Genomic DNA, 56,534 nt, shown 5'->3' with positions numbered 1-56,534 from the left:
TGGCACGATGGATCGCGGCGGAGACCACCATCTCGTCGCCCAGGTGATGCAGCGCGTCGAGGCGGGCGACGTAGCGCGGCAGGCACGCGTCGATGCCGGTCTTCAGCAACCCGAACTGCTCGCGCGGCCCGGCGATGAACTCCCCGCCGAACCAGCGGGGCACCTCGATCGCGATGCCGGCGACCTCTTCGAGGTCGCGCCGGACGCGGTCCATGCCGTGGGCCGGGTAGACCTGTTCCGAGATCTCGTAGACCGAAAGCGCATCGGACAGAACCAGGGGACGCTGCAGCACGCAGTCGATGTCGACGAGGCCCACATGGCTGCCCAGGTCGCCCCGTGCGAAGGCGTCGAGCACGTCGAGCTTGAAATGCGCCGCGTAGAAGCGCGTGTTGCGCGGAACCACCGGCCGGAAGGGAATCTCGACCACCTCGATCGGCGCGCAGCCGAGTTCGGCGAGCCGGCCGCGCACCAGGTTCGGGTCGTTGGTGATGAGCGCGAACGCCTCGCCCTGGCGGGCGAAGGAGGCGTGGCAGGTGGCGGCACAGCGCAGGTAGGTGTCGACCGGGTTCGCGCCGCGCGAGAGGTTCACACCGCCGCTCGTCGCGGCGTCGAGGTAGAGCAGACCGTAGAACCTGTATCGGCTTTGCATCCTAGGCTCCGGCGCGTGCTGATCGATCCGCCCGACGCGCCCCATAGACCCGGCCGCCGACGAGGAAGGTATAGAAGAGAAGAATCGTTGCCAGACAATTGTGCCGCATGAACTGGAAGTCCGTTGCGGAGGATGCGGTGAACAAAATCAGGATACAGGCGAGAATATCGGCCGACGACCCGAGCGAGCGATTGGCGCTGATCCACAATCCGGTCGCGAGGACGATCAGGTAGCCCGCGAGGCCGATGTAGCCGAGCAGGATCAGCGTATCGAGCGCGCTGTTGTGGAAGTTCGGCGTGAAGAAATATTCGAAGTACGACCACAGGTCCCAGACCTGCGAATAGGCGTCGCGCTGGAAGAAGCCGCCGTAACCGAAGCCGATCCAGGGATGCTTGGCGATGTAGCCCGGAGCCAGGGCCCAGAAGTCGCCGCGTCCCGTCAGCGTCGAGGAGCGTCCGACCAGACCGGTCACCGAACCGAGGTCGATATGCGGCAGCAGCACCGAGAACAGAAGCGTGATGAGGCCGATCGCGAGGAACAGGGTGCCGCGTAGGCGCGGCGCGGCCTTCACGGCGACGATCAGCGCGACGGAGACCACGAGGGCGAGGATCGCGGACGCGGAATTGGCCAGGACGAGTCCGGCGGTGCAGATCAGGAGGCTGATCCAGCGGAGCCGCCGCGACCGGGAGAAGGAATCCGGTTGGAACAGGAGCACGAGGATCGCCGACGCGGCGTTGATGCCCATGTGGATCTTGTGGCTGAAGACACCGTTGAACTCGCCCGAGGTGAAGAGCCCGGGGCGATCGGGTTCCGTGGTCACCAGTTCGGGCTGGACCACCAGCAGGACGAGCGAGAACGCGACGCAGGGGACGACCACGCGGGTCAGCGCGCCGAGCAGCAAAGCCGGCGGGACCTGCGTCGCCAGGGCATCGGCGACGACGATGTTCGCGACCAGCATGACGCAGAAGATCAGGCTCTGGGCCGGCTCGTAGCTCCAGGTCGCGGAGGCCAGGATGTAGAGGGCGAACGGGATCAGGAGCGCCAGACGGAGTTCGAGACCCTGCCGCCACAGGCTCCAGAGCACGGTCACGCCCGAGATTCCGTAGAGCAGGATCCAGCCGAGCATGTTGACGACGTCGGAGCGCGACTCGTCGTTCCCCAGCACGCCGGCCTCCTTCGGCGGACGGACCTGGAACGAGAAGTTGTAGAACGCGCTCGTGGCCAGGAACATCGCCAGCACGGCGAAGGCGAGGCGCGCGGTGTGCCAGCGGTCGATCGACACCGGCGCCGCCACGGCTCCGGCGGCGGGCTCGGAGGCTCTTGGCGGCGAGGCGGTCGCGGCGATCACGCGCCGCGTCCCTTCGGGTCGACCGGCGTCGCCAGGACGAGGCCCGCGAGGGAGAGCCGGGCGGCCTGACACAGGGACAGCGCCGATTGCACGGCCGATTTCCGTCCGCGTTCCTTCTCCACGACGAGGATGCCCGCATCGGCACCCGCGGCCACGAGGGCGAGGGATTCGCGCGGTGCCGAGCCGAAATCGAGCACCACCAGCGCGTACTCGCCGAGTGCCTGGCGCACGATGCCCGACAGGCCGAGCCCGCCGATCCGGCGAAGGTCGTTCGACGCGTGGGCGTCGCCGGGCAGGAAGGTGATCCCGTCCTCCTGGATCGGCCAGACCGCGTCCTCGAGCGTGATCTGACCGGCCGCGCAGGCGCCGAGGCCGGCCGCGTCGTCGAGGCCGAGGAAGCCCGTCAGGTGGCGCATGCCGACCGCCGCGTCGATGAGCAGAACCTTGGCGCCGATGCTGGCGGCCGCCCGGGCCAGATCGAGCGCGACGAGACCCGACATGTCGTTCACGTCTGCCGAGAGGACGGCGACCGAGCGTGGGCCACCCTGCCGCCCGATGCCGAGGCGGTCGATCATCTCGAGCCAGGGCCGCGCGTCGGTGCGGTACAGGTTCGCCACGCCCGGATGGAGGGCCTTGGCGGCCACCGGAACGGAGCCGAAAATCGGCAGGTGCGACGATTGTTCGAGGTCGTCGCGGTTCCGGACCTTGCCCACCGTCAGGTCGAGGACCGTCAGCCCGCCCGCGCCGACGACCAGGCCGCCGATCAGCCCGAGGGCGAGCACCAGGGAGGGCGCGGGGTTCGAGGGCCGATCGGGTGCCGCGGCCGGCGCCACCTTCCGGATGTTGGTGGAGTTCAGCAGCGCCTGTTCCTGCAATTGCCGGCTGCGCACGAGGGCCGCGCTGTAGACGGAGCGGCTGGCCTCGGCCTTCCGCTCCAGCTCGCGCAGCTGCACGAAGGCATTGCTGGCCACCGTCGCGGTCCGGCTCTGGGCATCGATGTCGCGCTTGAAGAGCCGCTCGGCCTCGCGCGCCCGCTCCAGGTCGTTCCGGGCGGCCTGGGCGAGGCGGCCGATCTCGGCGTTGATGTTGTTCTGCGCTTCCTGCACCTCCCGGCGCAGGTCCACCAGCTCCGGGTGACGGGGGCCGAGCTTGTTCTCCAGGCTGGCATAGCGCCGCTTGACCTCGGCGAGCTGAACCCGCAGCGCCGCGATGGTGGAGGATTCGACGCTTTCGAGACCCGCGCCCATCCCGCGACTGACCTTCGAGAGCTGGTCGACCCGGGCCTGCGCCTCGGCCACCTGGGTCCGGGCGCGACCGAGTTGCGCGCTCAGATCGCCGAGCTGCTGATCGCTGAGGAGCCGGCCCCCCGCGTTCACCAGCTTGTTCGAGGTCTTGAACCGCTCGACCGCATCCTCCGCGTCGCGCACGCGCGCCTGCATCTGGTCGATGTTGCCGTTGATCGCGGCGCTGGATTTGCGGGCGAGATCGGCCTGGGTCTCGGCGCTGCGGGCGATGTAGGTGTCGACGAGCGTGTTCGCGATCCGCGCGCTCTTCTCCGCGTCCTCGCTCATCATCGTGATCTCGACGACGAAGCTGCGCTCGATCCGGCGCACCGCGAGGCGGTCGCTCAGGTTCGCGACGGCGCGGGCCCGGAGGTCCGGCGCCGCCTTCCAGCGCCGCGTCGTGAACTGGGCGAAGACGCCCTTGATCCCACCGACGACGTCACCGACCAGCGAAGTCCGGGTGCCGTTGAATTCCGGGTCGTCGGCGAGCTTGAGCTTGTCGACCACGCGCTCGAGCAGGTCGGTCGCCTTCAGGACCCGCATCTCGCTCTCGACGAGGTTCGAGACCGCATCGGCCGATTGGGCGGAGGGCTGCACCTCGGTGTCGAGCACCTTGAGGCCGCGCGGATCGATGATGATCTGTGCCGTCGAGATGTAGCGCGGCGCGCTGGTGGCGACGAAGGCGAGGCTCGCGGCGAGCCCCAGCAGCATGGCCAGGACGAGCCAGCCGATGCGCCGGCGCAGGATCGAACCGAGATGCTTCAGGGAGATCGTGCTGGCGACGCCCGCGACGGGCGCGGGCTCCGCGCTCGCCATCGGCTCGAACCGTGCCGGCGCCAGGAGGACGCGGGAAAGGTCGGCCACATCAACGCTCTTCATCAGTTGCATCGACCTGCCACTCCTAGGCAATCCGCCACGAGGTCCGGCGTATTCGCCAGAGCTTTGTCCAAATTTGGAACAATCTTGCTTCCCAAATCGAGACGTCTGCCGCCCGCGTCCGTTGGATACCGCTTGATCTGCATCGGGCGGGCCATCCCGCGCCGTTCGCTTCGGGACGCCTTCGCCCGTCATGGGTCGAATGGATCAGCCGGTCGCCGGCCGGATCCGCGCCTTCCAGCCGCGCAAAGCGGCCACGGCCGGCTTCAGCCGCCGCTTGAGATCCGCCCAGGCGAAGTGCGACAGCGCCGCGAGGTGTCCGGGATGCAGGAGCGTCAGCGGCGAACGGCGGATCACGATGGTCCGCAGCGCCACCCGCTCGGCGCCGAGCTGCTGCTTGTAGGGCAGGTCGCCCCACATCAGGTTGAAATCGGACACGCCGCGTGCCGCGCAGGTCTCGATGGAGTTGATCAGGCTGATCATGCCGAGGCTGCTCTTCGGGTAGCCGGGATCGTAGCCGTGCGTGAGGAAATGGGCCTGATCGCCCGCGATGCAGATGAGGTCGGCGGCGAGGATCGCGTCGTCCGTCCGCACGATCGTCGCGTGCCCGATCTCGGCCGAGACCGTGGCGAGCCGCTCGACCTCCCGGTCGTCGATTCCGTAACGGCGCCCCTGTCCCTCGATCCGGATGCGCCCGAAAGCCGCGATCGTGTCGAGCACCGCCCGGCTCGGCGCCGCCTCGAAGCGGACCGAGAGGCCCGGATTCTCGCGGGCGAGACCGCGCGCCTTGCGCTTGGTGTTGGTGACCAGTTGCTTGGACATCCGCTCGGCCGCCTCCCGCAGGGGAAGCCGCCAGTTGTTCTGGTAGTGGAAGACGAAGCGCCCGAAGCCGGAGGCGATCGGGCCGGGCACGTCCACGTCCTCGAAGACCACGAAGTGGACGCCGTCCCGCTTCAGGAGGCGGTCGCCGAGGGCGGCGATCAGCCCCGCATCGAGCCTGAACAGCCGGCCCTGGTGAACCAGGCCGCCGCCGTCGCGCGCGAAGACCAGGCGCGGCACGGCGGGTTCGGATGTCAGGCCCTCGACGACGAGGAGATCGCGGATGCCGTAGGTCCGGAGCCAGACCGGATGGGTGTAGAGCCCGCCGGGCGCGGGATCGGCATAGCTCGCGACGTCCGCCGCCCGGATGCGCAGCGATCCGTCGGCGGCGATGTACTCGGCGCAGCCGAGCGCGCGCCGCTCCGAGGCGTCGGACCGCTCCGGGCGCGCGTCCGGCCGGGCGTTCGATGCCGTTCCCGGCACGGCGATGGAGACGCTCATCACTGGTTTCCTGCTGCCTGGACCATCGGTACGGCGTCCATGAGATCCTCCGTTCCCCGGGCGTTCGGTCAGTTCACGAGCGGAGGCGGCACGAAGGGCCGCTCCGCGCGCGTCGCATAGTAGAGCACCGTCCTGATCGGCCAGCCCGGCTCGAAGTGGTGGCGCGGCAGGTAGCGCGGCACACCGTCCCCCGGCGCCATCGATCCGCGCACGCTGGAGAAGATGGCGCGATAGCCCGCCGTCGTCGCGACCCTCAGCGCCTCCTCGCTCATCGACGAGGTCCGGCCGAACGGCCACGCGAAACTCGTGCAGGGCGCCTTCAGGCGCCGTTCGATCGCGGCGCGGCAGCCCGCGACCTCCGCCTCGATCTCTCCGGCCGGCAGGCTGGAGACCTGGCGGTGCGTCAGGGTGTGCGCCCCGATCTCGACGCCCTCGCGGGCGAGCCGCGCCAGCGCCGTCCAATCGGCGAGCGGCAGCGACTTCGCGTAGCGGGCATTGCGCCGGAAGGTCTCGAACGCGTTCGGCGCCTCGCCCACGAAGGTCGGGCACACCATCAGCGCGTAGGGGATGTTCTGGGCCCGCAGGATCGGATGGGCCTCGCTCGCGATGTTCTCGAACCCGTCGTCGATGGAGAGGTGGAACAGGCGGCCCCGGCGCCGCGCCGGCCCGTCGAGGGTGGCCAGAAGCTCGTCCGTCGTGATGAAATCGCCTTCCCGCTTCAGGGCGGCGAAGAGCCGGGCCGCGTGCTCCCGCTCCTGCGGGAACAGGTAGTGGAAGGTCAGGCAGCGAATCGTGTCCGTGGCTTTCCGGTAGGCGAGGGGGCGGAGACGGTCCAGCACGCCACGCAGGGCCAGGGTCTTGGCGCACGCCTTCAGGTCGGCGGGCGGCGTCATCTGGGCGGCCGAGGCCGCGTAGGAGGGGGCGTGTTCGCGGATCACGATGGCCTCACGCCCCGCGCCGGATCGCACGCAGCCGCTTCAACAGCGGTTTGAGCCGCGAGCGGAGTTGAAGCCGGCGCCTGAGTTCCGGAACGAGCCGGATGAGCGTCAGGAGCGCCATCTCCGTCTCGAAGCGAAGGGAGCGTCCGGGACGGACGCCGATATAGAGGTCGGCGGTCTCCGCCCGCTCGCCCCAGATTTCGGACATCATCCCGATTTCGGCCGCGGCGCAGGAATCCGTTCGGCGCGTGGCCGGGTCCGACAGCAGCATCGCGGTGTCTTCGAGGGCGAGCTGGTAGCCCGGCGAGTAGGCGCCGCAGGTCTCGTCGTAGGCGATCTTCCAGGTGAAGGCGGTCCCGCCCGACTTCAGCAGCACGCACATGCTGATCGTGCGGCCGTCCAGCGTCAGGGCGCTGATGCTGGCGAGGCCCTGGGCGCCGAGCGCGCCGAGGGCGCGGCGCACGAAATCCGCCTGGCGCGCGTCGGATTGCATCGCGCTGCCGCGCCGGCCCTTCCACCCCAGCGCCTCCAGTTCCAGGAATTGCTCGGCCGCGGCGGGGACGGCCTCGCCCGCGTGCAGCACGTAGGCGACCGTGCCCTGTCGGCCGAGCTTCGCGCGCAGTTGCCGCAGCTTGGCCCGGCGCGATCCCGACAGGGTTCCGCGCAGATAGGTCTCCGCATCGCCGTCGGATTCCAGCATCGCGCGCCGGTGCCGCGCCGTGACCCGCACGCCGCAGCGCTGCTGCGATACGAGACGGTCGAGGGCGGTTCGAAACGGACCCGAATCGCGAGACGGGTTGAGATCGAGGAGTTTCGGCAGGCTCCGGTCCGCGCGCAGGAGCGCGAACCACGCCTCGAGCACGTCCTCGGTCCATTCCGGCAGGATGACCGGACTGCCGAGCGAGGCGAAGGGCACCGCCGGAGCCCGCAGGCGCGGCAGCAGGCCGCCTTCCCGCGAGAAGGCCCAGGCGCCGATCAGCCGTTCCCCGGCCGTCAGGTCCCAGGCGAGCAGGACGACGATCCGCGTGGCCGGGTCGGATTGCTGCGCCGCCTCCAGCATCGCGGGTTCGAGAAAGGCGTTCGCCTCCGGAGCCGCGTCGGCGAGCCGGCGGAACGCGGCGTCCAGCGCGCGAAACCGCGTGGTGTCGACGTGCTCGACCTTCAACCCTCCGGATTGCGCGGCATTCCGTATGCCGGAAGACGGCTGCCCGGCGAGGGCTTCCGTAACCGGCGGGACGTGGGCATCGAAGTTCTGGGTCGAGAACAAGGCTCGCTACTTTCCGCTGCGCCGAAGCTGCGTCGAGGGAGGTGTTTCCGGCGCAGACCATCGTCCGCGCTCGAATCTCGTCCTCACCTGTCCGTACGGTCGCTTCTTTGGAGTAAGGCACCGAAGATGTGGCGGCATATAGACGCTTGGAGAGTAAAGACACCATTTAAGCAGAGTCTAAAAATTCGGTATGGTTACCGATCATTGTGCCCCATAGTCCCGGCTACCGACCAATTTTCGTAAGAGATCGTAGGGGAAGACATCAGACATTCCACTGGATTTCGCCGCTTTCACGGTGTGGAAGCGCGACGTTGACGAATGTGCGTGGATTAAAGACGCAGCCACGTTGTCCTGCGACCGAGCCGGCCCGGGCCCACGGGCGCTTCAGAGTGGATCACAGTGCAGGTCATGCCGCCGCCCATCGCTCAGCGTTCAGGCTCGTCGGGAGCCACGTCGATCGACGGCAACGGCTCGCGTCGCCCGCGCGGTCGTTCGATCCCCGGTCTCGCGATCCTCGGCCTCGTCGGCGCCATGCCGCTCCTCGGCGCGGGCCCTTCGACGGTCGGAGCGGCGACGTCACGGAGCCCGGTCCACATCCGCGTGGATCCGAACGTCCCCGCGAGATCGGGCGCGAGCCTGGTGGTGCCGACCCTCGACGCCGCGATCGCGCTGCTGCGTCGTCTGCATGGAAGCCGGGTCGGCGATGAGCCGGCGGTGATCGATTTGGCTGGCGGAATCCATCGCCTCGCGGAACCCGTGCGGATCGACGCCGCCCTCGGAGGCCGCCCCGATGCACCGCTGATCCTGCGCGGTGCTCCGGATGGCAGCACGCGCCTCGTCGGGAGCGTCCCGCTCACGCGGGTCGACACGCCTCCTCCACCGGGAGCGGCGGCCGGCCAGCGGCAGCGGATCGTGGGCTATCGCCTGCCCGCCGCCGCCGCGAACCAGCCCAGCATCGGCGTGCATCGCATCCATCCGGTGCCGTCGCCGCCCCTGGGGCTAGAACTCTTCGACGAGCAGGGCGCCCTGACGCCCGCGCGCTGGCCGAACGCGGGCTGGGCCAAGGTGGAAATGCCGCCGGCGCGGGCGGGATCGAAGAGCGGGTCGAACGCGGGCTCGGATCCGATCCTCCTCGTTCCCCGCGAGCGGGCCGAAAGCTGGCTCGCGGAGCCCGATCTCTGGGTCGCGGGCTATCTCGGTCAGGACTGGTCGTACGAGACGCTTCCGGCGCTCGCGATGCTGCCCGGGTCGGGGCGTCTCGCGCTGGTGGGCCAGCCGCATTATCCGCTCCGGGACGGTGACCGCTTCTTCGTCGAGAACGCGCTCTCGGAACTCGACGCGCCGGGGGAATGGTGGCGCGATGCGCCTCGCGGCCTCGTCTTCGTCATTCCCCGCACGGGCGCCGACGCGCTCGAGGTCTCGGTCGCGCCGAGCCTGATCGCGATCGAGGGCGCGCGCCACGTCCGGCTCGAGGGACTGACCTTCGAGCGCACGCGCGGCGACGCGGTGATCGTGACGGGCGGCGACGACGTGGTGCTGGAGGATTGCACGATCCGCTGGACCGGCGCACGCGGTCTGGTGATCACGGGGGCCAGCCGGTCGGGACTGCGCCGCTCAGTGGTCGCCGAGACCGGAGAGGACGGCGTCGTCCTCGACGGCGGCGATCGGCAGCGCCTGATCCCGTCGGGCAATTTCGTGGAAGACAGCGTGATCGTCCGCTTCGGACGGCTCGGCCGAACCTACAAGGGCGCCGTGGACATCGACGGCGTCGGCATGCGGGTGATCGGAAACCTCATCGCGCATGCCCCGCATCTCGCGATGCGATTCCAGGGCAACGATCACGAAATCGCGTTCAACGAGATCTTCGATGTCGTGAACGAGACATCCGACGCATCAGCCATCTATACGGGGCGGGACATTGCTGCACAGGGCACGCGCCTGACCGGTAATTTTCTTCACGATATCAAACCCAGGATGGGTTTCGAGGTGAAGGGGATCTACCTGGACGACATGGCGAGCGGGATCAAAATCACCGGAAACCTGTTTCTGCGCGTGCAACAACCTTTGTTCGTCGGCGGCGGCCGCGATAACGAGGCGACGGACAACGCCTTCGTCGCCTCGTCGCCGGCCTTCTTCCTGGACGGGCGCGGGGAGGTCTGGGCGGGCCCACCCATCACCAGCTCCGAGAACAACGTGCGCGCGGCGTTCGATCAGGTTCCCGCCACCCGTCCGCCCTGGTCGGTGCGCTATCCGCGCCTCGCCGGGCTGCTCGGCGACGAACCGCTGGCCGCCAAGCGCAACGTCTTCCGCGACAACCTGCTGATCGACAGCGAGGGGCCCCGCATCGCCGAGGGGGCCGATCCCGCCCGGCAGACCGTCACGGGAAATCGCCGCGTCGCGGATGCCGAGGCCGCGCGCGCGTCCGCCGCCTCCATTCTCCAGACCATGCCGGCCCGGTCCGACCGGGCCGGATTCGTTCCCCTGCCGGTCGACCGGATGGACCGCGTCTCGGTCCTCTCCCGCATCCCCGCTCTCAAGCGGCGTGCCGGCACCCTCCTTTCACGCGACGGATCTCCATGAAAGTCGCCTTCCTGACGAACATCGTCACGCCCTACACCCATCGGCTCTTCGAGCGGATGGGCGAGCGGATGAGCGGGGAACTCCACGTCTTCACCTGCAGCGAGACCGAGCCCGGCCGCCAATGGACGGTGGCCCGACCGACGCATTACGCGCTTCGGGCGCTCGGCGGCCTGCGCCTGCACCGCTCCTATGTCAGCCACATCTACGTCAATCCCGGGATCATGCCGGCGCTCTTCCGAAAGCGCTACGACGTGGTGCTGCTGAGCGACTTCTCGCCCACGATGATCATGGCCTGCGCGGTCGCCCGGCTTCAGGGCATCCCGGTGGTGATCTCCACCGACGGGCAGCCCGACACCGATCCCGGGCGGACCTCGCGGATACACCGGCTCGCGCGCCGCCTCATCGTGCCGGTGAGCGCCGCCGGCGTCGGCGCGAGCCGGGGCAGCGTCGCCCTCCTCGAAACCTACGGCCTGCCGCGCGAGGCCGGATTCGTCTCGCCGATCGCGCCGGGCTGGGACTACACGAGCGAGCCGCCGGACTTCGCGTCCCGTCCCTTCGACGTGCTCTTCTGCGGGCACCTCGACGACGACCGCAAGGGCGTGCTCTTCTTCGTCGACGTCGTCGCGGCCCTGATCGCGCGCGGCCGCAGGCCCACGGTCCGGATCACCGGCGACGGGCCGCTGCGCGCCGTCGTCGCCGAGCGCCTCGACGCGCTCGGCGTGTCGGCGCGGTTCGACGGCTATCTCGGACAGGCCGCGCTCGCCGACGCCTACACCTCGGCGAAGGTCTTCCTGTTCCCGTCGCGCGGCGATCCCTGGGGGCTGGTCGCCAACGAAGCCATCCAGTGCGGGACGCCGGTCGTCGCATCCCCGCACGCGCAGGCGGCCCTGGAGCTGATCGGACCGAGCGGCGCCGGCGTGGTGCAGCCCCTCGACGTCGAGGGCTGGGCGGATGCCACCGAGCGGTTCCTGGACGACCGCGCCGCCTGGGACGCCGCCCATGCGGGGGCCGCCCGTGCGATCCGGGCCTTTTCCCTCGATGCCATGGTGAACGGATACCTCGCGGCCTTCGAGCAGGTCACCTCGGGGTCCGACCATCGTAGCCCCGGTCGCTTCAGCGCAGGGCCGACCGCATGAATCCGCCCGCCATGGGGCTGTCCTCGCAGCGCGCGACGAACCCCGCCGTGATGCGATCGGTGCTGCATCGGCTCTGGTCGGAGCCCTGGCTCTGGTCGGCCGGCTCGCAGGCCCTGTCCAGCGGCATGAGCCTGATCGTCTCGGTGATCGCCGCGCGCCTGCTCGGCGTCGCGGATTTCGGCGCCTACGTCCTGATCCATGCCGGCGTCGTGATCCTGGCGGTGCTGCAATACCAGATCGTCGCCGGGCCGATGATGATCGTCTCCGGGCACCGGACGCGCTCGCCGAGCTATTTCGGCACGGTCGCGCGCGCCGCGCTCCTCGTCTCGCTCGCGATCGGCGTCGTGATCGCGATCTACTGCGCCGCGCTCATCGAACGACCGGGGACGGGCGGCTTCGGCCTGCCGGCCGCCGCCTTCGTCTTCGCTCTCGGCTTCGTGTCGCAGGACAACGCCAAGCGGCTCGCCTTCGCCATGGGACGCCCGCGCTCGGCCTTCGCCTACGAGGCGCTTCGGCACGTGCTCTTCGTCGTCGCGGTCGCGGCGATCTGGTGGCTCGGACGCATCGATACGGCCATCCTCCTCGCCTGCGGCGGCGTCTCGGCGATGGTCGCCGCCCTGCCGATCTACCTGCCGATCCTCGGGGCGCGGTCGCGCGGCGGACTCCGCCGCGTCGTCGGCCGCCATCATTGGCTGCTCGGACGCTGGCTCGCCCTGGTCGTGTTCGTTTCGGCCGCCCACGAACAGGTCGTGACGATCCTCGCCGGCTCCTGGATCAACGCGGAGGCCTCGGCGGGTCTGCGCGCCGCGCAGGTCCTCCTCGGACCCCTGCTGGTGCTGATGACGAGCCTGGAGAACATCGTCCCCCGGCAGGCGGCGCGCCGCTTCCGCGAAGGCGGACGCGAGGCCCTCGCCGCCTATCTCACCCGCGTGCTGCTGATGATCGAGGTGCCGGTCGTCGTGGTCTGCGCGGTGATCGGCGTCTACAGCGCCGACATCCTGCGGCTGCTGATGGGGCCGGGTTTCGCGAGCTTCGCCACGGTCTCGGCCATCATCGTGATCGGGCCGCCGATCACCCTGGCCCGCGAGTTCGGCGTGATCTACCTGCGGACCACCCGGAACACCCACGGCATCTTCCTGGCCTTCTCGGCGAGCGCCCTCGTCACCGTCGCGGCGATCTATCCGCTGATCCGGACCTACGGCGTCGAGGGCGCGGCCTGGGCCACCATCCTGGGACATGCCGTCTCGACGGCCGTCATCCTGTATCAGGTCTGGCGCCTGAGACCGTCCGGCGCCACCGTCGCCTGAGGGTCGGGCTCCCGTTAGGGTTTCGCGCGGTTTCCGCGATCGCGCGCGACGATGGAGAGGAAGCGCGGCACGACCGTCGCGTAGCGCCGGCCCAGCCGGCGCGGCTCCCGGATCAGCCGGTAGAACCACTCGAGCCCGAGGCGCGTCATCGCCGCGGGCGCGCGCGGGATCGTGTTGAGGTTCACGTCGAAGGCCGCGCCGACGCCCATCGCGATGGTGCCGGGCAGGAACGGCGCGTGCCGGTGCATGAAGAGTTCCTGCTTCGGCGTGCTGAGCCCGATCCACAGGATCTGCGTGCCGGCGGCCTGGATGCGCCGGTGGAGCGCGTCCGATTCCGCCTCGTCGAGGGGGCGGTACGGCAAGGTCTCGTGACCCGCGACCGCGAGACCCGGCGCACGCCGCGCCATCTCGCGGGCGAGGGCCTCCGCGACGCCGGGGCCGCCTCCGAGGAAGAAGTGCTTCCACCCCTCCGCGAGGCCGGCGCGGCACACCACCTCCACCGATTCGATGCCCGGCACCTGATCGATCGCCTTGTGGCCCCGCAGGCGCCCGATCCAGGCCAGGGGACGGCCGTCGGCGCAGACGAGCATCGCCGCATCGTGGGCCGCCATCACGTCGGGGTCGTCCTGCGCGCGGACGACGCCATGCGCGTCGCGAAACACCACGAAGGTGCCCGGCGTGCCGGGCCCACGGCGCAGGCGGCGGCCGAGAGCGGCGACGAGGCCGTCCATGTCGGTGATGGAGATCGGAACGCCGCCGAGGGCGTAATGCGCGATCTCGGGATCGTGGCCCCAGGCGTGCCGGCCGGCATCGTCGCACAGGGGTTCGGACGCGGACAGGATCATGGGGTGTCTCCATGAGAATGGCGGGCGCGGGCGGCGATGGCCTCGCGATAGATCGGGAGCGCACGAGCCGTGACCGAGTCCTCGGTCCATTCACGCTCGTACACCAGGCGGGCAACGCGCCCCATGGCGCGGGTGGCGTCCGGCCTCAGGACGATCCGGTCGAAGGCCTGCGCCAGGGCGGCGGGATCGCCGGGCGTGGCATGCAGGCCGGTCTCCCCCGCGACGACGAGGTCGGGCAGCGCGCCGATGCGCGAGACCACCACGGGAGTTCCGACGCTGAAGGCCTCCGCGATCACCATGGGCAGGCCCTCGTAGCAGAGGGAGGGCACGACCACGGCCTCGGCGGCGGCCATCGCCGCCCGCACGCCGGCCCGGTCGCGGGGGCCGAGATAGGTCAGGTTCGGCACGTCCCGCACGTGATCCACCAGCGGGCCGTCCCCGATGACGGTGACGCGGGCCCGCGTCAGGCGGGCCGCCTCCACCAGCGGCAGGATGCCCTTCTCGGGTCCGAGGCGACCGACATACAGGATGCCGGCGCGCGGGCCCTCCGGGACCGGGCCCGGATCGGCGAGGCCGTTGGGCTTGATGCGGATCCGGCTCTCCGGAAGACCGGCCGCCACGAAGCGGGCGCGCGCGAAATCCGTCAGGGCGATGAAGCGGTCGACGTCCCGCAGCCACGTGCCCGCGCGGCGATGCGTGTCGATCATCCGGGCCACCGCCAGCGAGCCCAGGCGGGACCCGCGATAGCAGGCGTGACGCACCGCGTTGTAGGGCGAACCCCCGATGCAATCCTCGCAGGGGCGGGCATCGCGCATCAGGATGCCGTTGGCGCAGGTGACCCGGAAGTTGTGCAGGGTCTGGACGGTCGCCGTGCCGGTCGCGCCGACGGCCGCGTGCATGCCGGGCGAAATGCGGGGAAAGACGTTGTGGGCGTGGACGACGTCCGGCCGGAAGGCCCGCACGGCGTCCAGCACCGCGGCGATGCCCCTCGGCGCGTAGGCCGCCTCGTAGGCGGTCCGCAGGCGGTCCACGGCCGTTCGGATCTCGGTGTTGTCGAGGAACAGGGTCTCGACGACCTGACCGGCGCGGCGGAGGCTCGCGACCTCCTGCTCCACCACCGCATCCTCGCCGCCGCGCACCTGATACCGGTTGTGCACGACGAGTATGCGCAGGGGCGCCGGATTCGGCTCCGGCGGCGTCACGAAACTGGCGCCATCCTGCTGCGCTCCGGCAGGCCGGTTGGCTCGGGCCATGTCGGGCGATCGTTCCACACGTCCGAGGGACATCTGATCAGTCTCCGGATTCGCCTCGTACCAGGTCCGGACAATGGACGGAGGAAGGACCGCGGACGGATCTTGCGGGTGCCGAAGCATCTCGCGGCCGTTTCGATCTATGCCGCAGACTCTTAAGATTCGATCGGCGTGATCGCCGATTCGCGGGGCATGACGTTTACGCACCCGTCACCGACTTGTCGGAAGGCCCGCCCGACGCAGGCCGATGAAGGTTCGCAGACCCGATCCGGCCGCGCCGTGAGGCATGCCCCGTCGCATGGCAGGCGGGTGGCATGCGATATCCGCATGGATAGGAACATGAACCGAACGTCGTCGTTGAATGCCAGACTGATCGGGTGAGGTGCGCTCGCCGCCCCTCGACCGAAATCACGTTCAACGAAATCCGGGGGCGCGCACCGCACTCGCCATGGGGCGAGAGGACCGGCACGCGTCCGCGACGACAGGAAAGGACGACACGAATGGCTGATTCCAAGGCTCAGGCCGGCAACCAGCGTCTCCACGAGACCCAGAACGGAACGAAGTCGAACGCCAAGAAGGTGTCGATCGAGGTGCTGAACGCGCGCCTGTCGGACGGCATCGATCTGGCTCTGGACGTCAAGCAGGCCCACTGGAACCTGAAGGGTCCCCAGTTCATCGGCATCCACGAGATGCTCGACGGCTTCCGGACCGAACTCGACGATTACAACGACAAGGTCGCCGAGCGCATCACCCAGCTCGGTGGAACGGCACGCGGGACCGCCGTGGCCGTGGCCGCCGACTCGAAGCTGAAGCCCTATCCGCTCGACGCCTACGCCATCGCCGACCATCTCGCCGCGCTGATCGACCGCTACGGCGTCTACGCCAACGCCGTGCGTCAGAACATCGACGACACCGACGAGGCGGGCGATGCCGGCACCTCCGACCTTCTCACCGAGGTTTCGCGCGGCGTCGACAAGCAGCTCTGGTTCCTCGAGGCCCACGTGCAGGAGCCGACCGGCACCCTGCGCGACGGCGACCATGCCGGCGCGCGCTGAACCGTTCCAAATCTGAGCAGATCGAAAGGGGAGGCGTCGCGAGGCGCCTCCCTTCTTCGTGTCGAGCGACGCGCACGGCGAGTGTGCCCATGCGTGGGTCTTGCCCGTGCTTGGCGGGCGCGATCGTCTGACGAAGAGAGTGGGAAATCGATGGTGCCGCAAGAGGGATTCGAACCCCCGACCCCCTCATTACGAATGAGGTGCTCTACCAGCTGAGCTATTGCGGCCCGGTTCCGGTTCGGACGCTGTGTTCCGGAGGGGACCGTTCGGGGGAGGGTCATATCGGGCGGCGGGGCGGATGGCAAGCTGGAACGCGCGGCGTACGGGGCCGGAGGCCACGGAAAATCGATGCATCGGAGACACGGTGACCGGCCTTCGTTCCGGGGAGGGGGCGGGTTGCTTGACGGGGTGAGGCGTGCCTCCGAAGGCTGGGCCGGCACCTCGAGGATCGCCATGTCGCTGATCGCCCGCCTTCGCGCCTATGCCGCCGACGCCTTCGGGCTCGGCGGTCACGATTCCGTCGCCGAGGAGGCGGACGAGCGCCTGGCGGCCATCGCGCTGCTCGTTCACGTGGCGCGTGCCGACGGCATCCTCGCGCCCGAGGAGACCGAACGGCTCGGCCGACTGGTCGAGGGACGCTTCACCGAGACCCGCGCCGAGGCGGAGGCCCTGATCGCGCGCGCGGCCGCCTTCGATGCCCAGACCCGCGACATGGCGCAGCTCGTCGAGATGATCGGGCACGAGGTCGGGCCGGACCGGCGCGCGCGCCTCCTGGCCATGGCCTGGTCCGTGGCGGGGGCCGATGGCAGCGTCCACGAGTTCGAAGAGGCGCTGGTCTGGCGCCTCGGCGGCCTGCTCGGCCTCGACGAGGCGGCCATCGGCGAGGCCCGCCGAAACGCCGCCGAGGGGCGGGTGGCGCTCCGTTGATCCACGGGCCACGACGATCCCCAGGCCACGTTGATCCCCGGGCCACGTTGATCCTCAAGACACGATGATCCTCTGCCTCACACTGATCCTGCTCGCGCAGCTCGTCGGCGAGGCCCTGGCGCGGGCGACCGACCTGCCGGTGCCGGGCCCCCTGATCGGCATGGCCCTGCTGCTGCTGTTCCTGGCGCTGCGGGACCGGGCGCCGCGCCTCGCCCCGCGCGTGCTGGCGCCGGCCCTGGTCGATGGACGGCTGGAGGGAACGGGCAAGGGCCTGCTCGCGAACCTGTCGCTGATGTTCGTGCCGGCCGGCGCCGGCATCGTCGGACGCCTCGACGTCCTGGCGGTGCACGGCATCGCCCTCGCCCTGGTGGTGCTGATCTCGACGGTCGCGACCCTGGCCGCCACCGCGCTGACCTTCGTGGCCGTGTCGCGCTGGCTGGCCAAGGCCAAACCGAAGGCCGAACCCACGATCGAGCGGAGGAGGCCCCTGCCATGACCGGGGACTTCGCCGTCTGGGTCTATCTCTCGCGCACGCCCCTGCTGTGGCTGACCGTGACGCTCATGGCCTACGTCGTCGCGGACCGGATCGCGCAGGCGACGAACCGCCATCCGCTGGCGAACCCCGTGCTGGTCGCCATCGCCCTCACGGCCTGCGTGCTGGAGGTGACGGGAACGCCCTACGCCACCTATTTCGAGGGCGCGCAGTTCGTCCACTTCCTGCTCGGACCCGCCACCGTCGCGCTGGCGATCCCGCTCTACGAGTATCGCGCCACCGTGCTGCGCTCGCTGGCCCCGATGCTGGCGGCGCTCGTGGTCGGGTCCGTGGTGGCGCTCGCCTCGGCCCTGCTGCTCGGCCGCGCCTTCGGCATCCCGCGCGACGTCATCGTCGCGCTGGCCCCGAAATCCGTCACCACCGGCGTCGCCATGGGCATCGCCCAGACGCTCGGCGGCGACCCGACGCTGGCGGCGGTGATCGTCATGCTCACCGGCATGACGGGCGGCATCCTGGTGACGCCCCTGATGAACCTGATGCGCATCCGCGACATGCGGGCCCGCGGCTTCGCGGCGGGCCTCGCCGCCCACGGGGTCGGGACCGCGCGGGCCTTCCAGGTCAACGAGGTCGCGGGGGCGTTCGCCGGCATCGCGCTCGGCCTCAACGCCTTCCTCACCGCGATCCTGGCGCCGGTCGCGGTGACGTTCCTGCGCTGAGCGCGGTTTTCGGTCCGCGCCGGGCGCTACTCGGCCGCCACGGGGGCGGGCACCTCGCGCGGCACGAAGCGGCCGTCATTGGCCGGCTGCATGTCGAGGCGCCGGTCGTGCAGGCCGTGCAGGGTCGAGCGGTGGCCGATGGAGACGATCGTGGTGCCCGGCAGGCGCTCGCGCAGCATCCGGTAGATCGCCGCCTCGCTCGGCTCGTCGAGGGCGGCGGTGGATTCGTCGAGGAAGAGCCAGTCGGGCTTGGCCAGCACGGCGCGGGCGACGGCCAGGCGCTGCTGCTCGCCCCCCGAGAGGCGCTGGTCCCAGGCGTCGATCTCGTCGAGACGATCGACCAGCGCCGGAAGCTGCGCCGCCACCAGGGCGTCGCGGATCGCCGCGTCGGAGAACATGTCGGTGGTGTTGGGATAGACCACGGCGCCGCGCAGAGTCCCCAGCGGGATGTAGGGCCGCTGCGGCAGCACAAGGGCCGACTGGCCCTTCGGCAGGTCGATCCGGCCCTTGCTGAACGGCCAGATCCCCGCGATGGCGCGGAACAGCGTCGACTTGCCCGAGCCCGACGGACCCGTCAGCAGCGTCGCGCCGCCCTTGGCGAGGGTGAGGGTCTCGGCCGAGACGATCTCGCGTCCGTCCGGCAGGCCGAGTCTGAGGTTGGAGGCGGTGACGTCGGCGCCGGTCTCGTTGCCCTGGAACAGGCCCTCGCCGGTGCCGCCGATCGCCTCGGCCTTGGTCATCGCCCGCTTGAAGGACGAGAGACGGTTGGTGTTGGCGCGGTAGGCCGCGATGGTCACGTAGGAGTTGATGAAGAACGACAGCGAGGATTGCACGCTGCTGAAGGCGTCGCCCGTCTGCTGGAACTGGCCGAGGGTGATCTTCTTCAGGAAGTAGGACGGCGCGGCCAGGATGTAGGGAAACACCACGCTGATCTGGCTGTAGGACAGGGTGAAGCTGCCGAGCTTGATCCGCCGGACGATGATGCCGAGGTAGTTGTCGATGATCGCGTGGAAGAGGGTGCCGAGGCGCACCGTCTCGGCACGCTCGCCGCGCAGCAGCGCGATCTGCTCGCCGTAGATGCGGGTCCGGGCCAGCGAGAAGCGGAAATCCGCCTCCACCTTCTCCTGCCGGAAGTCGAGCCCGATCAGCGGGCGGCCGATGACGTGGGTGAGCCAGGTTCCGACCACGGCGTAGCCGACCACGAGCCAGACCAGGAAGCCCGGCACCACCGTATCGGTGAAGGGCAGGACGAAGTCCCGTGACAGGCCCCAGAGGATGACCATGAAGGAGACCAGGGTCGCGGCCTGGGACAGGAGCCGGATGGAGAGCGTCGTCGTCTGCGAGATGAACAGGTTCACGTCGCTCTGGATGCGCTGATCCGGGTTGTCCGCGCTCTCGCCGGTGAAGGGAACGCGGTAATGCGTGCCGGCATCGAGCCAGCGGCCGTAGAAGCTGCGCGTGAGCCAGGTGCGCCAGCGGATATGCAGGGTGGCGTCCACGAAGGTGTCGAACATGCCGACCACGACCCAGATCGTGGCGAGCGGCGCGAAGACCCAGACGAGCTGATACCAGAAGGCATCGGCGTTATATTCCTGAAGCGCGTTGAAGAGGTCGCGGAACCAGAAGTTCAGCCTGAGCTGGAGGGCGACCTGCGCGAAGGTGATGAAGATCGAGAGGGCCACGAGGCGCTGGCCGACCTTGCCCTCGGTCGATCCGAAGAGCCGGAACGGCCCGATCTCCCGCGTCGGCTTGTCGGTGGTGGCGAAGTAGGGGTCCGCGATGAGCGTGATCGCGCGGATCGGCTCGAGATACGAGATCGCCAGCACGAGGCCGGCGAAGACCACGGCGCCGGTGGCGGCGAAGCTCGGCGGCAGGAGCGCGGCGAGGGTCGGCGGCAGCAGGCTCATCGCGGCGAGTTGCTTGGCGCCGGCCAGGAACAGGTAGCCGATGCCGTAAACCGAGACGAAAACCTTGAGGTAGGACGAGAGCTTGCCCGACGCGAGCAGGATGGCCGCCATGGCGAGGCCGCTCAGGGAGACGTAGAGCGGCGCCGCCGATCCGCCGGGCGCGATCAGCAGCACGAGGGCAAAGAGTGCCGTGACGGCGGCCTGCAGGCCGAGGCCCGTCCTCAATGCGGCCATACGCGTGTCCCTTGTGCTGGATCGGTCGGAGCGCGCGCCGGGGGCGCGCGGATCGGCCCGGCATTGCAGGCGGGTCGTGGCGAGATCGTGGCGCCGCCGCGCGGCGGATCGCCCCTCGCGGAGCTACCAGTCCCAGTCGCCGAATTCCGGCTCGCGGCAGCGATAGCCGATGGGGCATTCCGGGTTGTCGCGGGTGGGGACGAAGCGCAGCTCGGCGATCTCCGTGAGGCCGCACTGGCTGCGGTCCCGCACGAAGCGCTCGGCGACCCCGCCGCCGGGGCTGATCCAGAGGGAGCCCTTGCCCTTCACCAGGGCCATCGCGTCGGCGCAGGTCAGTCGCTGGGTCGTGACGGGGCTCTGGGCACCGGCCGGTGTCGCCAGGGCGGCGCAGAGGGCAAGTGCGAGGCGTCTCGTCACGATACTCGGCGCCGCTTCCTGTTTCGATACGGCCAAGCATGGCAGTTTCCGCGTGATGCGGAAAGGGGTTGCCGTCCGCTCGCCGCAATCGCGCGCTCTATCCACCGGGATTGCGCCCCGTGGGGCGCTCCACCCAGCGCGCGACCACAGCCTGACGGCCGGGTCCGCCCGAACGGACGAACGTCGAAGCCATGACCGCAGCAGCCGTGACGGGATTGTCGATCCTCAACCTTGATGCCGTGCGCGCCGCCCCCGTTTCGCGCGAGCCCTACAGCTTCTTCCTCGGCAACGACGTGCTGAAGCCCGAGGCCGTCGCCGAGATCCGCCAGGATTTCCCCGCCATCGCCAAGCCGGGCTACCTGACCGTCGACGAGGTCGCGCTGAAGGGGCGCTTCAAGGCGCTGATCGACGAGCTGGAGAGCGACGAGTTTTCCCGCATCATGGGCGAGAAATTCGGCATCGACCTCGTCTCCTGCCCGCGCCTCACCACCATCATGAAGCGCAGCCAGCCGAAATACGGCTCGATCCACACCGACGGGCCGTCCAAGGTGATGACGATGCTGATCTACATGAACGACGCCTGGGACGCGCCGGCCGCCGGCCGCCTGCGGGTGCTCTACGACGGCAAGAACTACGAGCCCTTCGCGGTCGAGGTCCCGCCGACCATGGGCACGATGTTCGCCTTCCTGCGCGCCGACAATTCCTGGCACGGCCACGAGCCCTTCGAGGGCGAGCGCCGCGTGGTGCAGGTGGCCTGGGTCAAGGACGCCAACGAACTGGAGCGCAAGAAGAAGCGCAACCGCACCGCGCAGTTCCTCAAGGGCATCTTCGGCCGCTGATTCCTAGCGCCCGCGAGGGTCGCGTTCCGGCTCGGATCGCATCAAGGCGATCCGAGCCGTTTTCATTTCCTCCGTTGCCGCCGCGTTCGCCTGCGCCGATGCGAACGTGCGGGCCGTCCGGATGACGTTATGTCGCAGCGGCTGTGAGCCCAGGGTCCCTGCGAACGCACGATGAGGATATTCGGCCGTCTGCTAAGACTATATTCCAATTCGTACCATGGCCTCACTCGCGCCGCCATCATCGCGAGGCTCTAAATATTCCTTATTGCGACGATCGAATTTCGCTTGATTCCGGATAGTCGCGGAAAGATCTCGTTATGAAAACGGTGTGATCGTCGGTCTCGTTGAAGCACTTTCGTGCAGCCACGAGCCAATGATCGTGAAAAACAGAGCCTACGGTATCGGTCTCGCTCGCCGTTTCTTTGCTTCTCAGCGTGGAAACGCTGCGGTCGAGTTTGCACTGCTGGTCCCGATCCTGCTCGCTCTCTTTGCCGGGATCGTCGTCTTCGGAATCTATCTCGGCGCGTCCCACAACCTGAAGCAGATCGCGTCCGAAGCCGCGCGGGCCTCCATCGCGGGCGTCAGCGATCAGGAGCGCGGCGATCTCGCCCGCCGGCGCGTCGCGACGGCCTTGACCGATGGGGCGATGTTCAAGCCCGGAACCGTTTCGGTCGCGGTCGGAGCGGATCCGGCCGACGCCACCCTCTACACGGTGACGCTCACCTTCGACGCCAAGACCCTGGGGTTTTCCGGGCTGTCCGGCCTCGTTCCCCTGCCGCCGGACTTCATCCGCACGACGGTCAGCGTCCGGCGGGGTGGTCTATGACCGCACCGTTTCTCGTCGATCGACGGGGGTCCATCGCCGTCTTCACCGCCCTCGGCTTCACGGCCCTGCTCGCCGTGGCGGCCATCGGCGTCGATTACGGCTCGATGATCGTGGCACGGCGCAAGGCGCAGGGCGCGGTCGACCTCGCCGCCACCCTCGCGGCGGCCGATCCGGGCCGCGCGGACGCCGTGGCGCGAAAGTCTCTCGCGGACAATGGTTACGCGGCGGAGTCGACGATCACCGTCCAGGCCGGCCTCTACGCGGGCGATGCGAAACTACCGGTCGAGGCCCGCTTCGTGTCCGCCCCGGCATCCCCCAGTGCCGTCCGGGTCGACCTGCTGACGCAGACCCCGACCTTCTTCGCACCGGCCCTCGGCTTCAAGCGCGACGTCCAGATCGGCGTCTCGGGGACCGCCGCCTCGGCGCGATTCGCCTCCATCAGCATCGGGTCGGGCCTGCTTCGCCTCGATGCCGGAATCGTCAACGGCATCTTCGGTGCCCTCCTGGGAAAGCCGGTCGCGCTCTCGGCGATGGATTACGATGCCCTGGCGAGCCTGCGCATCGACAGCTTCGGAATCCTCGACGCCCTTCAATCGTCCCTCGACCTGAAGGTAGCCAACTACACCGACGTCATCACCGCCAATGCGACGCTCGGGCAGGTGCTCTCCGCCCTCCAGACGACCGCCAACGCTACGACGGGCGGGGGCCCCGCGGCGATGGCCCTCGCGCAACTCGCCGCCGCGGCCCGGACGGCGACCGGCAGCGTGCCGATCGGTCAGATCATCGATCTCGGGGACGCGGCGTCCCTGGCGCCGGGGTCCGGCACCCAGGGGCCCTCGGTCGGCCTGATGGACATCCTGTCGGAAGCGATCCAGGTCGCGAACGGGAATCGCCAGGTGTCGGTGGATCTCGGCGCGAGCGTGCCCGGACTCCTGCGCACGCAACTCACGCTGGGGATCGGCGAGCGGCGCCAGAGTTCCGGCTACGTGCAGCCCGGAAGCCCGAAGGCGAGCGTGACCACGGCGCAGACGCGCCTCCTCGTGGAGGCGAGCCTCACGCTGCCGCTCAATCTCGGCTCGCTCACGCTGCCGCTCTACGTCCAGGTCGCGACGGCGCGGGCGAGCCTGCGCTCGGTGACCTGCCCCTGGACGGATCGCGCGCGCCGCCAGGTCGTCGTGGATGCGCAGACCGGGGTCGCGGATCTCGCGGTCGCCGACATCCCGAAGGTCCTCGTCGATCCGGGCGCCCGGGCGCCGGATCTGTCCCAGCCGGCGACGCTGCTCAGGGTGACGCCGCTGCTGACGGTCTCGGGCGGTGGCCGCGTCACCGTCGGAAGTCCCGCCGCGCAGGCCCTGACCTTCAGCGACGACGATATCTCCCGGCACACGATCCGCTCGGTCTCGGCGAGCGGGCTGACGCAATCCCTGACCGCCGGCCTGATCGGCGACCTCGACCTGCAGGTGAACGGGCAGAGTCTCCTCGGCGCCGTTCTCATCAAGAGCACCGTCGCGACCGCGCTCGCGGCCGTGACGCCCGCCCTCGACAAGGTCCTCGACAACACCCTGCGGATTCTCGGAATCCGCCTGGGCTATGCCGATCTCTCGGTGGACGGCACGCGCTGCGATCAGGCCGTGCTGGTGCAGTGATACCGTCGCCGCTCGATTCGCAGCGGAAGACGGTCTCGCTCGGCTCGCGCGGCGCCCGAGCGAAGCCTGAATCCGCCATCCCGAAGGGATCGAGCGGATTTGGAATGACGCGCGCGATCCGGAGCCATTCGGGTTCGGCCTGATCGAGCGCGGCCGGATCGAGACGCATCCTCCACCGAGAATTCCGGCCAGAGGCGTGAATCGCGCTATCTTGTGATTGTATGCCGGTGGTATCCGCCGCGCATGGGCTTCCGATTCCAGGAGATCGAGGGTCTGCGCGCGAACGCGCTGGCGAGGAACGATCGCCTCGAGCCGGCCACTCGGGTCTCGAGCCTCCCGGCCGGCGACGGGACGCCGGTCCTTGATCGGATGACGCGGGCCGCAAGGCCACGCCACGCGCGATCATCGACGGGTTTCTCGAATCGCGCTTGAGGGCGGCGAACCGGAAGAGACTGGAGGCGGCTTTGCGGGATCAACGGGTATGAGCGGCCAGGCACGTCGACCGCATGGTTCGGGGCACCTCATCGCGGTGGCGAACATGAAGGGCGGGGTCGGCAAGACCACGACGGTGGTCATGCTGGCCGAGGCGCTCGCGGCCGATGGCGCCTCGGTGCTGGTCGTGGATCTCGATCCGCAGGCCAGCGTCTCGGTCTGTCTCGCGGGCGAGACGCTGCTGGCCGAGATGATCGCGCGCGGGCGCACGCTCGAGGCCTATCTCGCCTTGAAGCTGGTGAGCCGCGAGAAGCCGCTGCTCGCGCCGCGCATTCGTGATCGGGTCAGCGTGACCACGCATCAGAACGAGCCCCTGTCCGTCTCTCTCCTGCCGGCCGGACCGTATCTGCGCCTCGTGGAGCGCGAGATCATCTACGAACTGACGGAGCGGAACTGCTCGATGCGCGCCATCGAGGACCAGCTCCGGACGATCTTTCAGGAAGAGTTCGTGCCGCTCGCGGCCCGCTACGACTACATCCTGTTCGATTGCGCGCCGGGCATCTCGCCGGTCACGGAGGTCGCCGTCCGGGGCGCGGACCTCGTGATCGTCGCCTCGATCGCCGATTACCTCTCGACCTACGGGCTCGACGCCTTCGTGCAGACGGTCTGGGGCAGCTCCGGTCGGCGTGGCGGCCAGCCCGCGCCGCTGCGTCCGCCGCACGTGCTGGTCACGCGCTTCCAGCAGCAGGTGCGCCAGCAGCAGCATACCCTGGCCCGCCTCCAGGCGGAGGCGGATGCGGACGATGCCGGGTTCCGGCTGTTCGCGACGCGCGTCCCGCAGGCGGCCGCTTTGGCCGAGGCGCTGATGCCGCGCGAGGTTCCGCCGACACTCTCGGGTAAGTACGGCCCGCACGTTTCCAGTGTCCTCATCCCGCTCGTGACGGAAGTGAAGGGGGTTTTCGGTGGCTCTTGATGTGGATGGCGCCGCGATTCTCGGAGTGATCGTCCGCGCGCCCGAGCTGTTTCCGGACATTCGCGGCGATCTCGCCAAGACCGGGCGCATGCTCGTGGTGAAGCAGCTGAAGGCCAAGGGCCTGATGCTCGACGGCCTGCGCCGCGTGCGCGAGGGCCTCGGCTCCGAGACCTTCGCACTGGTGCTCGACGGCCTCACCGATGCCGAGACGAAGAGCCTCGTGACGCGCCTCGACAGGCACCATCCCGACCTCAAGACCGCAGCGCCGGACTGGCCGCGCCGTCATCTGGCCGCTCTCGGGGCCGGCGCCCAACCCGTCGCGAAAGCGGCGGCGGCGACGCCGAAGGGCAAGGGGGCCGAGGCGGAACGTCCTTCCGTCAAGGCTCCGAAGGTGACGCGCGCGCTCGGCTCGGCCGCCTTCGCGGCGCGCTGGGACGGCAAGGACCACGACGCGAAGGCGTCGAAGTCGAAGGCACAGGGGAAAGGCGGGGCGACCAAGCACGGCAAGGCGAAGAAGTAGCCGGCGGCCGCGTTTGGACGATCACGTCGCCGCCACGTTTGCGTGGCGGTATCGATCCCCGTCGACAGCCGGAGATTCGCCCGTGGCCGGTCCTCGTCCGGGTTCATTGTTTCGTTGCGTCGTGCTCGGTGTCCTGATGGCGGCGGGGCCGGCCCGCGCGGCCCCGCCGCCCGCGGCGGATCTGGCGCTCCTCGATGCGTTGACCTGGGGGGCGAACGCGACGAGCTACGCCGCCCTCGCGGCGCAGGGGCGCGAGGCCTGGCTGGCGGCGCAGTTGCGGCCCGGCGGCCCGTCCGTCCTGCCGCCGGCGGTGCAGGCCCGGATCGACGCCGGGCAACCATCGGGCGAGCTGCTCGATCGGCTGGCCGCCCTGGACGCGCAGGCGAAGGCCGCCAACGCGCTGTCCGACCCGGAGGCGAAGAAGGCGGCGCAATCCGCCTATCAGGGTGCCCTGAACGACGCGCTCCGCCGTTCCGTCTCCGACACGATCCTGCGTGCCCTCTACGCCCCGGACCAGATCCGGGAGCGGATGACCTGGTTCTGGTTCAACCGTTTCAGCGTCTACCAGGGCAAGGCCAACGTCCGCGCGATGGTGGGCGATTACCTCGACACCGCCATCCGTCCGCACGCCCTCGGCCGCTTCCGCGACCTCCTGGGCGCCACCCTCGAACACCCCGCGATGCTGCGTTACCTCGACAATGCCGAGAACGCCGCCGGCCGCCTCAACGAGAATTATGCGCGCGAGTTGATGGAGCTGCACACGCTCGGCGTCGGAGGCGGTTACACGCAGCACGACGTCGAGGACCTCGCCCGCATCCTCACCGGAGCCGGTATCGAGGTCCGTCCTGAGCATCCGAAGCTCAAGCCCGAGCTGCAGGGCGCCCTCGTGCGCAGGGGGCCGTTCCTCTTCAACCCGGCCCGGCACGATTTCGGCGAGAAGATCCTGCTCGGCCATCCGATCCGGGGCCGGGGCTTTGCCGAGATCGCCGAGGCGCTCGACATCCTGTGCCGGCACCCCGCGACGGCGCGCAACGTCACGAGGGCGATGGCCGCCTACCTGCTGGGACATCCGCCGTCCGACGCGCTGGTCGATCGCCTCGCCGGCGTCTTCGGGCGCACGGACGGCGATATCGCCGCGATCCTGGATGTGCTGGTGCATGCCCCCGAATTCCAGGCTGGCCTCGGCACCGGGTTCAAGGACCCGATGCGCTACGTCCTCTCGGCCGTCAGGCTGGCCTATGACGACCGGGTCATCCTCAACACCGGCCCGGTCCAGGGCTGGCTCGGCCGCCTCGGCGAGGGCCTGTTCAACCGCTCGACCCCCGACGGCTATCCCCTCGACGCGGCGGCCTGGAACGGCCCCGGCCAGCTGACGACCCGGTTCGAGATCGCCCGGCAGATCGGAGGCGGGCCGGCCGGGCTGTTCAAGCCACCGATGCCCGACGCGGTGGAGGAGCCGGCCTTCCCGCTCCTTCAGAACCGCCTCTATTTCGGCGCCCTCGCGGCCACGCTCACGGGGCAGACCCGGGCGGCGCTCGGACGGGCGACCTCGCCGCAGGACTGGAACACCCTGTTCCTGTCCTCTCCCGAATTCATGCGCTGACGGAGCGAGAGCGATGAACAGGCGTGATCTGATCCGTACCGCGGGTGCGCTCGGGGCCAGCACCGTGGCGGGCCGGGTCTGGGCGGCGCCCAAGGCCGATGCCCGCCTGCTCGTCGTCTTCCTGCGCGGCGCCTACGACGCCGCCAACGTGGTGATCCCCACGGGGAGCGACTTCTATTACCGCGCCCGCCCGAATCTCGCGGTCGCCCGGCCGGACCTCGCCAATCCCGCCGCCGCCCTGGCGCTCGACGCCGACTGGAGCCTGCACCCCGCCTTGCGCGACACCATCCTGCCGCTCTTCGCCAAGGGGGAGGCGGCCTTCGTGCCGTTCGCGGGCACCAGCGACCTCACCCGCAGCCATTTCGAGACGCAGGACACGATCGAGCTCGGGCAGACCGTCGGCGAGTCGCGCAACTACCAGTCCGGCTTCATGGCGCGGCTGGCCGTGGAACTCACCCGGGTGCGTCCCATCGCTTTCACCGAGCAGTCGCCGCTGATCTTCCGGGGGCCGGAGCCCGTGCCGAACATCGCCATCAATGGCGTCGGCAAGCCGGGGATCGACGAGCGGCAGGCCGACCTCATCCGGGCGATGTATGCCGGCGGCCCGCTGGCGGGCGCGGTGAACGAGGGGTTTCGCGTCCGCGACGAGGTCTATCGCACGATCTCCGACCATCAGGCCCAGGCGGATCGCGGCGCGGTCTCGCCCAAGGGGTTCGAGTTGGCCGCCCGGCGGATCGGGCGCCTGATGCGCGACCAGTTCAACCTCGGCTTCGTCGATGTCGGCGGCTGGGACACCCACGTGAACCAGGGCGGCGCCACCGGCTATCTCGCCGACCGTCTCGGCGAACTCGGCCGGGGCCTCTCCGGCTTCATCCAGGAGATCGGTGCCGGCTGGAGCGACACCGTCGTGGTCGTGGTCTCCGAGTTCGGCCGCACCTTCCGCGAGAACGGCAATCGCGGCACCGATCACGGGCACGGCAGCGTCTACTGGGTGCTCGGGGGCGGCGTTCGTGGCGGGCGGATCGCCGGGCCGCAGGTGCGCGCGGACGAGGCGCACCTGTTCCAGAACCGCGACTATCCCGTGCTCACGGATTACCGGTCGATGCTGGGAGGCCTGCTGCAACGGCTCTATGGGCTCGACGGTGCCGGCCTCCGGCGCATCTTCCCCGATGCCGTGCCGAGCGACCTCGCGTTGATCTGAACGCGATAGCGCCGAGTCCGCGCGGCGTCGACGAACGAAAAAGGGGCCGCCTTTCGGCGACCCCCTTTCTTCTTCTGGGTCTGGAAGACCGGACTTCTTAGAAGTCCATGCCGCCCATGCCGCCACCCATGCCGCCGCCGCCCGGCATGCCGCCGCCGGCGGAATCCTTCTTCGGAGCATCGGCGATCATGGCTTCCGTGGTCACCAGCAGGCCGGCGATGGAGGAGGCGTCCTGCAGGGCGGTGCGCACGACCTTGGCCGGGTCGACGATGCCGGCCTGGATCATGTCGACGTACTCTTCGGTCTGGGCGTTGAAGCCGTAGGTGATCGAAGAGGTGTTGTCGGTGATCTTGCCGACCACGATCGAGCCCTCGACGCCCGAGTTGGCGGCGATCTGGCGGATCGGGGCCTCGAGGGCCTTCAGCACGATCTTGATGCCGGCCTGGACGTCCGGGTTGTCGCTCGTGAGGGCGCGGACGGCCTCACGGGCGCGGAGCAGCGCGGTGCCGCCGCCGGGGACGATGCCCTCTTCCACCGCAGCGCGGGTGGCGTTGAGCGCGTCGTCGACGCGGTCCTTCTTCTCCTTGACCTCGACCTCGGTCGCGCCGCCGACGCGGATGACCGCGACGCCGCCGGCGAGCTTGGCCAGGCGCTCCTGGAGCTTCTCACGGTCGTAGTCCGAGGTGGTCTCCTCGATCTGCGCCTTGATCTGGCCGACGCGGGCTTCGATGTCCGCCTTCTCGCCGAGACCGTCGATGATCGTGGTGGTCTCCTTCTCGATGCGGATGCGCTTGGCGCGGCCGAGCATCGGCAGGGTGACGTTCTCGAGCTTGATGCCGAGGTCCTCGGCGATCATCTGACCCTGGGTCAGGATCGCGATGTCCTCGAGCATGGCCTTGCGGCGATCGCCGAAGCCAGGCGCCTTGACGGCCGCGACCTTGAGGCCGCCGCGCAGCTTGTTCACCACGAGGGTGGCCAGAGCCTCGCCCTCGATGTCCTCGGCGATGATGACGAGCGGCTTGCCGGTCTGCACCACGGCCTCGAGCACCGGCAGCATCGCCTGGAGCGACGACAGCTTCTTCTCGTGGATGAGGATGTAGGGGTCCTCGAGCTCGGCGACCATCTTCTCCGCGTTCGTGATGAAGTACGGGGAGAGGTAGCCGCGGTCGAACTGCATGCCCTCGACGACGTCGAGCTCGGTCTCGGCGGTCTTGGCCTCCTCGACGGTGATGACACCCTCGTTGCCGACCTTCTGCATGGCGTGGGCGATCATCTCGCCGATTTCCTTGTCGCCATTGGCCGAGATGGTGCCGACCTGGGCGACTTCCTCGGACGAGGCGACCTTCTTGGCGCGGCTCGTGATGTCCTTCACGGCGGCGGTGGTGGCCAGATCGATGCCGCGCTTGAGGTCCATCGGGTTCATGCCGGCGGCGACGTACTTGGCGCCTTCGCGGACGATGGCCTGGGCCAGCACGGTGGCGGTGGTGGTGCCGTCACCCGCGATGTCGTTGGTCTTCGAGGCCACTTCGCGCACCATCTGGGCGCCCATGTTCTCGAACTTGTCGGAGAGCTCGATCTCCTTGGCGACGGTGACGCCGTCCTTGGTGATGCGCGGCGCGCCGAAGGACTTCTCGATGACGACGTTGCGGCCCTTGGGGCCCAGCGTCACCTTCACGGCGTCGGCCAGGATGTCGACGCCGCGCAGCATCTTCTCGCGGGCGTCGGAGCCGAAACGGACTTCTTTCGCTGCCATGTTGAATTCCTCGATCTGGTGGGAAGCCCCGAGGCGCCCGAAATGGCGCGCTCAAAGGGCTCGGATAGGGACGAAGGAAGAGGGCCGCGCCGTGTTAGGCGACGACGCCCATGATGTCGGATTCCTTCATGATCAGGAGGTCCTGACCGTCGATCTTGACCTCGGTGCCGGACCACTTGCCGAACAGCACGCGGTCGCCGGCCTTGACGTCGAGGGGATTCACGCGGCCGGCCTCGTCGCGGGCGCCGGGGCCGACGGCGACGATCTCGCCCTCTTGGGGCTTCTCCTTGGCGGTGTCGGGGATGATGATGCCCCCCTTGGTCTTCTCTTCGCCTTCGATGCGGCGGACGACGACACGGTCGTGCAGCGGACGGAACTTCATGAGCTGCCCTCTTGCTTCAAATTCGTGGATGGCGTTGATGCGGCGCGGCAGCGCGCTCAACCCAGGCCGTTAGCACTCTCTTGAGGTGAGTGCTAACGATGGCGCCGAGTTAGGCGCGCGGGCCTTTCGAGTCAAGATCGTCGCATGCATCCGCGACGGTTCCGCGACAGGATCATCCCCTCTTTTCACGTGGCCACGGAAAGTCCTTCGCGGATGATCGAGCTTCATGGACCGCAGGGTGCGGTCGAGCCGGAGACACACGCGCCGGAAAGCGCCTGCCCGCCGCACGCGGTGTGGATCGACCTGAACGATCCGAGCGCCGAGGAGGCGAACCGCGTCGAGGCGTCGACCGGCATCCGCGTGCCCTCGCGAAAGGCCCTGAGCGAGGTCGAGAATTCGAGCCGGCTGCGCCGCCTCAAGGGCGGATTCTCGCTCTCCTCGCCGATGATCACGTTCGACAAGCTCGATTCGCAGCTGAAGCCCCTGGGCTTCGTCCTGACGAAGGACCGCCTCGTCACCGTGCGCTTCCACGATCTGCACGCCTTCGCCGAGGTGAAGAAGCGGATCGACACCGGCGACGGCCCCTGCACCACGAGCACCGAGATCTTCCTGCTGCTGATGGAGGAACTGGTCGACAGCCTCGCCGACGCCCTGGAGGACATGGGGGCCGACCTCGACGCGCTCTCGACGCGGATCTTCGACTTCGACGTCCGCAGCGGCGCGGTCGCGGGGGATGCCCGCGCGTCGAGCCAGACCCCGCGTCGGCGCGACCTGGCCCTGCGCCGCATCCTGCGCGGCATCGGCCGGCGCGGAAAGGCGCTCGGCAAGATCCGCTCCAGCCTCCTCGGCCTGGAGCGCATCGTGCCCTTCGTGGCCAACGAGTGCGAGCAGATGCTGGGCGAGGAGCAGGTGCCGCGCTTCGAGGCGGTGCGACGCGACATCGCCTCCCTCGACGAATTCGAGATCCGGCTCTCGGAGAACGTTCAGTTCCTCCTCGACGCGACGCTGGGCCTGATCAGCATCGAGCAGAACAACACCTTCCGGGTTCTCACCGTCGCCTCGGTGGTGGGCATCCCGCCGACCCTGATCGCCTCGATGTACGGCATGAACTTCAAGCACATGCCGGAACTCGACTGGCTCTACGGTTATCCCTACGGCCTGACGCTGATCGCGCTCAGCGCCATCATTCCGATCGTTTTCTTCCGGATTCGGGGCTGGTTGTGACTGGTTGACGGAATGTTTGCGCTCCCGCGCTAGACGGGGGCGCCGCTTCGCGCCGGCATCCGAGGATGATTCGTCCGCCCCATGGCCGTGATCGCTGCCTTCGTCCTCAATGCCGGGCTGAACTTCGTCCTCGGCCTGCTCATCGCCAAGCTGCTGGGACCCGCCGATTTCGGCCTGTTCGCGCTCGCCACGGCCGGCGCCATCGTGGCCAACACCGTGCTCTTCGAGTGGCTGCGCCTCTCGGCGACCCGGTTCTACTCGGCGCGCGTGCGGGTCGACGAGCCCTGGATCCGCCAGGGCCTCGACCGGGCCTATGCCATCCTCGCCCTGGCATTGTTCGCCGCGGCCCTGCTCTGCGCCGGCCTCGGCCTCACCTTCGAGCCCGGCGCCGACGGGCGCCTCGCGATGACGGCCGGCGCGGCGATCGCCGCGCTGGGCATCGGGATCTTCGACTATCACGCGGCGCTCGCCCGGGCCCGTTTCGACGGCGGGCTCTACTTCAAGCTGGTCGCGATCAAGAACGGCCTCGCCTTCGCCATGATGGCGGGCGCCGCCTGGTTCTTCCCCCAGCCGGTCTGGGTGCTGGCCGCCGCGGGCGTGAGCCAGGCCCTCGCGATCCTGCTCCTGCGCGGACCCTTGCGCGATCCCGTCGCCCCCCGCGTGCGGGTTCGCCTGCGCGAGACCTGGCGGCTCTTCGTCGCCTACGGCCTGCCGCTGATCGCCGCCAACGCGATCTACCAGCTCCTCCCCTTCATCAACCGGGGCAGCATCGCGGCCCATGGCGGCCTCGCGGAGGCCGGCTACTTCGCGCTCGCCGCAGACGTCACCACCCGCAGCATCGGCACCCTCGGCACCGCCCTCGACCTGCTGCTGTTCCAGCTCGCCGTCCGGGTCGAGGAGGAGGAGGGCAGAGCGGCCGCCGAGCGTCAGGTCGGACGCAATGTCGGCGTGGTCGTCGCCCTGCTGCTGCCCTGCGCCGTCGGGTTCTGGGCCGTGCTGCCGGCGCTCCAGGCCCTGGTGGTGCCGGAGGCGTTCCGAGGCCCGTTCTCGGCCTATGCCGAGCTGATGATTCCGGGCTTCTTCTGCCTCGCGATGATGAACTTCGCCCTCAACCCGATCTTCCAGATCCGCCGGCGGACCCGCCCGGTGATCGCCGCCGCCCTGGTCGGGCTCGGCGTGAACGGTCTCGGCCTCTGGCTCCTGCCCCCGCTCCTCGGTCCGGAGGGCGTCGCGATCGCGCAGACCGGGGGGCTCGCCGCCGCCACGCTGCTCCTGGCTCTCCGCGCGCTCACGGGACGCGACCGCCTGTCCCTGCCGTGGTGGGACATCTTCGCGGCCGGAATCGCCGCGCTGGCGATGGCGCTCTGCCTCGTGCCCCTGCGGCACGGCGATCCGGCCCGCGCCCTGGCGCTCTGCATCCCGCTCGGGATCGTGGTCTACGGCGCCCTCGTCTGGCTCTTCGACATCGCGGGCCTGCGCGGGCACGCCGAGGCCCGCTTCGCGCGCCACCCCGGCCTGACGCCCGCCTCAGCCGAGGCCGAATAGGCCCGCGCGGCCGGATGCCATCGCGCGCATCCTCCGTTAAGCTATCATTTCACGAACAGGATCGCGGATGCCGCAGAGCATCCCGGATCGGGCAGGAAACGATGCCTTCATACGAGCCTCACGACGAGGACGCGGCGGCCGAGATCGTCCGCGCGGCGGCGGCGGCGCCCGAGCGGCTGCGGCTCGTCGGCGGCGGGACCAAGGCTGGGATCGGCCGGCCGGCCCAGGACGAGGCGACGCTCTCGGCCGCGAAGCTCTCCGGCATCACCCTCTACGAGCCCGCCGAGATGGTGGTCTCCGCCCGCGCGGGCACGCCGCTCGCCGAGGTCCAGGCCCTGCTCGCGGCGCGCGGGCAGATGCTGCCCTTCGAGCCGATGGATCATCGGGGCCTGATGGGCACGCAGGGCGAGCCGAGCTTCGGCGCCGTGGCGGCGGTGAACAATTCCGGCCCGCGCCGGATCAACGCGGGCGCGGCGCGCGACAGCCTCATCGGCGTGCGCTTCGTCAACGGGCGCGGCGAGGCGATCAAGTCCGGCGGACGGGTGATGAAGAACGTCACGGGTCTCGACCTCGTGAAGCTGATGGCCGGCTCCTGGGGCACCCTCGGCCTCCTCACCGAGGTGACCTTCAAGGTCCTGCCGCGCCAGGAGCGGGTGGCGACCCTGGCGTTTCCCGGTCTCGACGATGCCCGCGCCGTCACGGCCCTGTCGGCGGCCCTCGGCTCGCCCTTCGAACTCACCGGTGCCGCCCACCTGCCGGCCGGGATCGAGGGCGCTTCCGCCAGGACCCTGATGCGGATCGAGGGCTTCTCGGAGTCGATCGACTATCGCCTCGGCGAGTTGCGCCGGCTGCTCCGGCGCTTCGGCGAGCCCGAGATCGTCGAGGGCGCGGCGGGTGACGACCTCTGGGCCCGCATCCGCGATGCCGCCCCCTTCGCGGAGCCGAGGGCGGCCGCGATCTGGCGCATCGCGACGGCGCCGACCCACGGGCCCGCCGTCACGGCCGCGATCGGCACGCAGCGGGACGCCCGCTGGTTCTACGATTGGGGCGGCGGCCTGATCTGGCTCGCCACCGACGCGCGGGGGGATGCGGGCGCCGAGACGATCCGCGCGGCGGTTCGGGCGCAGGGCGGGCACGCCACCCTGGTGCGCGCGCCCGATCCCGTGCGGGCCGCCGTGCCGGTGTTCGAGCCGCTCTCCGACCCGCTGACGCGGATCACCCAGGGCATCAAGGCGGCGCACGACCCGAAGGGCCTGTTCAATCCGGGACGGATGTACGCGGGGATCTGACGGGCCGCGCCCCGGACGAGGTTCGTTCCGGCCGGCGATCGCGTCGGCGGCCGGTCGCTGCGCTGTTGAGAGCGGTTCCAAAGCTCGGCATCCGGTGCGAATGTCTCTAAACTGACGCCGCAGTAACGACGATGCCGACACGCGCCGGGCTCACGCCGGGCCGATGCACGGCGCGAGGGTGGACCCGAGGACACGCCGTGCAGACCAACTTCAGCCTGACGCAGCTCGCGGACCCGGCGATGGCCGCGTCGGAAAAGATCCTGCGGACCTGCGTGCATTGCGGGTTCTGCACCGCGACCTGCCCGACCTACCTGCTGCTCGGCGACGAACTCGACAGCCCGCGTGGGCGCATCTACCTGATCAAGGACATGCTGGAGGGCGGAAAGCCCGCCGTGCCGGAGGTGGTCAAGCACGTCGACCGCTGCCTATCCTGCCTGTCCTGCATGACGACCTGTCCGTCCGGCGTGCATTACATGCACCTCGTCGACCATGCCCGCGCGCATATCGAGGAGACCTACCGGCGCCCCTTGAGCGACCGCCTGCTGCGCGCCGTGCTGGCCTTCGTGCTGCCCTACCCGAACCGCTTCCGGCTGGCCCTGCTGGGCGCCAAGCTCGGCGCGCCGTTCCGGCCCCTGGTCGCGCGCCTGCCGCGCGTCGGCAACCGCCTCGCGGCGATGCTCGATCTCGCTCCGGCGCAACTGCCCAACCGCAACCCCACCGACCGGCCCGGCACCTTCCCGCCCGAGACCCGCGCGCTGGAGGCCAGCGCCGCCCTGCACGGCGAGGCGGCGCCCGCGCGCACCGGCCGGGTCGCGCTCCTGCGCGGCTGCGCCCAGAGCGTGCTGCGGCCCGATTTCAACGAGGCGGCGATCCGCCTCCTCACCCGCCACGGCGTCGAGGTCGTGCAGGCGAAGGGGGAGGGCTGCTGCGGCGCGCTCACCCACCACATGGGCAAGGCGGACGCGTCCCACGCCCAGGCGCGGCGCACCATCGATGCCTGGATCGCCGAGATGGACGGCGCGGGCCTCGACGCCATCCTCGTCACGGCCTCGGGCTGCGGCACGACGATCAAGGATTACGGCTTCATGTTCCGCGAGGAGCCGGCCTATGCGGAGAAGGCGAGGCGGGTCTCCGCCATCGCCAAGGACGTCACGGAATTCATGGCCGGCATCCGCCTGATGCCGCCGATCCTCGAGACCGACCTCGTCGTCGCCTATCACTCCGCCTGCTCGATGCAGCACGGGCAGGGCATCCGCACCGAGCCGAAGACCCTCCTGAAGACGGCGGGCTTCACCGTGAAAGACGTGCCGGAAGGCCATATCTGCTGCGGCTCGGCCGGCACCTACAACATCCTCCAGCCCGAGATCGCCAATCGCCTGCGCGACCGGAAGGTCGCCAATATCGAGCGCATGCGCCCCGACCTCATCGCCACCGGCAATATCGGCTGCGCCACGCAGATCGGGAAGGGGACGAACATCCCGATCGTCCACACGGCGGAACTGCTCGACTGGGCGACCGGCGGCCCGAAGCCGGCCGCGCTGGAGGGCCTGCCCGCGCGGACGATGCTGGCGGCGGAGTAGGACCGCGTCAACGATCGAGCTGGTAGGTCAGGGGAATCCAGCGGTAGCCCAGCCCGTCGCGCGTGACGTAGCCGAGCGACGGGAACGAGGTGTGGTAGCCGGCGATCAGGACCCGTTCGGTCGCGGCCATGTCGTAGATCGCCCGCCGGGTCGCGGCGCCCTGGGCCTTCTCCATGTCGAACAGGGCGTGCCAGTCGGGGCGCGCCAGCGACGCGACCTCATGATGCGCGCAGTCGCCCCAGACCAGCATGCGCTGGCCCTCGCTCTCGACATGGAAGGCGAGGTGCCCCGGCGTGTGGCCGAAGGCCGCCAGCGCGTCGATGCCGGGCACCACGGTGTCGCCGGGGTTCACGAAGCGGATGCGCTCCGCCAGTGGAAGCAGATGGCTGCGGAAAACCCGGGCCGATTTGTATTCGTTGCCGTCCGGGGGCGCGGCGAGGCGGGCCTCGTCTTTCCAGAAGTCGAATTCCCGCGCGCCGACCACGTAGCGGGCGTTCGGAAACAGCGGCGTTCCGCCTTCGAGGAGGCCGCCGATATGGTCGGTGTGACAATGGCTCAGGACGACGAGGTCGATCCGCTCCGGTGACAGCCCGGCCCGGCCGAGCAGCCCCCCGAGCCGCCCGCCCGCGGGGCGCGGGACGAAGCCGACCTCGCCGTTGCCGGTGTCGAACAGGACCGTCTCCCGCCCGGTCTGAACGATGGTCGGCGTGAAGCCGGGCCTGAAACGATCGGGCGGAAGCCGGTTCTCCCGCATCAGCGCGCCCATTTCCGATCTGTCGCGATCCTCGCCGACGATCGGCCAGGGTCCATCGATGGTGACGTCGGCATCGGAGAGGGTGGTGACGGTGAAGGCGCCGAGCCGGATTCGCTTCGGACAGGGCGATGCGTCGGCCGATGGAATCGTCGCCCGAGCGGCACCGGGAAAGATCAGGCTCGCGGCCGCGAGGGCGCTGAGATGGCGGCGGGTGAGATCGCGCATGACGGGGATTTCCGGGCTGGCCCGGCTCCGTCAGGATGGTCTAGCGGCCGGGAGATTCGGTCTAGCGCGCCGGGAGAGGACACCGCTTGTACGAACGTGCTGCGCTCAGCCCTCCGCTCGGACCGATCTGGCACGTCGAGGGTCCGCATACCCTCTTCGCCGGGCCGCTCGCCTACAACGCCAGTCATCAGCACGGGGCGCCGGTCTACCTCGCGGGCCTGTACGGCGCGTTCCGGATCCGGTTCCGTCCCGGGGACTGGATCACCTGCCGCACGGCCTTCGTGCCGGCCGGCATGCCCCATGAACTCGATTGCGGCGGCGATCCCCTCGGGGTGCTCTACCGCGAACCCGATGGGGGCGGGCGTGCGCTCGGCGCGCTGATGGGATCGGCGGAATCCGTCGATGGCGCTCTCGTGGCACCGGGTGGCGAGGTCGCTGCGTTGCGCGCGCTCTTCGAGCGCCGCGACGCCTGCAACTGGGCTGGCGAGGCCATCGCCGATCTGTCCGGCTTCGCCGACCGGCGGAGCGATCGGCCGATCGACGGCCGGATCGCGCGGATCATCGGGGATCTGCGCGCATGCCAGGAGTCCCGGATGAGCGCCGAACGGCTCGCCGCCTCCGCGACGCTGTCGTCGTCCCGGATGCAGCACCTGTTCAGCGAGGCCGTGGGCGTACCGTTCCGGCGCTATCGCGGCTGGCTTCGCATGCGGCGGGCGATCGACGCCGTCGTCCAGGGCGCCAACTTCACGCGCGCCGCCCACGAAGCGGGTTTCACGGATCAGGCGCACTTCGCCAATGCCTTCCGCCGGACCTTCGGCGCCCCGGCATCGCTCAGTCTTCTGGGAATCCGCAGGCCGGCCGCGCGCGGACCATCACGCCCGGGTCCGGACGGTGGCCAGCACGAAAACGCGGATCGCTGACGACAGGTTCTGTCCCTCCCGACCCGCATCGATGACGCCGATCAGGGCCTGGACGGACTGGCCGCGCGCGGCCGCGATCTCGCGCAACGCGTCCCAGAACGGATCTTCCAGGGACACGCTGGTGCGGTGGCCGGCGATCATCACCGAGCGCTTGGTGACGCCCGTGGTCATGGCGCCACCGGACGCCGCCCCGATGCCGGGGGGAGGGACGGCGTGCGCGGCATGCGCCTCACCCGTCCGAGTCCGGCCCGACCAGCTTGTGCCCCTCGTGGCGCGAGACCTCGATGGCCTTCTTGGCCTCGGCCAGCGTCCTGGCCTTCTTCGGACGGCCGAAGGCGATGCGGTTGTCCGCCGCCTTGGCCTCCTTCTCGACCCGCGCCCGGTCCTTGCGGGCCTGGCGCAGGTTGATGATCTCCGCCATGCCGGTCTCCTCCGTCTACTCGGCGCTGGGTGCCAGCATGGTCTCGGGCCGCACCACGCGCTCGAACTCCTCCGCCGTGACGTAGCCGAGGCGCAGGGCCTCCTCCTTCAGGGTGGTTCCGTTCTTGTGCGCGGTCTTGGCGATCTCGGCGGCCTTGTCGTAGCCGATCGAGGGGGCCAAAGCCGTGACCAGCATGAGCGAACGGCTCATCAGGTCGGCGATCTTATCCTCGTTGGCCTTGATGCCGACGACGCAATTGTCGGTGAAGCTCACCGCCGCGTCCGCGATGAGGCGGATCGATTGCAGCACCGCGTTGGCGATGACGGGCTTGAACACGTTCAGCTCGAAATGGCCCTGGCTGCCGGCAAAGCTCACCGTGGTGCCGTTGCCGATCACCTGGGCGCAGACCATGGTCAGCGCCTCGCACTGGGTCGGGTTGACCTTGCCGGGCATGATCGACGAGCCGGGCTCGTTCTCCGGCAGCGAGAGTTCGCCGAGGCCCGAGCGCGGGCCGGAGCCCAGCAGGCGGATGTCCTGGGCGATCTTGAACAGGCCGGCGGCGAGGGCCGAGAGGGCGCCCTGCGTGAACACCAGCGCGTCGTGGGTCGCCAGCGCCTCGAACTTGTTGGCGGCCGAGGTGAAGGGCAGGCCGGTCAGTTCCGCGACCTTGGCGGCGAATTTCTCCGCGAACTCGGGATGCGCGTTGAGGCCGGTGCCGACCGCCGTGCCGCCCTGCGCCAGCGCCAGCACGCCCGGCAGCGTCGCCTTCACGCGCTCGGTGCCCAGAGCCACCTGCGCCACGTAGCCCGAGAATTCCTGGCCCAGCGAGACCGGGGTCGCATCCTGCAGGTGGGTGCGGCCGATCTTGACGATGGGGGCGAACGCCTCGGACTTGGCCTGGAGCGCGTCGTGCAGGTGCTTGAGGGCCGGCAGCAGCCGGTCGTTGATCTCGCGCGAGACCGCGATGTGCATCGCCGTCGGGAACACGTCGTTGGAGGACTGGCCGCGATTGACGTGGTCGTTGGGGTGGACCGGCGACTTGCCGCCGCGCTTGCCGCCCAGCAACTCGTTGGCGAGGCTGGCGATGACCTCGTTGGCGTTCATGTTCGACTGGGTGCCGGAGCCCGTCTGCCAGACCACCAGGGGGAATTCCTGGTCGTGCTCGCCCGAGACCACCTCGGCAGCCGAGGCCGCCACCGCCTGGGCCACCTTCGGGTCGAGGGCGCCGAGATCCTGGTTCACCAGGGCGGCCGCCTGCTTGACCATGCCCAGCGCGTGGACGAGGGGCGCGGGCATCCGCTCGGTGCCGATCTTGAAGTTCTGGATCGAGCGCTGCGTCTGCGCGCCCCAGTAACGATGCGCCGGAACCTCGATCGGGCCGAAGGTGTCGGACTCGGTGCGGGTGGCGGGCGTCTCGGTGGGCGACATCGTGGCCTCTTCGTCTGGCTAAAGCGCACCCTACTTAAACCGCACGCAATCAAACCGCGATGGCGCTTTCACCGAGGGCTGTGTGCCCGGCGCCGAATTGTCATGGCTTGTCCGCCCCGCCCGGGGCACCGGAGTTGTCGTCCATGTCGAGTGCCTCAGCCCTCGTTGCACCGGGTGCCCCGCTCCGGTTCCGCCCGGCCGTGCCCAAGCCCCTGCGCGCGCAGCCGGGCCTGTTCGGCTTTCTCAAGGCGGCCCGCGCCAACCCGCTCACCACCTGGCTCGACGTGCATTTCGAGAAGCCGGTGGTGGCGGCCGAGGGCGCGCTGGGCCGCGTCACCGTGGTCAGCGACCCGGCCCTGATCCGCTACCTCTACGTCGAGAACGCCGCCAATTACCGCAAGGACGACCTTCAGCGCCGCGTCCTCGCCCCCGGCCTCGGCAACGGCCTGCTCACCGCAGAGGGCGACGAGTGGAAGCTCCAGCGCCGGACCCTGGCGCCGATCTTCTCGGCCCGCCACGTGCTCGGCTTCAACGCGCCCATGAACGCCGCCGGCGCCCGCATGGCCCGGCGCCTCGCCCGCCGCGAGGGCACCAGCATCGACGTCGCCCTGGAGATGACCCGCGTCACCCTCGACGTGCTGGAGCGGACGATCTTCACTCAAGGGCTCGCCAGCGAACCGGACGCGCTGGGCCGCGCGATCACCCGCTTCCTCGAATCGGTCGGGCCGATCGATCCCCTCGACGTGTTCGGCCTGCCCGCCTTCATCCCGCGCATCGGGCGCCTGCGCGCCAGGCCGGCGCTCCGGTTCTTCGCCGAGATCGTCGACGCGCTCATCGCGCGCCGGCGCGACCTGATCGCGCGCGACGCCGCGCCGAGCGACCTGCTCACGCTGCTCCTGAAGGCGCAGGACCCGGAGACGGGCCAGGGCCTCACGGATCTCGAGGTGAAGGCCAACATCGTCACCTTCATCGCGGCGGGCCACGAGACCACCGCCAACGCCCTGACCTGGGCGCTCTACTGCCTGTCGCAGGACCCGGACGCGCGCACGCGGGTCGAGGCCGAGGTCGATGCCGTCGCGCCGGGCGCGGATTTCGACGCCGATGCGCTGCCCTTCACGAAGGCGGTGATGGAGGAGACCATGCGGCTCTTCCCGCCGGTGCCCTTCATGAGCCGGCAGGCCACCGCCGAGGATCGCATCGGCCGGATCAAGATCCCGAAGGGTTCGCTGGTGATGGTGGCGCCCTACGTGCTCCACCGCCACAAGACCCTGTGGCGCGAGCCCGAGGCCTTCATGCCCGAGCGCTTCCTGCCGGAGAACCGCGCGGCGATCCCGCGCTTCTCCTATCTGCCCTTCGGGGCGGGCCCGCGCGTCTGCATCGGCCAGAGCTTCTCGCTGCAGGAGGCGGTGGTGGTGCTCGCCCACATCGCGCGGGCGGCACGCTTCACCCTGGCCGAGGACCACGCCCCGGTGACGCCGCTTCACCGCGTGACGCTGCGCCCAGAGCACGGCCTGCGCATGACCGTGACGCCGCGCGGCGCCTGACCGCGGCGGCTCTCGAGTCTGCGTCGGGTCAGTTCTTCTTGCGGAACGCGTCGAGGCTGACGACTTCGGCGCTGGATTCCTGGCCGTCCTCGGACTTCTTCGCAGCGGGTGCCTTGGCGTCCGCGCCCTCCTCGGACTTCGCCGCCGGGGCGGCCGCCGGCGCGCCCGGAATCAGCTTGGGCACGGACGGGCCGCCGATGGTCGCGAGGCCGGTGCCCTTGGGCTTCATCTCGGTCGGCTCGGAGGCGGCGCCGCGCGGCGCGGCCTTCTCCGTCGTCGCGGCGGCATCGTCCTCGGATTCCTCCTGCGCGGCCTGTTCCGAGCCCTCGCTGAGGTCGAACTTCAGGCCGAACTGCACCGAGGGGTCGAAGAATCCGGTCAGCGCGTCGAAGGGCACCAGCAGCCGCTCGGGCACACCGGAGAACGACAGGCCGACCTCGAAGGTGTGCTCGGTGACGCCGAGGTCCCAGAACTGGTGCTGGAGCACGATCGTCATGTCCTGCGGGTACTTCTCCCGCAGGCGCTGCGACATCCGCACGCCCGGCGCCTCGGTGCGGAACGAGACGTAGAAATGATGCTCGCCCGCGAGCCCTTCGCGGGCCGCGTCGGTCAGCACCTTGCGCACCACGCCGCGCAGGGCGTCCTGCACCAGGAGATCGTAGCGGATCAGATCGTCTGCCATCTGCGGTCGCTTATGCCCGGTCCCTGCCCGCCGTCGCGCGCCGTGACGGCGCCCCGGGTCGGATGAAAAACGACTGGACGCGGCCGGTGCCCGGTGCCCCCAGAACTCTGCCCGCGCGGCCGGTGGCCGGCGGGACCTGATCGATCCTTAGCCTTGCGCGACCGACGTCCCGGATACAAGCCGGAATCGCGGGCCGGCAAACGTCCGCCGCGTTCGGAGCTACCGCCAAAACCCAGGACCTGTCGAGCCTCGGGGTCCCGTCGCCGGGGCCCTTGCGTCCAAAAGCCCGTGGTTCGCAATCACGTTGCCGGTTAGCGTTCGATCACGGGAAGCGCCGGCCATGGCGTGAATATAAAGGGAGCGGCGGCGCATTTGAAGCCCGATGATGGTGCGCCGATGCCCGTCGAGCGGGCGTTCGCGCCGGATATGGTCCCGCTCTCCATGCCTCGGCCGTCGGGCCTGCGCGCGGGCCTGCGCGTCGTCGGGGCGCTTGCCGGACTCGCCTTCTCGGCCTTCCTCGCTCTGGCGCTCGCCACCCTCCTGGCCCTGGCGATCGTCCGCGTCGGGGCCGACTGGATCGACGGTGTCGGGATCTGGGCCGGCGACCGCGTCCGCCTGCACCCGCGCCAGATCGCCATGCGGGAACTCGCCATCGACGTGATCCGGCAAGTGCTGCTGGCGCTGCTCGTCGTCGGCGCCGTGCGCTGGCGGGACGGACCGGCCTGGCGCGAGACTCTCGCGCTGGTGCCGCACGCGAGCGCCGCCGAGGGCGGGGCCGGCCTCTCGCTGCGCCGTTTCGGCCTGATCCTGCTGCTCTGGCCGCTGGTCCACATCACCTGGGTCACCGGCAGCGCCGATCTGCTCCACGTTCCGATCCGCCGGCACACCTCGCTCTCGCCGGGGCTCACGGCCGGGGCGGCCGCGGCCTGGTTCGCCTACGTGCTGGTCCTGGCGCCGGTGGCGGAGGAGATGTTGCTGCGCGGCGCGCTGTTCGCGCGGGCCCGGCGGTTCCTCCCGCCCGCCGCGACGATCGGGGCGACCGGCTTCCTCTTCGCCCTCGCGCACCTGACGCCGTCCGGCTTCGGCCGTCCGGTCGCGCTGATCCCGCTCGCGCTGATGCTCGGCTGGGTGCGCTGGCGCAGCGGGCGGCTGTGGCCCTCCATCCTGCTCCATGCCTGGAGCAACCTCGCGATGATCGCCTACGTGCTCTGGCCGGCCGGTGGGTGACGGCGCGCGCGCACGAACATGTTGACGTCTCGACGCCATGGCCTCGCCACCCCCGTCGCGGCGGGGTATTCCCTAACCTCGCTTGGGAGCCGCGATGCACGCCTATCACCAGCTTCTCGAACGCATCCTCCGGGAGGGCGTCCGCAAGGACGACCGCACCGGCACGGGCACGCTCTCGGTGTTCGGACACCAGATGCGGTTCGATCTCGAAGAGGGGTTTCCCCTCGTCACCACGAAGCAGCTTCACCTGCGCTCCATCATCCACGAATTGCTGTGGTTCCTCACCGGCGACACCAACGTGCGCGCCCTCCGGGCGAACGGTGTCAGCATCTGGGACGAGTGGGCCGACGCGAACGGGGATCTCGGCCCGGTCTACGGGAAGCAGTGGCGCTCCTGGGAGAAGCCCAGTGGCGGCAGCGTCGACCAGATCGCCTGGGTGCTCGACGAGATCCGGCGCAATCCGGATTCCCGGCGTCTCGTCGTCTCGGCCTGGAACCCGGCCGACCTCGACCGGATGGCGCTGGCGCCCTGCCACTGCCTGTTCCAGTTCTACGTCGCCGAGGGCCGGCTCTCCTGCCAGCTCTACCAGCGCTCGGCCGACGTCTTCCTCGGCGTGCCGTTCAACATCGCGAGCTACGCGCTGCTCACCGCGATGATGGCCCAGGTGACGGGGCTGCGGGCCGGCGACTTCGTCCACACCCTCGGGGATGCCCATCTCTACGTGAACCACCTCGAACAGGCCCGGCTGCAACTGACCCGCGACCAGCGCCCCCTGCCGCGACTGACGCTCAATCCGGCGGTGACCTCGCTGTTCGACTTCCGCTTCGAGGACGTCGCGATCGAGGGCTACGCGCCCCATCCGGCGATCCGCGCGCCGGTGGCGGTCTGATGGCTGCGCCCCGAATCACCATCATCGCGGCGGTCGCCCGCAACGGCGTCATCGGCCGCGACAACGACCTGATCTGGCGCCTGCGCAGCGACCTGCGCCGGTTCCGGGCCCTGACCATGGGCAAACCCCTGCTGATGGGGCGCAAGACCTTCGCGTCGATCGGCAAGCCCCTGCCGGGACGGCGCACCATCGTGCTGACGCGGGACACCGCCTTCGCCGTGCCCGAGGTCGCCGTGGCGCATGACTGGGCGGGCGCGCTCGCGGCCGCCGAGGGGGCCGAGGAGCTGATGGTGGCCGGCGGGGGCGAGATCTACGCCCTGGCGCTCGCCCATGCCGACCGCATCCACCTGACCGAGGTCGATCTCGCCCCGGAGGGCGACACGGTGTTCCCGCCCTTCGACCGGACGCTCTACCGCGAGATCCATCGCGAGGCGCACCCGCCGGCTGAGCACGATGCCTGCGGCTTCAGCTTCGTCGATCTGGAGCGCCGGGCCTGACGCGGCCGTAAACCATCCGGCCGCGACCCATTGCGCAATGGGTTCCGGTACGGTTGTCTTTCACGCTCCCGATGCCCAAGTGGCAATCTTGACAGGACCGTGCGTGCCCACGCAGGTGCGAAGGTCCGGTCGACGGGATCAGAGCTCTTGTCCACGCGGGGGAAATCCGGGCCGCTTCCCGAATGGGGCGGGCCGGAGGGCGCGGGTGGGCGTCATGCGCGGCGAAGACGCTGCTGGAACAGGAGAGATCGGCGAGCATGCCTTGGAGCAATCAGAGCGGCGGCGGTGGCGGTAACGGGGGAGGGCCCTGGGGCCGAGGCGGCGGCGGCAATGGCGGTGGCCCCTGGGGCGGCGGCGGCGGTGGCGGCGGCAAGACTCCGCCGGACCTGGAGGATCTTCTCCGGCGCAGCCAGGACCGCCTGCGCGGGGTGATGCCGGGTGGCTCCCTCGGCGGCGGACGCGGCCTGCTCCTCGTCGGCGGTCTCGTGGTCGCCGGCTGGCTCCTGACCGGCTTCTACACCGTGGCGCCGCAGCAGGTCGGCATCGAGACGATCTTCGGTCGCTACACCAGCACCACCGGCCAGGGCCTGAATTACAACTTCCCGGCTCCCATCGGCGCCGTGACCAAGCCGAATGTCGGCCAGGTCAACAGCGTGCAGATCGGCTACCGCTCCCAGGGCCGCACCGTCGACAAGCCGGAGGAGAGCCTGATGCTCACCGGCGACGAGAACATCGTCGACCTCGACTTCGAGGTGCAGTGGCGCGTCGATCCGCTCAAGGCATCCGACTACGTCTTCAACCTCGAGAATCCCGAGGGCACGATCAAGGCCATCGCCGAGAGCGCGATGCGCGAGGTGGTCGGCCGCCGCAACATCCAGCCGATCCTCACCAACGAGCAGTCGAGCGTGGCGCAGGAGGTGCGCGAGATCACCCAGAAGGCGCTCGACGAGTACGGGGCCGGTGTCCGCATCGAGCTCGTGCAGCTCGTCAGCGTGCAGCCGCCGCCGGACGTGCGGCCCGCCTTCATCGACGTGAACGCGGCCCAGCAGGACGCCGAGCGCGCCAAGAACGATGCGCGCACCTACGAGAGCAGCGTGGTGCCGCAGGCGCGAGGCAAGAGCGCGCAGATCGTCCAGGCGGCCGAGGCCTACAAGACCCAGGCCACCGCCGAGGCCAAGGGCCAGGCCGCGCGCTTCAGCCAGGTCTACGATTCCTACAAGGTCGCGCCGGTGATCAGCCGTGAGCGCATCTTCCTCGAAACGATGGAGCGGGTCCTGGGCTCGGTGAACAAGGTCATCATCGACCAGAACGGCTCGGGCGTGAGCACGGGCGCGAGCGCCGCGGGCGTGCTCCCGGTGCTGCCGCTGACCGAATTCGGCCCCCGCAACGCAGCCGGTGGAGCGGCCCGATGAACAACCAAGCTCTTCGCACCGGTCTCATGATCGCGGCCGCCGCCCTGGTCGTCGGCCTCTACGCCTCCGTCTTCACGGTCGGGCAGATGCAGCAGGCCCTCGTCCTGCGCTTCGGCGGCGTCCGCGCCGTCCTCAACCAGACCGGAACCGACAAGCCGGGTCTCTACTTCAAGATCCCGTTCTTCGAGAACGTGATCCTGTTCGACAAGCGCGTGCTCGACCTCGACCTGCCCGTGCAGACCCTGCTGACCACCGACCGTCAGAACCTCGAGGTGGACGCCTTCGCGCGCTACCGGATCACCGATCCGCTAAAGTTCTACCAGTCGGCCAACAACATCGCCCGCGCCAACACGCTGCTGGCGAGCTTCACCAACTCGGCTCTGCGCAACCTGCTCGCCCGCTCGACCCGCGACGCCATCGTGCGGACCCAGCGCGCCGACCTGATGAACCAGATCCAGGCCGACGTGAACCGGCAGGCCAAGGAACTCGGCGTCGAGATCGTCGACCTGCGCATGACCCGCGTCGACCTTCCGGCGCAGAACAGCACCGCCGTCTACAACCGCATGAAGACGGAGCGGCAGCGCGAGGCCGCCGACATCCGCGCCAACGGCGAGCAGGCCGCCGTGACCATCCGGGCCAAGGCGGACCGCGACGTGACGGTTCTGCTCTCGGAGGCCAACCAGACGGCCGAGTCCCTGCGCGGCCAGGGCGACGCCGACAAGAACCGCATCCTCGCGGAAGCCTACGGCAAGGACGCGGACTTCTTCAGCTTCTATCGCTCGATGCAGGCCTATGAGAACGGGCTGAAGGGCTCCGACACCCGGCTGGTCATCAGCCCCTCGTCGGACTTCTTCCGCTACTTCAGCGACCCGCAGGGCCGCGCGGCCGCCTCTCCGGCGGCGCGCAGCCCCTCCCGTGCCCCCGCCGAGCCCGGCACCACCGGCTCCACGACCGGCACGCCCTGAGGTCCGACCCGACGATGGGGCGCCGGCGGTTTCGACGCTGCCGGCGCTCCCTTGATCGGCGAAGGCCGGGGACGATCTAAGAGCATCGTTGCACACCGCGAGAGGTCGAACATGGTTCCCGTTGCGAGCGCCGTCCGGGCGCCCCGTTCCCGAGCGCTCCGCCGCAGCCTTCGCTCCGCTCTCGCCGCCGCGACCCTGGCGACCTCGGTCGCGGTGACGGGCCTCGCGGCGCCGGCCTTCGCGAAGGGACCGGAATCCCTGGCCGACCTCGCTGATCAGGTCACCGACGCGGTCGTGAACATCTCCGCCTCCACCACCGTCGAGGCGCGCCCGAACACCCGCTCGGGCCCGCAGCTTCCCCCCGGGACGCCGTTCGAGGATCTCTTCGAGGAGTTCTTCAACAAGCGCGGCCAGCGCGGGGGCGGCGACCGCAGCGAGGGCGAGCGACCGCGCCAGCAGCGCAAGTCGAACTCCCTGGGCTCGGGTTTCATCATCGACGCGTCCGGCATCGTGGTGACGAACAACCACGTCATCGGCGACGCCAACGACATCCAGGTCATCCTGCACAACGGCACCAAGCTGAAGGCCGAGATCATCGGCAAGGACGCCAAGATCGATCTCGCGGTGCTGCGGGTGAAGCCGGAGGCCGGCAAGCCCCTGAAGGCCGTCCCGTTCGGCGATTCCGAGAAGATGCGCCCGGGCGACTGGGTCATCGCCATCGGCAACCCGTTCGGCCTCGGCGGCTCGGTCTCGGCCGGCATCGTCTCGGCGCGGGGCCGCAACATCGAGTCCGGCCCCTACGACAACTACATCCAGACGGATGCGGCCATCAACAAGGGCAATTCCGGCGGGCCGCTGTTCAACATGAACGGCGAGGTCATCGGCATCAATACTGCCATCCTCTCACCCACCGGCGGCTCGGTCGGCATCGGCTTCGCGGTCCCGTCGAATACCGCGTCGCAGGTGATCGACCAGCTTCGCGAGTTCGGCGAGGTCCGGCGCGGCTGGCTCGGCGTGCGTATCCAGAACGTGGACGAGACCACCGCCGAAGCCCTCGACATGAAGGACGGCGTCAAGGGCGCGCTGGTGGCCGGCGTCGACGAGAAGGGCCCGGCCAAGGCGGCGGGCCTGGAGATCGGCGACGTCATCGTCAGGTTCAACGGCACGGCGGTGAAATCGTCGAGCGACCTGCCGCGCATCGTCGCCTCGACGCCGGTCGGCAAGGTCGTCGAGGTGCTGGTCATCCGGAAGGGGGCCGAGACGGCGAAGTCCGTCACCCTCGGCCGCCTCGAGGACACCGACAAGCCGCAGCTCGCCAGCGCGAAGCAGCCCGAGCCGGAGAGTGCCGTGCGTCAGGCGCTCGGCCTGAACCTCTCGGGCATCACCGACGAGGCGCGCCGCCGCTTCAGCCTGAAGGACGGGCAGAAGGGCGTTCTGGTCACCCGCGTCGATCCGAACTCGACGGCCGCCGACAAGCAGATCAAGCCCGGCGAGGTCATCGTCGAGGTCGGACAGGAGGCGGTCAACGCGCCGGCCGACGTGACCAAGCGCATCGACCAGCTCAAGAAGGACGGCCGCAAGTCCGTCCTGCTGCTGATCGCCAGCGCGTCCGGCGACGTGCGCTTCGTGGCGCTCGGTCTGGAATAGCCGGCCGACCCGTCACCGAGGTTCCGAGCCGCCGCCGTAGAGGGCGGCGGTTTCGTTTTGTCCGTCCCGCCGCGTCCCCGGGGCATCTAAGCCGCGGGCCGTGCCCGAGGTCGCCGCATAGGCATTGACGATCGCGGGCAGCAGGCCGGGAAAGCGCGCCTCGACCTCGCTCCAGCGCGACTGGTTCCGCATCTCCACGCCGCGACGCTCGCTGCGGATCAATCCGGCCTCGCGCAGCACCTTGAAGTGGGTGGACAGCGAGGATTTCGGGATGACCCGGTCCCCCAACGTGGAGAGGGCCGAGCAGGCCTCGACGCACCCCGCTCTCAGGATGTTGGCGAAGATCGCCGCACGGGCCGGATCGGACAGCGCGTGCAGGATCGCCTCCGGCTGGATATCCTCGATCGCGGGGTGGAACAGCGGCCTCATCTTTTATCCATATGGGGCTTGATCCGCGCTTCCTTAGTTCTGAAATACCGAACTATGGGACGAAGGCGGCCGTTCCGGCGCCGGCCCATGCGGAAGGTTAGCACACATGTCGAAGCTTGCGGGTAAGGTCGCCGTGGTGACCGGCGCATCGAAGGGCATCGGGGCGGGCATCGCCAAGGCGCTGGCACGCGAGGGCGCGGCGGTCGTCGTGAACTACGCGTCGAGCCGGGCCGGGGCGGACGCGGTCGTCGCGGGCATCCTGGCGGCCGGGGGCAGGGCCGTCGCGGTCCAGGCCGACGTCACCCATGCCGCGCAGGCGCAGGCGCTCGTCGAAGCGGCCGTGACGCAGTTCGGCCGGCTCGACGTATTGGTCAACAATTCGGGCGTCTATGAATTCGCCGCGATCGACGACGTGACGGAGGCGCATTACCGCCGCCTCTTCGACGTCAACGTGCTGGGCGTGCTGCTGGCGAGTCAGGCGGCCGCCAAGCACCTCGGGGAGGGCGGCAGCATCATCAACATCTCTTCGGCGATCACCCATGTCCATACGCCGACGGCGGCGGTCTATGCGGGGACCAAAGGCGCCGTGAATGCCATCTCGGGCGTGCTCGCCAACGAGTTGGCCCCGCGCAGGATACGCGTGAACGTGGTCAGCCCGGGCTTCGTGGTGACCGAGGGCACGCATACGGCCGGCGTCGTCGGATCCGATATGGAAGCCGGCCTCGTCGCCCAGACGCCTCTCGGCCGCGCCGGTCAGCCGGACGATATCGCCGGCGTGGTGGCGTTCCTCGCCTCCGAGGATGCCCGCTGGTTGACCGGCGAGACGATCACCGCCAGCGGCGGCATCCGCTGACGCGGAGCCCGTCGCGTCCCCGGCGGCATCGCTTCGCGCGCCGGGCGTCGGGCCTGCGTGCTCACCCCACGAACTCGCTGGCTGCATAGCCCTGGAGGTAGAGCAGTGCGGTCAGGTCGCCGTGGTCGATCCGGACCTGCGCGGCCGCTGCCACCTTGGGCTTGGCCCGGAACGCCACCCCGAGCCCGGCCTCGTGCAGCATGTCGAGGTCGTTGGCGCCGTCGCCCACCGCCAGGGTCTCGGCGGGGTCGAGGCCGAAACGGCTGCGCAGGGCGATCAGCGTCGCGCGCTTGGTCTCCCTGTCGACGATGGGCTCGACGACCTCGCCGGTCAGGTGCCCGTCCGCCACGCCGAGCGTGGTCGCGTGGGCCTCGTCGAAGCCGATCCGCGCCGAGACGGGGCCGGTGAACAGGGTGAACCCGCCCGAGATCAGGCAGGTATGGGTGCCGTGCGCCTTCATGGTCTGGACCAGGGTGCGCCCGCCCGGCGTCAGCGTGATGCGCTCGGCGATCAGCGCGTCGATCTTGCCCACGGGGACGCCCCGCAGGAGGGCGACACGCTCGCGCAGGGCCGGACCGAAGGCGATCTCGCCGCGCATGGCCCGCTCGGTGATCGCGGCGACGCGATCCTTCAGCCCGATCGTGTCGGCGAGTTCGTCGATGCATTCCTGCTCGATCATGGTCGAATCCATGTCGGCCAGGAACAGGCGCTTGCGCCGATGCGGCCCGCCTGCGATCACCGCGACGTCGATCGGCTCGGCGGCGAGCGCCGCGCGCAGGCGGCGTGCCAGGCCCGGCGCGTCGGCGGGCGCGCCGGGCACGAGCACCTCGGCGGCGACCTCGCCGTGCAGGATGCGCGGCTGATGCTCAGTGCGCATCACGGCGCGGGTCTCGGCCAGCACCGCATCGGTGATGGCGGGGCGGCTCTCGTTTGCTATCAGGATCGCGACGAGGGTCATCCGGGAGCTTTCCACGCCAGTGTCGCCGGTCACGCAACGCACCTACGCGCAGGCTCTGCCGGCGGCGATCCTCATCGCAGGGCCGACCGCCTCGGGCAAGTCGGGGCTGGCGCTGGCGCTGGCGCGCGACCTCGACGGCGTGGTCGTCAACACCGATTCGATGCAGGTCTACGCCGATCTGCGCCGTCTCTCCGCGCGTCCGAGCGCTGAGGAGGAGGGGCAGGCGCCCCATCGCCTCTACGGGCACGTCGACGGCGCGGTGAACTACTCGGCCGGTCACTTCGCCCGCGCGGCGACCACGCTCCTCGGCGATCTGCGTGACCAGGGCCGCCTGCCGATCTTCGTCGGCGGCACGGGCCTCTATTTCCGGGCGCTCGAAGAGGGGCTCTCGGACCTGCCGCCGGTGCCCGACGCGGTTCGGGCAGCGCTCCGGGCCGAGGCGGAAGGGCGGCCGACGGAGGCGCTCCACGCGGACCTCGCGGCCCGCGATCCGGCCGGAGCCGAAGCGCTTCGCCCGAGCGACCGCGCCCGCGTCATGCGCGCCCTCGAGATCCTGGCGGCGACGGGCCGGCCCATCGCGGAGTTTCACGGCGCGCGCACGCCCGGTCCGCTCGCCGGGCGGCCGCTGCTCAAGCTGTTCCTCGCGCCCGAGCGCGAGACCCTGCGCCGCGCCATCGACACGCGTTTCGCCGCGATGATGGCATCGGGCGCCCTCGACGAGGTGGCAGCCCTGCGGGCGCGGCGCCTCGACCCGATGCTGCCGATCATGCGCGCGCACGGCGTGCCCGGCCTGATCGCCCATCTCGACGGAACGATCCCCTTGGAGGAGGCGGTCCGGCGCGGACAGGGCGATACGCGGCGCTACGCCAAGCGGCAATTCACCTGGTTCCGGCACCAGATGGGCGCGGATTGGACCTGGACCGCGCCCGAGGAGGCGCTTGGGCAGGCCCGCGCCCGTCTCGATGTGAGATCTCGATGAACCCGACCCATGGGTCGGGCTCGTGGCGGTCCGGTCTTACTTCTCCAGGCGCGCGATGAGCGCGGAGGTGTCCCAGCGCTGCCCGCCCATGGCCTGAACGTCGGCGTAGAACTGGTCGACCAGGGCGGTAACGGGCAATTGCGCGCCGTTTCGGCGGGCCTCAGCGAGCAGGATGCCGAGGTCCTTGCGCATCCAGTCGACGGCGAAGCCGAAGTCGAACTTGGCGGCATTCATGGTCTTGCCGCGATTCTCCATCTGCCAGGAGCCGGCCGCGCCCTTGGAGATCACCTCCAGCACGGATTCGACGTCGAGCCCGGCACGCTTGGCGAAGTGCACCGCCTCGGAGAGACCCTGGACGAGGCCCGCGATGGCGATCTGGTTCACCATCTTGGTGAGTTGGCCGGAGCCGGCCGGACCCATCAGGCGGCTGGCGCGGGCAAAGCACAGGATCGCGGGCTCGACGCGGGCATAGGTGTCGGGCTCGCCGCCGCACATCACCGTGAGGGCGCCGTTCTCGGCGCCCGCCTGTCCACCGGAGACCGGCGCATCGATGAAGCCGAGCCCGGCGGCCTTCGCCGCGTCGGAGAGTTCGCGGGCGACCTCGGCCGAGGCGGTGGTGTGGTCGACGAAGACCGCGCCCGCGTCCATGCCCGCGAAGGCGCCGTCCTCTCCCAGGGTGATGCTGCGCAGGTCGTCGTCGTTGCCGACGCAGGCGAAGACGATCGCCTGACCCCGTGCGGCCTCGCGCGGGGTCGCGGCGAAGGCGCCGCCATGCTCGGCCACCCAGGCCTCCGCCTTGGCGGCGGTACGGTTGTAGACGGTGACCTCGTGGCCCTTCCGGGCAAGGTGGCGGGCCATCGGGCCGCCCATCACGCCGAGGCCCAGGAACGCGACCTTCGCCATCATCATCTCCGCTCGTATCCAGAATACGAGCGGGGTCTAGGAGCGAACCCCGCGAGGGTCAAACCGGCCCCGATGCTTATCCGCCGGTGACGCTCATGTGGCGCGGCACGGCGGCGGGGCGCGCCCGCTCGATGACGAAGTCGTGGCCCTTGGGTTTGCGCGCGATGGCGTCGATCACCGCCTGTGTCACCAGCGTATCGTCCGGCGAGGCGCGCAGAGCCTCGCGGAGGTCCGCGGCATCCTCCTGGCCGAGGCACATGTAGAGCTTGCCGGTGCAGGTCAGGCGGACGCGGTTGCAGCTCTCGCAGAAATTATGGGTCAGCGGCGTGATGAAGCCGAGGCGCCCGCCGGTCTCCGCGATGCGCACGTAGCGCGCCGGGCCGCCCGTGCGGTCGGGCAGGGGCGTCATGGTGTAGCGGCTCTCCAGCCGGGCCCGGGCGACCGAGAGCGGCAGGAACTGGTCGGTGCGATCGCCCTCGATCTCGCCGAGCGGCATGACCTCGATCAGCGTCATGTCCATGCCGTCGCCATGCGCCCAGGCGATCATGTCGGCGATCTCGTCCTCGTTCACGCCCTTCAGCGCCACGGCGTTGATCTTCACCTTGATGCCGGCCCTGCGCGCCGTCTCGATGCCGTCGAGAACCACCTTGAGGTCGCCCCGCCGGGTCACGGCCCGGAACTTCACGGGGTCGAGGGTGTCGAGGGAGACGTTGACGCGGCGGACACCGAGGGCGGCCAGTTCCGGCGCGAAGCGCCCGAGCTGCGTCCCGTTGGTGGTCATCGTCAGTTCTTCGAGCGCTCCCGTATCGAGGTGCCGCGAGAGGCGCCGGAACAGGTGCATGATGTCGCGGCGCACCAGCGGCTCGCCACCGGTGATGCGGAGCTTCCTCACGCCGCGTTGGATGAAGACCGCGCAGAGCCGATCCAGCTCCTCCAGGGAGAGCAGGTCGCGCTTGGGCAGGAACTGCATGTCGTCGGACATGCAGTAGACGCAGCGCAGATCGCAGCGATCGGTGACCGAGATGCGCAGGTAGGTGATCGCCCGCTGGAACGGGTCGATCAGCGGCGCGGGCGCGCTCGGAGCGAAGGCATCGGTGGCGCGGGGACCCCACATGCGGGTTTCTGTGCTCTGCTGCGGGGACAAGGCGTTGGCGCGGTCGCGTGACGAACCTAACATGGCACGTCATATGAGGTCTCGCGCGGTCAGGGGCAAGTTTGCGCGGCTCTCGAGAGCCATGCAAGGCGAGCGACCGTCGGCGCCAGGGAAAGCTGTCATGAATCAACAGACTGTCGATCCGCAGGGCGCGCCGGAGCGCTGGCCCACCGAGATCCGTCTCGCCGGGGACAAGCGCAGCCTGAACGTCGCCTTCGAGGATGGCGGGCGCTTCGTCCTGCCGGCGGAATACCTGCGGGTGTCGAGCCCCTCGGCCGAGGTGCAGGGCCACTCGCCCGCCGAGCGCAAGGTCATCGGCGGCAAGCGGGACGTGGCCATCCTCAAGGTCGAGCCCATCGGCAACTACGCGGTGAAGCTGACCTTCGACGACATGCACGACACCGGCCTGTTCGGCTGGGCCTATCTCTACGACCTCGGCCGCGAGTACCGGAACCGCTGGGCGACCTACCTGTCGGAACTGGAAGAGCGGGGCCTGAGCCGCGACCCGGCGCGCCGGGCTGCGGCGCCCGCCGCGAAGCCGAGCGACGGCGGCGGAAGCTGCGGCAGCGGGTGCGGCTGCCACTGAACACCGAGTTCCGGTTCCCCCGCGAAGGTCTATGGTCATGACGCCGTCCGACAGCCCGGCCACGAGCCGGCGCGTTCTCGCGCTCGCCCTGCCGATGACGCTCGCCAACGTCACGACGCCGCTCCTCGGCTTCGTCGGCGCCACCGTGATCGGACGGCTGGGGGATGCCGCGCTCCTCGGCGCGATGGCGCTGGGCGCGGTCATCTTCGACGCGATCTTCTGGTCGTTCGGGTCGCTGCGCATGGCCACCGCCGGGCTCACCGCGCAGGCGGTGGGCGCGCGGGACGCGGCGGAGGTTGACCGCACCCTCGCGCGGGCGCTGGCCGCCGGCCTGCTCGTCGGCCTCCTCATCGTGCTGCTGCAGGGGCCGATCGGCCGGGCCGCCTTCTCCCTGAGCGGCGCGAGCCCGGCGGTGATCGCCGGGCTCTCGGCTTACTTTCACATCCGCATCTTCGCCGCGCCCTTCACCCTGGCGAACTACGCCATCCTCGGCTCGGTGCTGGGGCGCGGCCGGACCGACCTCGGGCTGATTCTCCAGGTCGCGATCAACCTCACCAACATCGTGCTCACCCTGGTGTTCGTGCTCTGGGCCGACATGAGCGTCGCGGGCGCCGGCCTCGCCACCCTGATCGCCGAGGCGGCGGGCGCGGGCCTCGGCCTGATCCTGCTGGCGCGGCTGGGCTCGCGGCCCTTCGCGGTGCCGTTCCGGGTGGTGCGCGACCCCCTGGCGCTCGCCCGGATGCTCAGCGTCAACGCCGACGTGATGGTGCGGACCCTGCTGCTCGTGGGCTGCATCACGCTGTTCTCGGCGCTCGGCGCGCGCTCCGGCGACGTGGTGCTGGCCGCCAATGCCGTCCTGTGGAATCTCTTCATGATCGGCGGGTTCTTCCTCGACGGGTTCGCCACCGCCGCCGAGACCCTGTGCGGACAGGCGGTCGGCGCGCGCGACGAGGCGCGTTTCCGCCGCGCCGCCCGCCTCAGCCTGCTCTGGTGCCTCGCCTTCGGCGCGGTCATCGCGGGCGGCTTCCTCGTCGCCGGAAACGCCTTCATCGACGCGGTGACCACGAGTCCGGAGGTGCGCGCCATGGCGCGCCTGTATCTCCTGCCCGCCGCCCTCGCGCCCCTGATGGCCGCCGTGCCCTTCGCCTTCGACGGCATCTATATCGGGGCGACCTGGACCCGGGCGATGCGCAACCTGATGCTCGCCGCGAGTGCCCTCTACGGGCTGGCCCTGCTGGCTGCCCACGAGGCGGGCCTCGGCAATGGCGGCCTGTGGCTCTCGTTCCTGATTCTCCTGGCCGGGCGTGGCCTGAGCCAGGCCCTGGCCTATCCGGGCCTGACGCGCGGCACGTTTCGCGCGCCCGCCTCGGCGCTCCCGGACGGGGCGGCGCCCGGGCTGAGGCGCGCGTGATCTCGCGCGGGTGCTTCGTGTCTCGATGAAACGACGGGACGCCGAGGCACGCCGATCGTCCCGGGTGCCACCGCACCCGATTTGTCATGAGAAATACTTCTTGTCTTATACTGGTCCCGGCTGATCACTTCGGATCGCTGGATCGCGCCGGGCTCCCTCTCCTGGAAGGAGAGGGTTGGGGTGAGGTGTAGTCCATCTCCGGAGAGGTCACGCACCTCACCCTGTCCCTCTCCTTCCAGGAGAGGGGACCCGCGCTCCGTCTCGTCAGCTGTCCGACCTAATCTACCGGA

51 protein-coding genes and 1 tRNA gene (1 of these 52 running past the window's edge) are annotated in these 56,534 nt (G+C 69.9%); 30 read left to right on the top strand and 22 right to left on the bottom strand.

The features are described from left to right. The 6 genes from MKK54_RS04595 to MKK54_RS04570 form a co-directional block, all read right to left on the bottom strand. On the bottom strand, positions 1-649 hold the 5' portion of the coding sequence (locus MKK54_RS04595) for a hypothetical protein (protein WP_244009480.1). Its footprint begins 293 nt before the window's first position; only the first 649 of its 942 coding nucleotides appear in the window; its start codon is at positions 647-649; its stop codon lies beyond the left edge, outside the window. Between the two features lies 1 nt (position 650). Next, positions 651-1,997 carry an O-antigen ligase family protein gene (locus MKK54_RS24620; protein ID WP_244009478.1) on the bottom strand — a complete coding sequence of 449 codons (1,347 nt, stop codon included), beginning with the start codon at positions 1,995-1,997 and terminating at the stop codon, positions 651-653. Then, a complete protein-coding gene (locus tag MKK54_RS04585) occupies positions 1,994-4,159 on the bottom strand; it encodes a GumC family protein (protein ID WP_244009475.1) in 2,166 nt (721 codons plus the stop codon). The genes MKK54_RS24620 and MKK54_RS04585 overlap by 4 nt, the downstream gene beginning before the upstream one ends. Before the next feature lie 204 nt (positions 4,160-4,363). After that, positions 4,364-5,476 (bottom strand): GNAT family N-acetyltransferase, encoded by a 1,113-nt coding sequence (locus MKK54_RS04580; RefSeq protein ID WP_244009473.1) that lies wholly within the window; start codon positions 5,474-5,476, stop codon positions 4,364-4,366. 68 nt (positions 5,477-5,544) lie between these two features. After that, positions 5,545-6,414, bottom strand: coding sequence for a polysaccharide deacetylase family protein (locus tag MKK54_RS04575; RefSeq protein ID WP_244009471.1), 870 nt, complete (start codon positions 6,412-6,414; stop codon positions 5,545-5,547). Positions 6,415-6,421: 7 nt separating this feature from the next. Beyond that, entirely contained in the window at positions 6,422-7,681 is a 1,260-nt protein-coding gene (locus MKK54_RS04570; protein WP_244009469.1) for a GNAT family N-acetyltransferase, read from the bottom strand. Positions 7,682-8,089: 408 nt separating this feature from the next. On the opposite strand from MKK54_RS04570, the gene MKK54_RS04565 reads away from it, so the two are divergent. Genes MKK54_RS04565 through MKK54_RS04555 form a run of 3 tightly spaced genes read left to right on the top strand, consistent with a single transcriptional unit; the run spans position 8,090 to position 12,704 of the window. After that, on the top strand, positions 8,090-10,261 hold the full coding sequence (locus MKK54_RS04565) for a right-handed parallel beta-helix repeat-containing protein (RefSeq protein ID WP_244009467.1): 2,172 nt from the start codon (positions 8,090-8,092) through the stop codon (positions 10,259-10,261). Next, entirely contained in the window at positions 10,258-11,397 is a 1,140-nt protein-coding gene (locus MKK54_RS04560) for a glycosyltransferase family 4 protein (protein WP_244009466.1), read from the top strand. The genes MKK54_RS04565 and MKK54_RS04560 overlap by 4 nt, the downstream gene beginning before the upstream one ends. Next, complete coding sequence (locus MKK54_RS04555) at positions 11,394-12,704, top strand: lipopolysaccharide biosynthesis protein (protein WP_244009464.1); 1,311 nt, start codon at positions 11,394-11,396, stop codon at positions 12,702-12,704. Before MKK54_RS04560 ends, MKK54_RS04555 begins: the two co-directional genes overlap by 4 nt. 14 nt (positions 12,705-12,718) lie before the next feature. Here the strand turns inward: MKK54_RS04555 and MKK54_RS04550 are convergent, their stop codons facing one another. Beyond that, entirely contained in the window at positions 12,719-13,549 is an 831-nt protein-coding gene (locus MKK54_RS04550) for a WecB/TagA/CpsF family glycosyltransferase (protein WP_244009462.1), read from the bottom strand. Beyond that, positions 13,546-14,802 (bottom strand): glycosyltransferase family 4 protein, encoded by a 1,257-nt coding sequence (locus tag MKK54_RS04545; protein ID WP_244009460.1) that lies wholly within the window; start codon positions 14,800-14,802, stop codon positions 13,546-13,548. Before MKK54_RS04545 ends, MKK54_RS04550 begins: the two co-directional genes overlap by 4 nt. 497 nt (positions 14,803-15,299) lie before the next feature. Here MKK54_RS04545 and dps point away from each other — a divergent pair, with 497 nt between their 5' ends. After that, a complete protein-coding gene (dps, locus tag MKK54_RS04540) occupies positions 15,300-15,854 on the top strand; it encodes a DNA starvation/stationary phase protection protein Dps (RefSeq protein WP_244009458.1) in 555 nt (184 codons plus the stop codon). 151 nt (positions 15,855-16,005) lie between these two features. Here dps and MKK54_RS04535 read toward each other — a convergent pair. Further along, a tRNA-Thr gene (locus MKK54_RS04535) sits at positions 16,006-16,081 on the bottom strand. A 226-nt stretch (positions 16,082-16,307) separates the two neighbouring features. Here MKK54_RS04535 and MKK54_RS04530 point away from each other — a divergent pair. From MKK54_RS04530 to MKK54_RS04520, 3 genes are all read left to right on the top strand, one after another. Beyond that, a complete protein-coding gene (locus MKK54_RS04530) occupies positions 16,308-16,781 on the top strand; it encodes a TerB family tellurite resistance protein (protein WP_244009456.1) in 474 nt (157 codons plus the stop codon). A 64-nt stretch (positions 16,782-16,845) separates the two neighbouring features. After that, complete coding sequence (locus MKK54_RS04525) at positions 16,846-17,277, top strand: CidA/LrgA family protein (RefSeq protein WP_244009455.1); 432 nt, start codon at positions 16,846-16,848, stop codon at positions 17,275-17,277. Then, positions 17,274-17,990: an LrgB family protein gene (locus MKK54_RS04520; RefSeq protein ID WP_244009454.1), complete on the top strand. Its 717-nt coding sequence runs from the start codon at positions 17,274-17,276 to the stop codon at positions 17,988-17,990. The genes MKK54_RS04525 and MKK54_RS04520 overlap by 4 nt, the downstream gene beginning before the upstream one ends. 26 nt (positions 17,991-18,016) lie before the next feature. Here the strand turns inward: MKK54_RS04520 and MKK54_RS04515 are convergent, their stop codons facing one another. After that, the gene (locus MKK54_RS04515) at positions 18,017-20,131 is read right to left on the bottom strand and encodes an ABC transporter ATP-binding protein/permease (RefSeq protein ID WP_244009453.1); all 2,115 of its coding nucleotides are present in this window, start codon (positions 20,129-20,131) and stop codon (positions 18,017-18,019) included. Between the two features lie 123 nt (positions 20,132-20,254). Then, positions 20,255-20,548: a hypothetical protein gene (locus tag MKK54_RS04510; protein ID WP_409564126.1), complete on the bottom strand. Its 294-nt coding sequence runs from the start codon at positions 20,546-20,548 to the stop codon at positions 20,255-20,257. Positions 20,549-20,754: 206 nt separating this feature from the next. On the opposite strand from MKK54_RS04510, the gene MKK54_RS04505 reads away from it, so the two are divergent. The 7 genes from MKK54_RS04505 to MKK54_RS04475 all read left to right on the top strand — a co-directional run bounded on the left by MKK54_RS04505 (position 20,755) and on the right by MKK54_RS04475 (position 28,588). Further along, positions 20,755-21,387, top strand: coding sequence for a 2OG-Fe(II) oxygenase (locus MKK54_RS04505; RefSeq protein ID WP_313898373.1), 633 nt, complete (start codon positions 20,755-20,757; stop codon positions 21,385-21,387). 328 nt (positions 21,388-21,715) lie between these two features. Continuing rightward, complete coding sequence (locus tag MKK54_RS04500; RefSeq protein WP_244009449.1) at positions 21,716-22,213, top strand: TadE/TadG family type IV pilus assembly protein; 498 nt, start codon at positions 21,716-21,718, stop codon at positions 22,211-22,213. Continuing rightward, positions 22,210-23,859 (top strand): TadG family pilus assembly protein, encoded by a 1,650-nt coding sequence (locus MKK54_RS04495; protein ID WP_244009447.1) that lies wholly within the window; start codon positions 22,210-22,212, stop codon positions 23,857-23,859. Before MKK54_RS04500 ends, MKK54_RS04495 begins: the two co-directional genes overlap by 4 nt. A gap of 481 nt (positions 23,860-24,340) precedes the next feature. Next, on the top strand, positions 24,341-25,264 hold the full coding sequence (locus MKK54_RS04490) for a ParA family protein (protein ID WP_244009445.1): 924 nt from the start codon (positions 24,341-24,343) through the stop codon (positions 25,262-25,264). Further along, the gene (locus MKK54_RS04485) at positions 25,254-25,784 is read left to right on the top strand and encodes a hypothetical protein (RefSeq protein WP_244009443.1); all 531 of its coding nucleotides are present in this window, start codon (positions 25,254-25,256) and stop codon (positions 25,782-25,784) included. Before MKK54_RS04490 ends, MKK54_RS04485 begins: the two co-directional genes overlap by 11 nt. 136 nt (positions 25,785-25,920) lie before the next feature. Then, a complete protein-coding gene (locus tag MKK54_RS04480; RefSeq protein WP_244009599.1) occupies positions 25,921-27,387 on the top strand; it encodes a DUF1800 domain-containing protein in 1,467 nt (488 codons plus the stop codon). 13 nt (positions 27,388-27,400) lie between these two features. Continuing rightward, positions 27,401-28,588 (top strand): DUF1501 domain-containing protein, encoded by a 1,188-nt coding sequence (locus tag MKK54_RS04475; RefSeq protein ID WP_244009441.1) that lies wholly within the window; start codon positions 27,401-27,403, stop codon positions 28,586-28,588. 97 nt (positions 28,589-28,685) lie between these two features. Here the strand turns inward: MKK54_RS04475 and groL are convergent, their stop codons facing one another. Both groL and groES read right to left on the bottom strand, forming a co-directional pair. Next, positions 28,686-30,341: a chaperonin GroEL gene (groL, locus tag MKK54_RS04470; protein ID WP_244009439.1), complete on the bottom strand. Its 1,656-nt coding sequence runs from the start codon at positions 30,339-30,341 to the stop codon at positions 28,686-28,688. 94 nt (positions 30,342-30,435) lie between these two features. Next, positions 30,436-30,723 (bottom strand): co-chaperone GroES, encoded by a 288-nt coding sequence (groES, locus tag MKK54_RS04465; RefSeq protein WP_018042554.1) that lies wholly within the window; start codon positions 30,721-30,723, stop codon positions 30,436-30,438. A gap of 213 nt (positions 30,724-30,936) precedes the next feature. Here groES and MKK54_RS04460 point away from each other — a divergent pair, with 213 nt between their 5' ends. The 4 genes from MKK54_RS04460 (at position 30,937) to MKK54_RS04445 (ending at position 36,361) form a co-directional block, all read left to right on the top strand. After that, positions 30,937-31,947: a magnesium transporter CorA family protein gene (locus MKK54_RS04460; RefSeq protein ID WP_244009437.1), complete on the top strand. Its 1,011-nt coding sequence runs from the start codon at positions 30,937-30,939 to the stop codon at positions 31,945-31,947. 81 nt (positions 31,948-32,028) lie between these two features. Next, a complete protein-coding gene (locus tag MKK54_RS04455) occupies positions 32,029-33,492 on the top strand; it encodes a lipopolysaccharide biosynthesis protein (protein WP_244009435.1) in 1,464 nt (487 codons plus the stop codon). 101 nt (positions 33,493-33,593) lie between these two features. Next, a complete protein-coding gene (gene glcE / locus MKK54_RS04450) occupies positions 33,594-34,781 on the top strand; it encodes a glycolate oxidase subunit GlcE (RefSeq protein WP_244009434.1) in 1,188 nt (395 codons plus the stop codon). A 197-nt stretch (positions 34,782-34,978) separates the two neighbouring features. Next, positions 34,979-36,361 carry a heterodisulfide reductase-related iron-sulfur binding cluster gene (locus MKK54_RS04445; protein ID WP_244009432.1) on the top strand — a complete coding sequence of 461 codons (1,383 nt, stop codon included), beginning with the start codon at positions 34,979-34,981 and terminating at the stop codon, positions 36,359-36,361. Positions 36,362-36,368: 7 nt separating this feature from the next. Here MKK54_RS04445 and MKK54_RS04440 read toward each other — a convergent pair whose 3' ends face one another. Continuing rightward, on the bottom strand, positions 36,369-37,340 hold the full coding sequence (locus MKK54_RS04440; protein WP_244009430.1) for an MBL fold metallo-hydrolase: 972 nt from the start codon (positions 37,338-37,340) through the stop codon (positions 36,369-36,371). A gap of 86 nt (positions 37,341-37,426) precedes the next feature. On the opposite strand from MKK54_RS04440, the gene MKK54_RS04435 reads away from it, so the two are divergent. Beyond that, positions 37,427-38,260, top strand: coding sequence for a helix-turn-helix domain-containing protein (locus MKK54_RS04435; protein WP_244009428.1), 834 nt, complete (start codon positions 37,427-37,429; stop codon positions 38,258-38,260). On the opposite strand, the gene MKK54_RS04430 is transcribed toward MKK54_RS04435, so the two are convergent. The 3 genes from MKK54_RS04430 to fumC are packed head-to-tail and all read right to left on the bottom strand — an operon-like array spanning position 38,213 to position 40,109. After that, positions 38,213-38,431, bottom strand: coding sequence for a ribbon-helix-helix domain-containing protein (locus MKK54_RS04430; RefSeq protein WP_244009426.1), 219 nt, complete (start codon positions 38,429-38,431; stop codon positions 38,213-38,215). The genes MKK54_RS04435 and MKK54_RS04430 overlap by 48 nt on opposite strands. A gap of 58 nt (positions 38,432-38,489) precedes the next feature. Next, the gene (locus tag MKK54_RS04425; RefSeq protein WP_244009424.1) at positions 38,490-38,681 is read right to left on the bottom strand and encodes a DUF4169 family protein; all 192 of its coding nucleotides are present in this window, start codon (positions 38,679-38,681) and stop codon (positions 38,490-38,492) included. 15 nt (positions 38,682-38,696) lie between these two features. Further along, entirely contained in the window at positions 38,697-40,109 is a 1,413-nt protein-coding gene (gene fumC, locus MKK54_RS04420) for a class II fumarate hydratase (protein WP_244009422.1), read from the bottom strand. 143 nt (positions 40,110-40,252) lie between these two features. On the opposite strand from fumC, the gene MKK54_RS04415 reads away from it, so the two are divergent. Continuing rightward, a complete protein-coding gene (locus MKK54_RS04415; protein WP_244009420.1) occupies positions 40,253-41,653 on the top strand; it encodes a cytochrome P450 in 1,401 nt (466 codons plus the stop codon). Between the two features lie 28 nt (positions 41,654-41,681). Here the strand turns inward: MKK54_RS04415 and MKK54_RS04410 are convergent, their stop codons facing one another. After that, complete coding sequence (locus MKK54_RS04410) at positions 41,682-42,335, bottom strand: SspB family protein (RefSeq protein WP_244009417.1); 654 nt, start codon at positions 42,333-42,335, stop codon at positions 41,682-41,684. 441 nt (positions 42,336-42,776) lie between these two features. Here MKK54_RS04410 and MKK54_RS04405 point away from each other — a divergent pair, with 441 nt between their 5' ends. The 6 genes from MKK54_RS04405 (at position 42,777) to MKK54_RS04380 (ending at position 48,972) form a co-directional block, all read left to right on the top strand. Further along, positions 42,777-43,562 (top strand): CPBP family intramembrane glutamic endopeptidase, encoded by a 786-nt coding sequence (locus tag MKK54_RS04405; protein ID WP_244009415.1) that lies wholly within the window; start codon positions 42,777-42,779, stop codon positions 43,560-43,562. Between the two features lie 94 nt (positions 43,563-43,656). Further along, positions 43,657-44,451: a thymidylate synthase gene (locus tag MKK54_RS04400; RefSeq protein WP_244009413.1), complete on the top strand. Its 795-nt coding sequence runs from the start codon at positions 43,657-43,659 to the stop codon at positions 44,449-44,451. Beyond that, complete coding sequence (locus MKK54_RS04395) at positions 44,451-44,948, top strand: dihydrofolate reductase (RefSeq protein ID WP_244009411.1); 498 nt, start codon at positions 44,451-44,453, stop codon at positions 44,946-44,948. Before MKK54_RS04400 ends, MKK54_RS04395 begins: the two co-directional genes overlap by 1 nt. 257 nt (positions 44,949-45,205) lie before the next feature. Further along, complete coding sequence (gene hflK / locus MKK54_RS04390) at positions 45,206-46,360, top strand: FtsH protease activity modulator HflK (RefSeq protein ID WP_244009409.1); 1,155 nt, start codon at positions 45,206-45,208, stop codon at positions 46,358-46,360. Then, positions 46,357-47,325, top strand: coding sequence for a protease modulator HflC (gene hflC, locus MKK54_RS04385; protein WP_244009407.1), 969 nt, complete (start codon positions 46,357-46,359; stop codon positions 47,323-47,325). Before hflK ends, hflC begins: the two co-directional genes overlap by 4 nt. Before the next feature lie 111 nt (positions 47,326-47,436). Continuing rightward, complete coding sequence (locus MKK54_RS04380; protein WP_244009406.1) at positions 47,437-48,972, top strand: DegQ family serine endoprotease; 1,536 nt, start codon at positions 47,437-47,439, stop codon at positions 48,970-48,972. 12 nt (positions 48,973-48,984) lie between these two features. Here MKK54_RS04380 and MKK54_RS04375 read toward each other — a convergent pair whose 3' ends face one another. Continuing rightward, a complete protein-coding gene (locus MKK54_RS04375) occupies positions 48,985-49,401 on the bottom strand; it encodes a winged helix-turn-helix domain-containing protein (protein WP_244009405.1) in 417 nt (138 codons plus the stop codon). Between the two features lie 106 nt (positions 49,402-49,507). On the opposite strand from MKK54_RS04375, the gene MKK54_RS04370 reads away from it, so the two are divergent. Further along, positions 49,508-50,254 (top strand): glucose 1-dehydrogenase, encoded by a 747-nt coding sequence (locus MKK54_RS04370; protein WP_244009404.1) that lies wholly within the window; start codon positions 49,508-49,510, stop codon positions 50,252-50,254. A 61-nt stretch (positions 50,255-50,315) separates the two neighbouring features. Here the strand turns inward: MKK54_RS04370 and serB are convergent, their stop codons facing one another. After that, complete coding sequence (gene serB, locus MKK54_RS04365; RefSeq protein ID WP_244009403.1) at positions 50,316-51,212, bottom strand: phosphoserine phosphatase SerB; 897 nt, start codon at positions 51,210-51,212, stop codon at positions 50,316-50,318. Positions 51,213-51,231: 19 nt separating this feature from the next. On the opposite strand from serB, the gene miaA reads away from it, so the two are divergent. Beyond that, a complete protein-coding gene (gene miaA / locus MKK54_RS04360) occupies positions 51,232-52,191 on the top strand; it encodes a tRNA (adenosine(37)-N6)-dimethylallyltransferase MiaA (protein ID WP_244009402.1) in 960 nt (319 codons plus the stop codon). A gap of 36 nt (positions 52,192-52,227) precedes the next feature. Here the strand turns inward: miaA and MKK54_RS04355 are convergent, their stop codons facing one another. Both MKK54_RS04355 and moaA read right to left on the bottom strand, forming a co-directional pair. Next, on the bottom strand, positions 52,228-53,094 hold the full coding sequence (locus MKK54_RS04355) for an NAD(P)-dependent oxidoreductase (RefSeq protein WP_244009401.1): 867 nt from the start codon (positions 53,092-53,094) through the stop codon (positions 52,228-52,230). A 76-nt stretch (positions 53,095-53,170) separates the two neighbouring features. After that, positions 53,171-54,208 carry a GTP 3',8-cyclase MoaA gene (gene moaA / locus MKK54_RS04350; protein ID WP_244009399.1) on the bottom strand — a complete coding sequence of 346 codons (1,038 nt, stop codon included), beginning with the start codon at positions 54,206-54,208 and terminating at the stop codon, positions 53,171-53,173. A gap of 160 nt (positions 54,209-54,368) precedes the next feature. Here moaA and MKK54_RS04345 point away from each other — a divergent pair, with 160 nt between their 5' ends. Further along, positions 54,369-54,833 carry a gamma-butyrobetaine hydroxylase-like domain-containing protein gene (locus MKK54_RS04345; protein ID WP_244009397.1) on the top strand — a complete coding sequence of 155 codons (465 nt, stop codon included), beginning with the start codon at positions 54,369-54,371 and terminating at the stop codon, positions 54,831-54,833. Between the two features lie 37 nt (positions 54,834-54,870). Further along, entirely contained in the window at positions 54,871-56,244 is a 1,374-nt protein-coding gene (locus MKK54_RS04340) for an MATE family efflux transporter (RefSeq protein ID WP_244009395.1), read from the top strand. Positions 56,245-56,534 lie beyond the last annotated feature (290 nt).

The sequence above is a fragment of the Methylobacterium sp. J-068 genome, from assembly GCF_022829445.1.
In the GTDB taxonomy this organism is placed as follows: domain Bacteria; phylum Pseudomonadota; class Alphaproteobacteria; order Rhizobiales; family Beijerinckiaceae; genus Methylobacterium.
Note: the sequence above shows the minus strand (reverse complement) of the source record. Positions and strands in the feature narration are given on the sequence as shown.

Coding starts and splice junctions, on each gene's coding strand:
- MKK54_RS04585 (WP_244009475.1), bottom strand. CDS start 4,159: ATGAAGAGCGTTGATGTGGCCGACCTTTCCCGCGTCCTCCTGGCGCCG.
- MKK54_RS04580 (WP_244009473.1), bottom strand. CDS start 5,476: ATGAGCGTCTCCATCGCCGTGCCGGGAACGGCATCGAACGCCCGGCCG.
- MKK54_RS04565 (WP_244009467.1), top strand. CDS start 8,090: ATGCCGCCGCCCATCGCTCAGCGTTCAGGCTCGTCGGGAGCCACGTCG.
- MKK54_RS04560 (WP_244009466.1), top strand. CDS start 10,258: ATGAAAGTCGCCTTCCTGACGAACATCGTCACGCCCTACACCCATCGG.
- MKK54_RS04555 (WP_244009464.1), top strand. CDS start 11,394: ATGAATCCGCCCGCCATGGGGCTGTCCTCGCAGCGCGCGACGAACCCC.
- MKK54_RS04550 (WP_244009462.1), bottom strand. CDS start 13,549: ATGATCCTGTCCGCGTCCGAACCCCTGTGCGACGATGCCGGCCGGCAC.
- MKK54_RS04545 (WP_244009460.1), bottom strand. CDS start 14,802: ATGGCCCGAGCCAACCGGCCTGCCGGAGCGCAGCAGGATGGCGCCAGT.
- dps (WP_244009458.1), top strand. CDS start 15,300: ATGGCTGATTCCAAGGCTCAGGCCGGCAACCAGCGTCTCCACGAGACC.
- MKK54_RS04530 (WP_244009456.1), top strand. CDS start 16,308: ATGTCGCTGATCGCCCGCCTTCGCGCCTATGCCGCCGACGCCTTCGGG.
- MKK54_RS04525 (WP_244009455.1), top strand. CDS start 16,846: ATGATCCTCTGCCTCACACTGATCCTGCTCGCGCAGCTCGTCGGCGAG.
- MKK54_RS04520 (WP_244009454.1), top strand. CDS start 17,274: ATGACCGGGGACTTCGCCGTCTGGGTCTATCTCTCGCGCACGCCCCTG.
- MKK54_RS04515 (WP_244009453.1), bottom strand. CDS start 20,131: ATGGCCGCATTGAGGACGGGCCTCGGCCTGCAGGCCGCCGTCACGGCA.
- MKK54_RS04495 (WP_244009447.1), top strand. CDS start 22,210: ATGACCGCACCGTTTCTCGTCGATCGACGGGGGTCCATCGCCGTCTTC.
- MKK54_RS04490 (WP_244009445.1), top strand. CDS start 24,341: ATGAGCGGCCAGGCACGTCGACCGCATGGTTCGGGGCACCTCATCGCG.
- MKK54_RS04480 (WP_244009599.1), top strand. CDS start 25,921: ATGGCGGCGGGGCCGGCCCGCGCGGCCCCGCCGCCCGCGGCGGATCTG.
- MKK54_RS04475 (WP_244009441.1), top strand. CDS start 27,401: ATGAACAGGCGTGATCTGATCCGTACCGCGGGTGCGCTCGGGGCCAGC.
- groL (WP_244009439.1), bottom strand. CDS start 30,341: ATGGCAGCGAAAGAAGTCCGTTTCGGCTCCGACGCCCGCGAGAAGATG.
- groES (WP_018042554.1), bottom strand. CDS start 30,723: ATGAAGTTCCGTCCGCTGCACGACCGTGTCGTCGTCCGCCGCATCGAA.
- MKK54_RS04460 (WP_244009437.1), top strand. CDS start 30,937: ATGATCGAGCTTCATGGACCGCAGGGTGCGGTCGAGCCGGAGACACAC.
- MKK54_RS04455 (WP_244009435.1), top strand. CDS start 32,029: ATGGCCGTGATCGCTGCCTTCGTCCTCAATGCCGGGCTGAACTTCGTC.
- glcE (WP_244009434.1), top strand. CDS start 33,594: ATGCCTTCATACGAGCCTCACGACGAGGACGCGGCGGCCGAGATCGTC.
- MKK54_RS04440 (WP_244009430.1), bottom strand. CDS start 37,340: ATGCGCGATCTCACCCGCCGCCATCTCAGCGCCCTCGCGGCCGCGAGC.
- MKK54_RS04430 (WP_244009426.1), bottom strand. CDS start 38,431: ATGACCACGGGCGTCACCAAGCGCTCGGTGATGATCGCCGGCCACCGC.
- MKK54_RS04425 (WP_244009424.1), bottom strand. CDS start 38,681: ATGGCGGAGATCATCAACCTGCGCCAGGCCCGCAAGGACCGGGCGCGG.
- fumC (WP_244009422.1), bottom strand. CDS start 40,109: ATGTCGCCCACCGAGACGCCCGCCACCCGCACCGAGTCCGACACCTTC.
- MKK54_RS04415 (WP_244009420.1), top strand. CDS start 40,253: ATGTCGAGTGCCTCAGCCCTCGTTGCACCGGGTGCCCCGCTCCGGTTC.
- MKK54_RS04410 (WP_244009417.1), bottom strand. CDS start 42,335: ATGGCAGACGATCTGATCCGCTACGATCTCCTGGTGCAGGACGCCCTG.
- MKK54_RS04405 (WP_244009415.1), top strand. CDS start 42,777: ATGCCTCGGCCGTCGGGCCTGCGCGCGGGCCTGCGCGTCGTCGGGGCG.
- MKK54_RS04400 (WP_244009413.1), top strand. CDS start 43,657: ATGCACGCCTATCACCAGCTTCTCGAACGCATCCTCCGGGAGGGCGTC.
- MKK54_RS04395 (WP_244009411.1), top strand. CDS start 44,451: ATGGCTGCGCCCCGAATCACCATCATCGCGGCGGTCGCCCGCAACGGC.
- hflK (WP_244009409.1), top strand. CDS start 45,206: ATGCCTTGGAGCAATCAGAGCGGCGGCGGTGGCGGTAACGGGGGAGGG.
- hflC (WP_244009407.1), top strand. CDS start 46,357: ATGAACAACCAAGCTCTTCGCACCGGTCTCATGATCGCGGCCGCCGCC.
- MKK54_RS04380 (WP_244009406.1), top strand. CDS start 47,437: ATGGTTCCCGTTGCGAGCGCCGTCCGGGCGCCCCGTTCCCGAGCGCTC.
- MKK54_RS04375 (WP_244009405.1), bottom strand. CDS start 49,401: ATGAGGCCGCTGTTCCACCCCGCGATCGAGGATATCCAGCCGGAGGCG.
- MKK54_RS04370 (WP_244009404.1), top strand. CDS start 49,508: ATGTCGAAGCTTGCGGGTAAGGTCGCCGTGGTGACCGGCGCATCGAAG.
- serB (WP_244009403.1), bottom strand. CDS start 51,212: ATGACCCTCGTCGCGATCCTGATAGCAAACGAGAGCCGCCCCGCCATC.
- MKK54_RS04355 (WP_244009401.1), bottom strand. CDS start 53,094: ATGGCGAAGGTCGCGTTCCTGGGCCTCGGCGTGATGGGCGGCCCGATG.
- moaA (WP_244009399.1), bottom strand. CDS start 54,208: ATGTGGGGTCCCCGCGCCACCGATGCCTTCGCTCCGAGCGCGCCCGCG.
- MKK54_RS04345 (WP_244009397.1), top strand. CDS start 54,369: ATGAATCAACAGACTGTCGATCCGCAGGGCGCGCCGGAGCGCTGGCCC.
- MKK54_RS04340 (WP_244009395.1), top strand. CDS start 54,871: ATGACGCCGTCCGACAGCCCGGCCACGAGCCGGCGCGTTCTCGCGCTC.